General features: G+C 36.0%; 54 protein-coding genes and 1 riboswitch (2 of these 55 cut by a window edge). Of the genes, 29 read left to right on the top strand and 25 right to left on the bottom strand.

The annotated features are described in order from the left end of the window. A protein-coding gene (gene dnaB, locus FH508_RS23760) for a replicative DNA helicase (protein ID WP_173479150.1) crosses the window boundary here: on the top strand, positions 1–198 show its final stretch. It extends 1,164 nt beyond the left edge of the window; only the last 198 of its 1,362 coding nucleotides appear in the window; its start codon lies beyond the left edge, outside the window; the stop codon is at positions 196–198. Between the two features lie 188 nt (positions 199–386). Continuing rightward, complete coding sequence (locus FH508_RS23755; protein WP_173479151.1) at positions 387–1,676, top strand: adenylosuccinate synthase; 1,290 nt, start codon at positions 387–389, stop codon at positions 1,674–1,676. Positions 1,677–1,913: 237 nt separating this feature from the next. On the opposite strand, the gene FH508_RS23750 is transcribed toward FH508_RS23755, so the two are convergent. Next, a complete protein-coding gene (locus FH508_RS23750) occupies positions 1,914–2,831 on the bottom strand; it encodes a YitT family protein (protein WP_370635698.1) in 918 nt (305 codons plus the stop codon). Between the two features lie 295 nt (positions 2,832–3,126). Here FH508_RS23750 and FH508_RS23745 point away from each other — a divergent pair, with 295 nt between their 5' ends. The 10 genes from FH508_RS23745 to FH508_RS23700 all read left to right on the top strand — a co-directional run bounded on the left by FH508_RS23745 (position 3,127) and on the right by FH508_RS23700 (position 13,805). Next, the gene (locus FH508_RS23745; RefSeq protein WP_139860546.1) at positions 3,127–4,590 is read left to right on the top strand and encodes a M23 family metallopeptidase; all 1,464 of its coding nucleotides are present in this window, start codon (positions 3,127–3,129) and stop codon (positions 4,588–4,590) included. Positions 4,591–4,978: 388 nt separating this feature from the next. After that, entirely contained in the window at positions 4,979–5,692 is a 714-nt protein-coding gene (yycF, locus tag FH508_RS23740) for a response regulator YycF (protein WP_173479152.1), read from the top strand. Between the two features lie 5 nt (positions 5,693–5,697). Further along, positions 5,698–7,563, top strand: coding sequence for a cell wall metabolism sensor histidine kinase WalK (walK, locus tag FH508_RS23735; protein ID WP_173479153.1), 1,866 nt, complete (start codon positions 5,698–5,700; stop codon positions 7,561–7,563). Continuing rightward, positions 7,560–8,876, top strand: coding sequence for a YycH family regulatory protein (locus FH508_RS23730; protein WP_139860374.1), 1,317 nt, complete (start codon positions 7,560–7,562; stop codon positions 8,874–8,876). The genes walK and FH508_RS23730 overlap by 4 nt, the downstream gene beginning before the upstream one ends. Next, a complete protein-coding gene (locus FH508_RS23725) occupies positions 8,863–9,684 on the top strand; it encodes a two-component system regulatory protein YycI (RefSeq protein WP_173479154.1) in 822 nt (273 codons plus the stop codon). Before FH508_RS23730 ends, FH508_RS23725 begins: the two co-directional genes overlap by 14 nt. Before the next feature lie 2 nt (positions 9,685–9,686). Next, the gene (locus tag FH508_RS23720) at positions 9,687–10,475 is read left to right on the top strand and encodes an MBL fold metallo-hydrolase (RefSeq protein ID WP_173479155.1); all 789 of its coding nucleotides are present in this window, start codon (positions 9,687–9,689) and stop codon (positions 10,473–10,475) included. A gap of 203 nt (positions 10,476–10,678) precedes the next feature. Beyond that, entirely contained in the window at positions 10,679–11,992 is a 1,314-nt protein-coding gene (locus FH508_RS23715) for a S1C family serine protease (protein ID WP_173479156.1), read from the top strand. 379 nt (positions 11,993–12,371) lie between these two features. Then, a complete protein-coding gene (locus tag FH508_RS23710) occupies positions 12,372–12,536 on the top strand; it encodes a CxxH/CxxC protein (protein WP_173479157.1) in 165 nt (54 codons plus the stop codon). Positions 12,537–12,626: 90 nt separating this feature from the next. Next, positions 12,627–13,106, top strand: coding sequence for a 23S rRNA (pseudouridine(1915)-N(3))-methyltransferase RlmH (rlmH, locus tag FH508_RS23705; RefSeq protein WP_173479158.1), 480 nt, complete (start codon positions 12,627–12,629; stop codon positions 13,104–13,106). A gap of 96 nt (positions 13,107–13,202) precedes the next feature. Further along, entirely contained in the window at positions 13,203–13,805 is a 603-nt protein-coding gene (locus FH508_RS23700; protein ID WP_173479159.1) for a DUF3885 domain-containing protein, read from the top strand. Between the two features lie 117 nt (positions 13,806–13,922). On the opposite strand, the gene FH508_RS23695 is transcribed toward FH508_RS23700, so the two are convergent. Both FH508_RS23695 and FH508_RS23690 read right to left on the bottom strand, forming a co-directional pair. Next, a complete protein-coding gene (locus FH508_RS23695) occupies positions 13,923–14,330 on the bottom strand; it encodes a type VII toxin-antitoxin system HepT family RNase toxin (RefSeq protein ID WP_173479160.1) in 408 nt (135 codons plus the stop codon). Then, a complete protein-coding gene (locus tag FH508_RS23690; RefSeq protein ID WP_173479161.1) occupies positions 14,323–14,733 on the bottom strand; it encodes a type VII toxin-antitoxin system MntA family adenylyltransferase antitoxin in 411 nt (136 codons plus the stop codon). The genes FH508_RS23695 and FH508_RS23690 overlap by 8 nt, the downstream gene beginning before the upstream one ends. Before the next feature lie 601 nt (positions 14,734–15,334). On the opposite strand from FH508_RS23690, the gene FH508_RS23685 reads away from it, so the two are divergent. The 6 genes from FH508_RS23685 to FH508_RS23660 all read left to right on the top strand — a co-directional run bounded on the left by FH508_RS23685 (position 15,335) and on the right by FH508_RS23660 (position 21,091). Next, complete coding sequence (locus tag FH508_RS23685; RefSeq protein WP_173479162.1) at positions 15,335–15,523, top strand: hypothetical protein; 189 nt, start codon at positions 15,335–15,337, stop codon at positions 15,521–15,523. A 131-nt stretch (positions 15,524–15,654) separates the two neighbouring features. Then, positions 15,655–17,706 carry a GAF domain-containing sensor histidine kinase gene (locus tag FH508_RS23680; protein WP_173479163.1) on the top strand — a complete coding sequence of 684 codons (2,052 nt, stop codon included), beginning with the start codon at positions 15,655–15,657 and terminating at the stop codon, positions 17,704–17,706. A 158-nt stretch (positions 17,707–17,864) separates the two neighbouring features. Next, complete coding sequence (locus FH508_RS23675) at positions 17,865–18,356, top strand: LURP-one-related/scramblase family protein (RefSeq protein ID WP_139860068.1); 492 nt, start codon at positions 17,865–17,867, stop codon at positions 18,354–18,356. A gap of 498 nt (positions 18,357–18,854) precedes the next feature. After that, positions 18,855–19,637 (top strand): transporter substrate-binding domain-containing protein, encoded by a 783-nt coding sequence (locus FH508_RS23670; protein WP_139860066.1) that lies wholly within the window; start codon positions 18,855–18,857, stop codon positions 19,635–19,637. Between the two features lie 32 nt (positions 19,638–19,669). Then, entirely contained in the window at positions 19,670–20,335 is a 666-nt protein-coding gene (locus FH508_RS23665; RefSeq protein WP_139860064.1) for an amino acid ABC transporter permease, read from the top strand. Positions 20,336–20,362: 27 nt separating this feature from the next. Further along, on the top strand, positions 20,363–21,091 hold the full coding sequence (locus FH508_RS23660) for an amino acid ABC transporter ATP-binding protein (RefSeq protein WP_173479269.1): 729 nt from the start codon (positions 20,363–20,365) through the stop codon (positions 21,089–21,091). Positions 21,092–21,224: 133 nt separating this feature from the next. On the opposite strand, the gene FH508_RS23655 is transcribed toward FH508_RS23660, so the two are convergent. The 3 genes from FH508_RS23655 to FH508_RS23645 form a co-directional block, all read right to left on the bottom strand. Next, entirely contained in the window at positions 21,225–22,142 is a 918-nt protein-coding gene (locus tag FH508_RS23655; RefSeq protein WP_173479164.1) for a LysM peptidoglycan-binding and 3D domain-containing protein, read from the bottom strand. A 312-nt stretch (positions 22,143–22,454) separates the two neighbouring features. Further along, positions 22,455–26,384: a S8 family serine peptidase gene (locus FH508_RS23650; protein WP_173479165.1), complete on the bottom strand. Its 3,930-nt coding sequence runs from the start codon at positions 26,382–26,384 to the stop codon at positions 22,455–22,457. Positions 26,385–26,827: 443 nt separating this feature from the next. After that, positions 26,828–27,727, bottom strand: a complete 900-nt coding sequence (locus tag FH508_RS23645) for a multicopper oxidase family protein (protein WP_173479270.1) — start codon at positions 27,725–27,727, stop codon at positions 26,828–26,830. Between the two features lie 329 nt (positions 27,728–28,056). Here FH508_RS23645 and deoD point away from each other — a divergent pair, with 329 nt between their 5' ends. Together deoD and FH508_RS23635 are read left to right on the top strand one after the other, a co-directional pair. Then, positions 28,057–28,776: a purine-nucleoside phosphorylase gene (deoD, locus tag FH508_RS23640; RefSeq protein WP_173479166.1), complete on the top strand. Its 720-nt coding sequence runs from the start codon at positions 28,057–28,059 to the stop codon at positions 28,774–28,776. 227 nt (positions 28,777–29,003) lie between these two features. Continuing rightward, positions 29,004–29,210 (top strand): NINE protein, encoded by a 207-nt coding sequence (locus tag FH508_RS23635; protein WP_173479167.1) that lies wholly within the window; start codon positions 29,004–29,006, stop codon positions 29,208–29,210. Between the two features lie 154 nt (positions 29,211–29,364). Here the strand turns inward: FH508_RS23635 and FH508_RS23630 are convergent, their stop codons facing one another. From FH508_RS23630 to FH508_RS23615, 4 genes are all read right to left on the bottom strand, one after another. Further along, positions 29,365–29,688 carry a zinc-ribbon domain-containing protein gene (locus FH508_RS23630; RefSeq protein WP_173479168.1) on the bottom strand — a complete coding sequence of 108 codons (324 nt, stop codon included), beginning with the start codon at positions 29,686–29,688 and terminating at the stop codon, positions 29,365–29,367. Positions 29,689–29,763: 75 nt separating this feature from the next. Next, the gene (locus FH508_RS23625; RefSeq protein WP_173479169.1) at positions 29,764–30,045 is read right to left on the bottom strand and encodes a zinc-ribbon domain-containing protein; all 282 of its coding nucleotides are present in this window, start codon (positions 30,043–30,045) and stop codon (positions 29,764–29,766) included. A gap of 21 nt (positions 30,046–30,066) precedes the next feature. Then, positions 30,067–30,405 carry a DUF2085 domain-containing protein gene (locus tag FH508_RS23620; RefSeq protein ID WP_173479271.1) on the bottom strand — a complete coding sequence of 113 codons (339 nt, stop codon included), beginning with the start codon at positions 30,403–30,405 and terminating at the stop codon, positions 30,067–30,069. A gap of 288 nt (positions 30,406–30,693) precedes the next feature. Beyond that, positions 30,694–31,011 (bottom strand): MazG nucleotide pyrophosphohydrolase domain-containing protein, encoded by a 318-nt coding sequence (locus FH508_RS23615; protein WP_173479170.1) that lies wholly within the window; start codon positions 31,009–31,011, stop codon positions 30,694–30,696. A gap of 52 nt (positions 31,012–31,063) precedes the next feature. Between FH508_RS23615 and FH508_RS23610 the strand changes: the two genes are divergently transcribed. From FH508_RS23610 to FH508_RS23580, 7 genes are all read left to right on the top strand, one after another. Then, positions 31,064–31,624 carry an LOG family protein gene (locus tag FH508_RS23610; protein ID WP_173479171.1) on the top strand — a complete coding sequence of 187 codons (561 nt, stop codon included), beginning with the start codon at positions 31,064–31,066 and terminating at the stop codon, positions 31,622–31,624. A gap of 63 nt (positions 31,625–31,687) precedes the next feature. After that, positions 31,688–32,218: a dihydrofolate reductase family protein gene (locus FH508_RS23605; RefSeq protein WP_173479272.1), complete on the top strand. Its 531-nt coding sequence runs from the start codon at positions 31,688–31,690 to the stop codon at positions 32,216–32,218. A gap of 172 nt (positions 32,219–32,390) precedes the next feature. Further along, complete coding sequence (locus FH508_RS23600; protein WP_173479172.1) at positions 32,391–33,359, top strand: DUF4822 domain-containing protein; 969 nt, start codon at positions 32,391–32,393, stop codon at positions 33,357–33,359. A 69-nt stretch (positions 33,360–33,428) separates the two neighbouring features. Further along, a complete protein-coding gene (locus tag FH508_RS23595; protein ID WP_173479173.1) occupies positions 33,429–34,880 on the top strand; it encodes a sensor histidine kinase in 1,452 nt (483 codons plus the stop codon). Positions 34,881–34,898: 18 nt separating this feature from the next. Continuing rightward, positions 34,899–35,591, top strand: coding sequence for a response regulator transcription factor (locus FH508_RS23590; RefSeq protein WP_173479174.1), 693 nt, complete (start codon positions 34,899–34,901; stop codon positions 35,589–35,591). A gap of 103 nt (positions 35,592–35,694) precedes the next feature. After that, positions 35,695–36,291, top strand: a complete 597-nt coding sequence (locus FH508_RS23585; protein WP_228134211.1) for an ankyrin repeat domain-containing protein — start codon at positions 35,695–35,697, stop codon at positions 36,289–36,291. A gap of 489 nt (positions 36,292–36,780) precedes the next feature. After that, on the top strand, positions 36,781–38,046 hold the full coding sequence (locus FH508_RS23580; protein ID WP_173479176.1) for an MFS transporter: 1,266 nt from the start codon (positions 36,781–36,783) through the stop codon (positions 38,044–38,046). Positions 38,047–38,174: 128 nt separating this feature from the next. Here FH508_RS23580 and FH508_RS23575 read toward each other — a convergent pair whose 3' ends face one another. The 10 genes from FH508_RS23575 to FH508_RS23530 all read right to left on the bottom strand — a co-directional run bounded on the left by FH508_RS23575 (position 38,175) and on the right by FH508_RS23530 (position 48,066). Further along, the gene (locus tag FH508_RS23575; protein ID WP_173479177.1) at positions 38,175–38,492 is read right to left on the bottom strand and encodes an MGMT family protein; all 318 of its coding nucleotides are present in this window, start codon (positions 38,490–38,492) and stop codon (positions 38,175–38,177) included. 200 nt (positions 38,493–38,692) lie between these two features. Next, positions 38,693–39,202: a DUF3841 domain-containing protein gene (locus FH508_RS23570; protein ID WP_173479178.1), complete on the bottom strand. Its 510-nt coding sequence runs from the start codon at positions 39,200–39,202 to the stop codon at positions 38,693–38,695. A gap of 605 nt (positions 39,203–39,807) precedes the next feature. Next, complete coding sequence (locus tag FH508_RS23565; protein ID WP_139860326.1) at positions 39,808–40,575, bottom strand: sulfite exporter TauE/SafE family protein; 768 nt, start codon at positions 40,573–40,575, stop codon at positions 39,808–39,810. Positions 40,576–40,611: 36 nt separating this feature from the next. Next, entirely contained in the window at positions 40,612–41,961 is a 1,350-nt protein-coding gene (locus FH508_RS23560; RefSeq protein WP_139860324.1) for an amidohydrolase family protein, read from the bottom strand. Positions 41,962–42,021: 60 nt separating this feature from the next. Further along, positions 42,022–42,474 carry a hypothetical protein gene (locus FH508_RS23555; protein ID WP_139860322.1) on the bottom strand — a complete coding sequence of 151 codons (453 nt, stop codon included), beginning with the start codon at positions 42,472–42,474 and terminating at the stop codon, positions 42,022–42,024. 7 nt (positions 42,475–42,481) lie between these two features. Continuing rightward, entirely contained in the window at positions 42,482–43,342 is an 861-nt protein-coding gene (locus tag FH508_RS23550) for a DUF3100 domain-containing protein (protein WP_173479179.1), read from the bottom strand. Positions 43,343–43,505: 163 nt separating this feature from the next. After that, positions 43,506–43,607: riboswitch (purine riboswitch) on the bottom strand. A gap of 192 nt (positions 43,608–43,799) precedes the next feature. Then, positions 43,800–45,800, bottom strand: a complete 2,001-nt coding sequence (locus tag FH508_RS23545) for a catalase (RefSeq protein ID WP_173479180.1) — start codon at positions 45,798–45,800, stop codon at positions 43,800–43,802. Between the two features lie 169 nt (positions 45,801–45,969). Beyond that, a complete protein-coding gene (locus tag FH508_RS23540) occupies positions 45,970–46,704 on the bottom strand; it encodes a glucose 1-dehydrogenase (RefSeq protein ID WP_173479181.1) in 735 nt (244 codons plus the stop codon). A gap of 103 nt (positions 46,705–46,807) precedes the next feature. Further along, positions 46,808–47,443, bottom strand: coding sequence for a TetR/AcrR family transcriptional regulator (locus FH508_RS23535; protein WP_173479182.1), 636 nt, complete (start codon positions 47,441–47,443; stop codon positions 46,808–46,810). A gap of 83 nt (positions 47,444–47,526) precedes the next feature. Next, positions 47,527–48,066 (bottom strand): TetR-like C-terminal domain-containing protein, encoded by a 540-nt coding sequence (locus tag FH508_RS23530; RefSeq protein WP_173479183.1) that lies wholly within the window; start codon positions 48,064–48,066, stop codon positions 47,527–47,529. 168 nt (positions 48,067–48,234) lie between these two features. Between FH508_RS23530 and FH508_RS23525 the strand changes: the two genes are divergently transcribed. Next, positions 48,235–49,629 (top strand): DHA2 family efflux MFS transporter permease subunit, encoded by a 1,395-nt coding sequence (locus FH508_RS23525; RefSeq protein ID WP_173479184.1) that lies wholly within the window; start codon positions 48,235–48,237, stop codon positions 49,627–49,629. A 297-nt stretch (positions 49,630–49,926) separates the two neighbouring features. Beyond that, entirely contained in the window at positions 49,927–52,266 is a 2,340-nt protein-coding gene (helD, locus tag FH508_RS23520) for an RNA polymerase recycling motor HelD (RefSeq protein WP_173479185.1), read from the top strand. A gap of 75 nt (positions 52,267–52,341) precedes the next feature. Here helD and gnd read toward each other — a convergent pair whose 3' ends face one another. From gnd to FH508_RS23495, 5 genes are all read right to left on the bottom strand, one after another. Further along, on the bottom strand, positions 52,342–53,742 hold the full coding sequence (gene gnd / locus FH508_RS23515; protein WP_173479186.1) for a decarboxylating NADP(+)-dependent phosphogluconate dehydrogenase: 1,401 nt from the start codon (positions 53,740–53,742) through the stop codon (positions 52,342–52,344). Positions 53,743–53,766: 24 nt separating this feature from the next. After that, positions 53,767–55,113 carry a GntP family permease gene (locus tag FH508_RS23510; RefSeq protein WP_173479187.1) on the bottom strand — a complete coding sequence of 449 codons (1,347 nt, stop codon included), beginning with the start codon at positions 55,111–55,113 and terminating at the stop codon, positions 53,767–53,769. 13 nt (positions 55,114–55,126) lie between these two features. Beyond that, positions 55,127–56,668 carry a gluconokinase gene (gntK, locus tag FH508_RS23505; protein WP_173479188.1) on the bottom strand — a complete coding sequence of 514 codons (1,542 nt, stop codon included), beginning with the start codon at positions 56,666–56,668 and terminating at the stop codon, positions 55,127–55,129. Further along, positions 56,661–57,392 (bottom strand): GntR family transcriptional regulator, encoded by a 732-nt coding sequence (locus FH508_RS23500; protein ID WP_173479189.1) that lies wholly within the window; start codon positions 57,390–57,392, stop codon positions 56,661–56,663. The genes gntK and FH508_RS23500 overlap by 8 nt, the downstream gene beginning before the upstream one ends. Before the next feature lie 187 nt (positions 57,393–57,579). Further along, on the bottom strand, positions 57,580–57,671 hold the 3' portion of the coding sequence (locus FH508_RS23495; RefSeq protein WP_173479190.1) for a DUF4179 domain-containing protein. It continues 1,225 nt past the right edge of the window; 92 of the gene's 1,317 nt are visible here — the last part of the coding sequence; its start codon lies off the right edge, out of view; the stop codon is at positions 57,580–57,582.

Here is a 57,671-nt window from a genome sequence, read left to right as displayed (position 1 = left end):
GATGCCGATATTGTTGCCTTCTTATATCGTGATGATTATTACGACAAAGAGTCCGAGAGTAAAAATATGATTGAAATTATAATTGCTAAACAACGTAACGGTCCAACAGGAACAGTTACACTTGCTTTTAAAAAGGAATTCAATAAATTTATAAACGTGGATTGGTCACAAATGCCACCACCACCACCACGCGATTAGTAATATTTATCTAAAATAGAGATAATATTCATACCATTCCGTCATTAAACACGAACGTTAAATCATAGTAATTGATTTTATGTTCGTGTTTTTAACTGTTTTTTGTTGACGAGTCGTTTCTATCATTGTTACAATAATTTACGGCTTGATTAATGAGATACAATACGTATCTATCGGAGGTGCTGATTATGACATCAGTTGTAGTTGTAGGAACACAGTGGGGAGACGAAGGAAAAGGTAAAATTACAGATTTTCTTTCACAAAAGGCAGATGCAATCGCTCGCTTTGCAGGTGGCGATAATGCAGGACATACCATTAAAATTGATGGAGAAACATATAAACTCCATTTAATCCCATCAGGTATTTTCTACAAAGAAAAAACTTCTGTAATGGGAAATGGGATGGTTATTAATCCGAAGTCGCTTGTAACAGAGCTAAAAGGACTTCAAGAGCGAGGCATTAATACGGACAATCTTCGTATTTCAAATCGTGCCCATGTCATTTTGCCATATCATATTAAGCAAGATATTGCGGATGAAGAAAGCCGTGGCGAAAATAAAATCGGTACAACATGTAAAGGAATCGGTCCTTGCTATCAAGATAAAGTAGCACGTATCGGTATCCGTATGGCTGATTTATTAGATAAAGAAGTATTTGAAGAAAAACTACGTCATAATTTAGCAATTAAAAATAAATTGTTTGAGAAGTTTTATGAAGTTGAAGGTGTAACATTCGAAGAAATTTTCGAAGAATTTTATGGTTATGGTCAAGAAATTGCAAAATATGTTACCGATACTTCAAAAATTTTAAATGATGTGTTAGATGAGGGTGGCAAAGTATTATTTGAAGGCGCACAAGGTATTTTACTTGATGTCGATCAAGGGACATATCCATTTGTTACTTCTTCAAACCCTGTTGCTGGTGGTGTAGCAATTGGTGCAGGTATTGGCCCATCTAAAGTAACAAGTGTTATTGGTGTATGTAAAGCCTATACTTCACGTGTAGGAGATGGCCCGTTCCCAACTGAATTATTTGATGAGGTTGGTCAACAAATCCGTGAAGTTGGTCGTGAATACGGCACAACGACTGGACGTCCTCGTCGTGTAGGTTGGTTTGATACGGTTGTCGTTCGCCATTCACGCCGTGTAAGTGGTATTACGCATTTATCTCTAAACTCAATTGATGTATTATCTGGCTTAGAGACAGTAAAAATCTGTACAGCTTATAAATATAAAGATGAAACAATTACGGAGTACCCAGCGAATCTTCATATTATTGAACAATGTCAACCAATTTATGAAGAGCTTCCAGGCTGGTCAGAAGATATTACAAGCTGCCGTACATTAGAAGAGCTACCAGAGAACGCACGCCGTTACGTTGAACGTGTAAGTGAATTAACGGGCATTGAAATTGCTACTTTCTCTGTCGGCCCTGGTCGTGAACAAACAAATGTGTTAGTAGACATTTGGGAAGCATAAAAAATAGTAAAAGCTACTGCCGTTGATTTCCGTTGCGTGCAGCGCTTTCCGCGGGCACAACGTAAGCCGCAACCCTCGCTAACGCGCGGTTTGTTGCGTCTTACGTTCTGTGCGTTCCCGCAGGAGTCGCCGCTCTCCACTCCAATCAACAAGTGTTGTTTCTTATTTATTGTTTCCTAAACGTAATAATTAATAAAGCGCGTGCCATAATAGGTACGCGCTCTTTCGTTTACTATTTTAGTGAATGTCCTTCTTCTTGAAGCGGCCACCTTTTACTTCTGCAATATTCCCTATTGCAAGGAAAGCATGGGCGTCAATTTCAGCGACAATCGATTTTAATTTTGATTCTTCTAATCGCGTAATAACTGTAAAAATAACCTTTTTGTCATTCCCAGTATAGGCTCCTTCACCATGTAGAAAAGTGACCCCACGACCGAGGCGATCCATAATGGTTTGCCCGATTTCATCAATTTCATCACTAATAATATAAACAGATTTTGATTCTTCCATCCCTTGTATTACAATATCGATCATTTTGTAGGCTATATAATAGGCCATGATAGAGTACATTGCCTGCTCCCACGTAAAAACAAAACCTGCAATTGTAAAGATAAGAAGGTTAAAGAACATAATAATCTCTCCGACAGAGAAGGGGGATTTTCGGTTAAATAAAATGGCTAAAATTTCAGTTCCATCTAAAGAACCACCATAACGTATAACGATACCAACACCAATGCCCAAAATAATACCACCAAATACTGTGGCGAGTAATGTGTCTGTTGTAAATGGTTGAAGATTATGTAAGAAGATCGTTGTTACGGAGAGCACTGTAATGCCAAGCCCTGTAGAAAGTGCAAATGTTTTACCAATCTGTTTATAGCCTAAAAAGATAAAAGGTAAGTTCAAAACGAAGATGAATATGCCTAGGGGTAAGCTCAATAAATGCGAGGCGATAATGGATACACCGACGATTCCACCATCCATAATGTGGTTGGGTACTAGAAATAGCTCTAATCCTACGGCCATAATGATAGCACCTATTGCAACCATAATCGTTCTGGTGGTAATTTTCCGAACTGTATTCTTTTTTTGTTGTTTTGCTTTAGATACCTTCAATGAGGTCTGTGAATCACTCAATTCAATCGCTCCAATCAACTAGTCTCTCACTCTATTTTATCGAAATATTTAAAAAGTAAAAAGTAATAAGTTCTAAGACCTTTTTAAAATAAAATAAAAAGGATAATATTTCTTTATTTTGAGAAAAGAGGATTTGAGAAGGTACTGTAAATGGTAGGGATTATGTAACAATTAGTAGAGAAATAATACATTTTCATTACAAAAAGGATAAATTATTCAAACAACATTTTCTTTATGGTACATTATAGTGGTGCAAAATTCTTTGTGGGTAATTAAACCTATGTTAGGTTAAAGTTGGAAGGGGCTTTATTGAATGAGTTCGTCTTGGAATAAAAAAGAAGAAAGCAATCGATTCACCTACAATTTTTCTTCTTTAAAAAAAGTATCAATTATTGCAGTGTTAATGGCAAGTTTTGCAATAAACGTGGGCTTTACAAAGGAAAATAATCATAAAGAAGCATTAAATAAAATCTATCATATATATGTTGATAATGAATATATGGGTGCTGTATCTAATGACAAAGCTGTTCGCGAAATTATTGCATCAAAAGAACAACAAGCTAGCAATCAGTATAAAGACTTATTGATTGATGCAAACTCAGCGGTGAAAATAATACCAGAGCAAGTGTTTAGCAATGAAACAAAGGATGCAGAAACATTAGCGAAGCTTGAGCAATCTTTAGTAGCTCAATCACCAGCTTTTGCATTATTAGTAGATGATAAGCCCATTGCTTATTTAAAAGATGCGGATGCCTACGAAGAAACAATTCGTATGCTAAAGCTACAATATGTTTCACAACAAGAGTTAGACGCACTAGCGAACCAGCAAACTATAAATAATTTACCAGCTTTACAGTCTGGAGAATCGCGCCTTTTAAATATTACGTTTAAACAAGGTATTTCAGGTGTAACACAAAAGGTAGATCCAAATGCCATTGTATCACCTCAAGAGGCAGTTAAATATTTAATGACGGGCTCACTGGAGCAAGAGGAATATAAAATTCAATCTGGCGATGTATTAGGAGCAGTTGCTAAAAAACATGATTTAACAACGGCTGAATTAATCGCATTAAATCCAGGTCTTACAGTGGATACAGTGTTACAAATTGGACAGGCATTAAATGTAACAGTTGCAAAACCATTTGTAGCGTTAGAAGTAAAACAAGAAAAGAAAATTACGGATACAATTCCATTTGAAAAAATAATTGAAGAAGACTCTTCGATGTACAAAGGTGAAACAGTTGTAAAACAGCAAGGTGTTAACGGCAAGAAAGAAACTTCTTACTTAATTACTGCTGAAAATGGAACAAGAACGTCAAAAGTCGCTTTAGAAGAAAAGATTCTACAACAACCAGTAAATGAAATTGAAGTGGTAGGAACAAAAGTCGTTTCATCTCGAGGAACGGGAGAATTTACTTGGCCAACAGTAGGGGGCTATATTTCAAGTGGAATGGGGCAACGTTGGGGTACGACTCATCGTGGAATTGATATTGCTCGTCCTAGTAACTACAATATACTAGCTTCAGATAATGGTGTAGTAGTATCAGCTGGTGTTTCGGGCAGCTATGGTAATCGCATTGTTATTAATCATAATAATGGCTATACAACGCTTTATGGACATTTATCTTCAATAAAAGTTAGCGTTGGACAAGTAGTTGAAAAAGGTTCTGTTATTGGGATTATGGGCTCTACAGGAAATTCAACAGGTACACATTTACACTTTGAAGTTGAGAAAAATGGAGAGCTTGTCAATCCATTATCGTATGTAGGTCAGTAATTAAATTGCTTCAACAAACATCCTCCCTTTTCTCTAAATGGGGGATGCAGAAGATGCATTGAATTCAGTGGGGATTTGCCCCTAAGCTGTATCAAGTTAAATGTCCCGTCAGATGCTACAGATTTTAAGAGAGCTTTTGAAGTAGCTCAAATCTGAATGCAAATACGTTGAGGCGTAATTGATCTTTAGTAAATGGCAGTCCAAATAGTGGGCTGCCTTTTTGTATAGAAAGCATAAAATGGTCAGTTATTTCCCGAGCAATAATTGTCGAAAGAGGGAAACTGTACGTCAATAATGCATGGAAGCTAAAAGCATGTTAGAGTTAAGAGTAGTAACTTTACAAATACACATTGTTTAGAATAGATGAATAGCGAAAGGGAGATAATGTATGAGCAAAACAATTTTAGTTGTTGACGATGAGAAACCAATCGCAGATATTTTACAGTTTAATTTAATTAAAGAGGGCTACAAAGTAATTTGTGCTTATGATGGAGATGAAGCATTAGAAAAGGTTGAGGAAGAGCAACCAGATTTAATGCTATTAGATATAATGCTACCAAAAAGAGATGGTATGGAAGTTTGTAGAGAAATCCGAAAAAAATATGATTTCCCTATTATTATGTTAACCGCAAAAGGTTCTGAGATTGATAAAGTATTAGGCTTAGAAATGGGCGCTGATGACTATGTAACAAAGCCGTTTAGTACGCGAGAACTTATTGCACGTGTAAAGGCTAATATGCGCCGCCTTCAAGTAGTAGCTCCTGCAGCTGAAGAGGAAGAAGAAGCATCAAATGAAATTGTAGTAGGCTCTCTAGTTATTCAGCCTGACGCTTATCAGGTAATGAAGCGTGATGAAGCAATTGAACTGACACATCGAGAATTTGAATTGCTACATTACTTAGGTAAACATATTGGTCAAGTGATGACTCGCGAGCATCTTTTACAAACGGTATGGGGCTACGATTATTTCGGAGACGTACGTACAGTCGATGTAACGATTCGCCGCCTTCGTGAAAAAATAGAGGATAATCCAAGTCATCCAGCATGGATTGTCACGCGACGTGGTGTAGGGTATTATTTACGAAATCCTGAACAGGAGTAAAAGAAATGCAGAAAGTAAGCTTCTTTAAATCAATTCATGTCAAGCTTGTATTAATTTATATTTTGTTGATCATGTTAGCATTACAAATTATAGGCATCTATTTCGCAAAGGAATTAGAGCGGAATTTGAAAAGTAATTTTCAAGAGTCTATTTTTCAGCGTGTAGATTTGATGCAATATAGCATTCGTGAAGAAATTTTGAAAGAGCGCGATGAAAGCATGCCTTCACTTGAGGAAAGTCTGAAATCCATCGTAAAAGAATTTTCAACAGGATTGAAGGATGTATCGACGGGTGATATTTTAGAGATTCGCGTAATTGATAGTAGACAGCGTATACTTGCAACTTCAGAGGTAGATAATCAAAGTTTAATTGGACAGCGTTCAAATACAGACCTTGTTCGGCGAGCAATATCAGCAGAAACATTATTTGATATTATAAAACTCGATAATAAAACTAGAAATCGAGTATGGGTGTTAGCAACGCCAATTCGTGATGGAGCTGGCCCAGATGATGAAATTATCGGTGTGCTTTATATTGAAGCAAATATCGAATCTGTTTTTGAACAAATGAATGATATTAACCGAATTTTCTTAGGCGGTACTGCTGTATCATTAGTAGTTACTATTTTCTTAGGAATATTAGTAGCACGCACCATTACACAACCTATTGCTGATATGCGTAAGCAAGCGCAAGCAATGGCGAAAGGAAACTTTTCTCGCAAAGTACGGGTTTATGGAACAGATGAGATTGGGCAGCTTGCTACTACCTTTAACCATTTGACCAATCGTTTGCAAGAGTCTCAATCAACGACAGAGGCGGAACGGCGTAAACTCGATTCTGTTCTTAGTAACATGACCGATGGCGTTATTGCAACCGATCGTAAAGGACGTATTATCCTTATTAATGATCCAGCATTAGAGTTATTGCATATTTCAAGAGATATTACATTAGGACGTCCAATCGCTTCTGTTTTAGGAATCGATCAGGAATATAGCTTTGAAGATTTAATTCATATGAATGATGCAATCAACTTGGATTTTAGTACGTCAGAGGCGCCATATATTTTACGTGCTAATTTTTCTGTTATTCAAAAGGAAACAGGGTTTATTAATGGTTTAATTACAGTGCTACATGATATTACAGAGCAGGAAAAGATTGAAATGGAGCGAAGAGAATTTGTATCGAATGTATCACATGAGCTTCGCACACCATTAACAACGATGCGTAGTTATTTGGAGGCATTAATGGATGGTGCATGGAAGGATGACAACATTGCGCCGACCTTTTTAAATGTTACTCAAACTGAAACTGAGCGTATGATTCGTCTAGTGAATGACCTACTTCAATTATCACGAATGGATAGTAGTAATTATAAATTGAATAAGGATATTGTGTTATTTAATTCATTCTTTAATCGAATTATTGATCGCTTTGAAATGTCTAAATCCGAAAATGTAACATTTGAACGATTACTTCCAGAAACATCGTATTACGTTGAAATTGATACCGATAAGGTGACGCAAGTAATTGATAATGTTATATCGAACGCCATTAAATATTCTCCAGATGGCGGTAATGTCCGTTTTGGTTTTACCGTACAAGGAAATATGCTCAAGGTAATGATTTCAGATGATGGAATGGGTATTCCAAAAGAAAATGTAGGTCGTATTTTTGATCGTTTTTATCGCGTCGATCGCGCGCGTGCACGCTCTATGGGTGGTACAGGTCTTGGTTTAGCTATTGCACGGGAAATGATTGAAGCGCATGGTGGGAAGATTTGGGCCGAGAGTGAAGAAGGATATGGTACAACCGTCTTCTTCACACTACCATTTGAATTAGATGATTTTGACGAGGCAGGTGAGTGGGGATGAAATATATAGAGCCAGTTAAATCCGTTGTTTTATTTCTACTCGTCATGCTAAGTGTTGTGCTAACCTTTATTATTTGGACCTATACGCCTGATTACAAAGTAATTGAGCAAACAGAAGGTAAAGAAATATTAATTGGCACACAAAAGAAAGTGGAAGACGTCATAAAGCCATATAAAGCAATTTATAGCAGTGACGATGACTTAACAGGTACAGTATCGAATGGTGCAATGAAAGATATTATGAACATCTTTGAAGGCTGGAATATTCTTGACCTCGTTCGAGTGAATAATAATATTTCACCAACTTATATTAATGAGATGATCCGCGCCAATCATCGTATGACTGTATTTTTCGCTGGAGAAATACCTTTCTCAGAGCTCGGAACTATTTTCAACTTCGACGAAAAAGAGTTACCTGAGACGACTTTCAATCGGATTATTATAGATTGGAGCAATTACTCGAATAAAGAAGTACAGATGTATTTCGTTAGTAGCTCGAACAAATCATTGTTACGTTCACATGTAAGCATTACGAATGCCAATGAATTTGTCAAAGATATTATTGAACCGTCTAAACTGCAAAGTGCGTATAAAGAAGTAGAGCGTGATGGCTATACTTCACTTTACGTTCCTAGCGATAAAATTGAATCTGTAAAATATACGTATTATATGAATGAACTATCACCAGAATTATTTAAAAATGTCTTATTCTCAGAGCCAAACGTTGTTCAGCGTAATGTTGAAAGTGCGACATTCGAAAAATATACAGATGGATTATCTCTTATGACTGTCGATACAAGATCGAAATCATTAACATATGTATATCCTGCTGCAGAAAGTAGTATCCGAATAGAGCCATCGAAGCTCTTCAAAGATAGCTTTGATTTTATTAATGAGCATGGAGGCTTCACAGCAGATTATCGATATGTATCGAGCAATCCGAGTAAAAATCAAATAGATTATCAGCTTTATTTACAAGGCTTCCCTGTTTATAGTGATCAAGCAACAACCCGTATTACAACAGTATGGGGAGATAACCGTATTTTCCGCTATAGACGTCCTTATTTTTCTTTAGACATATCAGAAAAAGAGATTAAAGAACTGCCATCTGGCACGGAAATAGTTGAAAAAATTCATAAGCTAAATAATATCGTATTGTCAGATATCGATGAAATTGCCGTAGGGTATTATTTAACGCAAGATGAAAATTTAAGATTATTTACTTTAGAACCGAGCTGGTTTATCATTCGTAATGGTTCATGGATTTTAGTGACACCTGAAATGCTTGGGGGTGTAAAAAATGGATTGGAATAGAACAAAATCCATTTTTATCGTCGTCTTTTTAATTTTAAATATTTTCTTATACTCATTGTATGTGAATCGCTACAATGAAGCACAAAGTGTAGAGGTTCCAGGGGAGAAAACGATTGATGCTCGTTTAAAAGAGGATAATATTACGTACGGTGTCCTGCCGAATGCCGTCGAATCAGCTACGTATATTTCAGGGAAAGTCCATACTTTTACGGCAGCGGATTTTACCGATCCAAACCATCAAGTTAATCTTGTTGACCCTAAAGAGGCGCGGGTAATTATAGTCAGTCCTGTGAAATTGCGAAATGTAAATGATGATGCAAGCTTCACAGAATTTGTGCAGGCAAATATTAAAGAAGGTGGTTCCTACGGATTATGGAAGGTCGATCGTGATGAGCGTATAGCCATCTTCTTTCAAAAAACAAATAATCGAATGCTCTATTACAATAAATCTGGGTTGTTAAAAATACAGTGGAATGCGGACAATGAAGTAACGATGTATGAGCAAACGATGCTTGATAATATTGAGGAAGTAGAGCAACAAGAAAGTGTACTTCCACCGATTCAAGTTATTCAAGCATTATACGCAAAAGGGCTGTTAAAGCCAGATTCACGTATTGAGCATATGCAGCTGGGCTATTCAACACTTGTTTATTTAACACAAACACAAGTATTATTGCCAACATGGGAAGTCCGAGTGAAATTATCCGACGGGGCAATTGAAGAGTATTTTGTCGATGCAGTGGAAGGTAAAATCATTGAAATACAAGAGGAAAAGCAAGAGGTTGAAGAAGAAGACTGGGGAGTTTAATCATGCGATTTAGTGTTTTAGCAAGTGGCAGTACAGGCAATTCGATTTATGTAGAGAACGATAATCATGCATTTATTGTCGATGCTGGCTTAAGTGGTAAAAAGATGGAGCAGCTCTTCGCAAAAATCGATCGCAATATGAAACAGCTAAGTGGCATTTTAGTTACGCACGAGCATAGTGATCATATTAAAGGAATTGGTGTATTAGCACGTAAATATAACTTACCGATCTATGCAAATGCAAAAACGTGGCAGGCAATGGATGGACTCGTAGGAGAAATTCCTGTAGAGCAACGCTTCGAGTTTGAAATGGAGAGTGTGAAGCATTTTGGCACATTAGCAATTGAATCTTTTGCCGTTTCCCACGATGCAGCAGATCCGATGTTTTATACATTTCATGAGAATGGTCGTAAACTCGTGATTATTACCGATACGGGCTATGTTAGCGATCGGATGAAAGGTATTATTCGCGGAGCAGATTCCTTTGTGTTCGAAAGTAATCATGATGTTAATATGCTACAAATGGGTCGATATCCATGGTCCATAAAGCGTCGTATTTTAAGTGATGTAGGACATGTATCTAATGAAGATGCAGCCATTGCAATGAGCGAGGTTGTGTTTGAAAAGCCAACGAATATTTATTTATCGCATTTAAGTAAAGATAATAATATGAAAGAGCTTGCGCGCATGAGTGTTTCACAAACGCTACAATCTTGTGGAATTATTGCAGGTGAGTATGTCCATTTATTAGATACAGATGCTGAGGAGCCAACAAAGCTAGTAACGGTTTAAAATAGGACAAGTAATTATGAAAGATTTTCTTGCCTATTTCTATAGTTAAAAATATAAGCTGTTCAATTGCATTTTTTTATTAATGCATTGAACAGCTATTTTTTATATCCATTTTATTTATTTTTCATGTAATTTTAATGTTTGAATCGTATGATAAAGGCAAGAATTAATAGATAGAGCAGTCGCACGAAAGGATGAGGAACATGGGTTATTTTAACGAAGATGATAAAAACAGTGATTTTCTAAATAATGATGAAATACAGAAATCACCTCTACAAGAGAGACTTGAACGTGAGGAAAAGGAAATGCAAGAGAAGCGTTCCAAAAAGAAAGGTGGAGGCAGTGGAGGTGGAGGCGGTAAAGGTGGCTATTTCTTTAGTGGACTAGTTGGTGTAATCATTGGTGCTTTACTCGTTTGGCTAATGCTTCCTGGACTTGTCAATCAAATGCCAGGGACAACAACAGGCAGTTCTGGCAAAAATGATGAGACAACCATCAACCAAGTAGCTACAGAAGTAACGACCGATGTCACAAGTGCAGTTGATAAAGCTTCAGGTGCTGTTGTAGGGATAACTAATATTCAAGAAGTGACAAGCGGCGGTTTTTGGAATCAGCAAACAACACAAGATACAGAAACAGGAAGCGGCTCAGGTGTTATTTATAAAGTAGATGGTGATAAAGCCTTCATCGTAACAAATAATCACGTAATTGAAGGGGCAAAACAATTAGAAGTAACAATGCAAGATGGCTCAAAAGAAGAGGCACAATTAGTCGGAAGCGACGTTTGGACAGACTTAGCAGTTATTTCAATCAGCTCGAAAAATGTTAAAACAGTTGCGACATTTGGTAACTCAGATGTACTAAAACAAGGTGAAACAGTTATTGCTATCGGGAATCCACTAGGATTAGAATTTTATGGCTCTGTTACAACAGGTGTTGTTTCAGGTAAAGATCGTTCTGTACCAGTTGATTTAAATGGCGACAAAGTAGCTGACTGGCAACAAGAAGTATTACAAACAGATGCAGCTATAAACCCAGGTAATAGTGGTGGTGCCCTAGTGAACCTAGCTGGTGAATTAGTAGGTATTAACTCCATGAAAATTGCTGAATCCTCTGTGGAAGGTTTAGGCTTCTCAATTCCGATTAACTCAGCAATTCCAATTATTGAAGAACTAGAACGCAACGGTGAAATGAAACGTCCAACAATGGGTATTTCACTAGTTGATTTAACAGACGTACCAGCATTCTATCAACAACAAACATTAAAATTACCTCAAGACATTACAACAGGTGTTGTCATTACAGATGTTGTTGGCAACTCACCTGCTTCAAAAGCGGGCGTACAACAATATGATGTTATTGTTGAAATGGATGGCGATAAGATTGAAACATCAATTGATTTACGTAAACACTTGTATAACGACAAAAAAATTGGTGATGAATTAACAATGAAAGTATATCGCCAAGGTAAATTAGTTGAAGTGACATTAACATTAACAAATAGCGATTCATTGTAGGAATAGTAACGAGACGAAACAAAAGATAAAAGTGTTAGATTGATGAAAAGTCAATCTAACACTTTTTTCGCTATCATCAACAAGTGCTTTTTTCTAATTAAATATGTCTTAACATTCGAAGGGTATATCCAAATGAGGGAAGCTAGCCTCAATTTCATTGAAATTAAGTTAGGATAAAATGTTGCGTTTTGTTAATGCCAATTAATAAATACAGGTGTGGATAACTAGGAATTTGTGAATAACAACTTTACACAGCAAATAGTGGGACAAAGCCTTCCTTCCCTACTCGCTATTCCTTTGTTACAATAGATTGTGGATAACATAGACCGAATTGTGAATAAGTTTGTGGAAATTTCGGAAAATAAGGAGAGACTATGAAATGGAAAAATACAGTTGTGAAAAGCATATAGAGCACGCTTTAGACATGTTTGTCGCGGAGCAAAAAGTATTCCCAATTATGGATAAAGTACAAGAGGAAAAAAAGTTATCCACAAAATGTAGTTACTGTGAACTGCCAGCAGAATATATTGTATCAAGTAAATAACTTTACACAATATATAGAAAACGCTTGTGGATATGTTGATAACTTTTGTGGATAATTTGTTTGTAAATGAAATGTAAAGGTGGATAACGTGTGAATATTACAATTGTATCAGTCGGAAAACTAAAAGAAAAGTACTTAAAAATGGGAATCGACGAATACGTAAAACGCCTAGGTGGCTACGCAAAAATGGACGTAATTGAAGTGCCTGATGAAAAAGCACCTGAGCAGCTAAGTGATGCAGAAATGGAAATTGTGAAGAAAAAAGAAGGTGAGCGCATCCTCGCCAAAATTGGCCCAGACACATACGTTATCGCCCTTGCCATAAACGGCAAAATGAAAACCTCTGAAGAAATGGCATCCGATATCGAGTCATTAATGACCTATGGAAAAAGTAAAATTGCCTTTGTTATCGGTGGTTCTCTCGGTTTGCACGAAGATGTCCTCAAACGTGCCGACGAGAAACAATCATTTGGCAAGATGACCTTGCCTCACCAATTAATGAAGCTTGTCCTGATCGAACAAATTTACCGAAGCTTTAGAATTATGAAGGGTGAACCGTACCATAAATAAGTGCGGTTTTTACAAGACCAGCTAGAACAAATATGTTTTAGTTGGTTTTTATTATATAATGAGGAACAAATAGAATGATAGGAGGTTCAATACTGTATGAAATTTCAGCGTTTTATGGATACTTATTATGATGGTCATAAATTAGTGCCGAATTTTTATCATAATTGGCCTTATTTTTTACATATAGAATCCTCCTATGATCCTACGAATGAAGTTACGTATCAATTACTTCAGGAAGTACAGTCCTTTTTATTTAAAAGTGAGGACGAGCTTTTTATTGTTGTAAATAGCTATCCTATTGTTAAAAATAAACCGACCTACCCCAATGTTTTCAAACGATACATGAAAGACTCTATGGGAAAATATCAATTGCAATTAACGAACTTTGAATGGTTATTTGATGCAGAATTTGTTGCAGTTCAGCAAATGGCTTGGTCATGTAACGTTTCACAAATAAAATTATCCCATCTACTAAAATCACTCGCGAATGAAGATTTTCCAAAGCTTCGACCACAATTAAAACGAAATAATAGTATGTATGCCCCAGATGTTTTTATTGTTAATCGACGAACAAAGAGTATCGTCCATGTGTATGATGATCGAGGAATTGAAATTATGAGTGCAGATAAAGAAAATCATCATAAAGATATCATGTTATTTAACTCATTATCCTCAATGGCTCTAAATACAAGCAACTAATTGGATACCGCAATCTTCTGCTTTAACCAATTTTAAGTTTCTTGGAGAAGTACCGGATTCAAGTTGAGTAAGCAAATATTATTAAGTAAAAGCTCTTCTTTATTTAACTTAAAATACCTATGCTTCAAGTTGTAACACGACCTTCGTAAAATCTTTAAAATCATCAATATGTTTTTCTAAAATGGCTTCTAATATTTCAAGTTTGAGTGCTTGGTAGTCATGTACTGCGATGTTGCGGAAACCAACCATATTCATTAATGTTTTCGCTAACTTAGCGTCAATAATATTCGCTTCCTGTAACAGCTTAAACCCTTCACGACTTGCTTTCGGGACGCCTAATTTTTGTTCACTTACAATGTGCATCGCTAAATCAATACTCGCCTCACAAGCGCGTTGAATATTTAAAATGATACTATCTTGCTTTGTATAATCTTTTAAATTATTGGGATTTCCCGCATAAACCTCGTGAATCCGTTTCACACAGCGTTCGATAGTGGCTGTTTTACTTAATATCACATCATTCATCGCCGAAAACACTTCCTCTTTTTTTAATTGCTTCAATTATCGGGGCGCGCTGCTCGCTTAATGTGGCATACATACTATAGGCACGCATTTTTTGACGAGTATATTCATTTTCATCATGTATATAAATCGGTATGCCTTGCTTGAAAATTTGCATTGTAAAAACGGTATCAATTTGTTTTAAATCAATTAAATCTATTTCCCGATTTGCGACCAATGCCAAATCGCCAGACAGTAAAAAACGTTCATAAGATGATAGAGGTTGTTTACTAAAATAAGCAAGATCAATATCACTTTCGGCACGCACAGTACCTTTTGCGAAGGAACCAAACAATATAATAAAATCGGGATTAATCTGCTGCTTAATCGTATCAATCAATTGTTGCTGTAAATCTTTCGTTAACATCCTTATCACCGTCCTTTTCTTTATTATAAACGTTGGCGAAAAAAACCGCACTTATACTTATTACAGAGAACCGTATCATAAGTAAGTGCGGTTTTTGAAGGGAACTTCTCCTAAGTCAAACGCTATTTATCTGCGTTTTTTGATGTCTTTCATTGAGAAATCGTTGGTTATTCAATTCCTAAAAGTCCGAACTTAGATTTAATCATAAATCTTTGGAAAAGCCATACGATTAAAGCAATTAAATGATTACATTGGATACTATAATAAAAAAGAATAAAAGAAAAACTGGATGGTTTAAGTCCAGTTAAGTATAGAAAAAACCGCCTTCCGCTACAATCCATCACCAACTAAAATAGTGATTTACTAAAAAAGTAGACAAAAAAACAGGTATAGAAAAAGTTCTCTTTTTCTATACCTGTTTCCATTTAAGAATTTGTTGGATAGTCCTTTTTCTCCAAACTGAGTTTAAGAATAAAATGGGGATATAGTAGATTTATGAATCAAATGTTTCTTTTAATTTTAATTTGTCTTGATGCGAGTGTTAAATATTGCAGCTGAATGGGAACAAATGACAATAAAAATCATTCGGAGAATGTAGTTCATGCAAACAGAATCAACAATCAGTTCTTATTCAACGGTATCATATGTATGGTCTATTGAGGGGATAGAGTCATTGAAGGTGACTGGCAATGGAATAATAGCAGGAACAAATAAAAGCGAATTGGAGTTATTAGAAGCCTTATGGTCGTTCCTATCATCGGGTCGAAACAGACTAGCGCTATCACGGTAAACCGTATCATAAGTAATAGAGGTTTTCCATGTATAATAGGATACAGATATAATATAAACTAATTTAGAACTAGACTGTTAGCTAGAAATTATACTTTTACTTTTAGTAGGTTTTGATTGGAGACATTGTGAATGTTAAGTGAACAGACGAGATATTCTAGGCTCGCGAGTATAACCAAAGTAATTAATACAAAGTTAGAACTACGTGAAGTTTTACAGCGTGTAACGCAGGCAATTTCCGAGGAAATCGTGCAATGTAACTCGGTGGGTATTTATTTACCAGAAAAAGATGGCACATTTAGAGGATTTGTGGGAAAACCAGAAGATATGAATGGCATAACCCTCGATACACAGGTAATTGATGTTGAAACAGACTTACTGGCCAAAGAGGTTATTGAAACTAAAAAAACCATCTATATCTCTGATACCTCAAAGGATAATCGGCCGGACCCGAGATCGGTAGAAGCCTTCAAAATTAAATCCTTATTAGCACTGCCTATCTCATATGAGCAAGAGATATTTGGTTTAGTTTTTTTATTTGATTATGGAACGCCGATGAATTTAACAGAATCAGAAATTCAGAGTGTTGAAGCATATGTAAATATGGCTGCAGTTGCAATTCAAAACGCAAATAATTTAAAGCAAAAGGAAAACCTTATTGCAGAAAAACAATTGTTACTCAATGTTACACGTGATTTGTCGATGTGTTCCTCCGTGCAGAAAAGTCTTGATAAATGTTTTTACTACTTAGGAAAGGTTTTAGGTAGCGAAAAAAGTGCAGCCCACCTCCTGGATCCATTGGGAAAAAACACAATGACATTCATGAAATTTAATACAGACTGTGATTGGACAGAAGCCGATTGGATGGAGAATCTAAAAAGCATAGGAATGAACCAAAGCTACGAAGCTATGATTCAACAGATTATTGAAACAAAAAGTATAATTCTCACTCCAAATATAGATAGTATGAGTCTTTTTATGATGCCACTGATTTCAATGGGGGAAGTATTAGGGGTTATAACAGTTGTCAATTTAGGAGGGGAAACATGTAATTTCCATGAATCTCAAATTCAATTAGCAAAATCGATAGTCGAAGCCACAGCGCCTACAATTTCAAACTTGTTATATATGGACCAACTAGAAAATATGGTAGAAGAGCGAACAAGGGAACTAGCTGCTGCTAATGAAAAGGTTACAAGTGTTATTGAAAGTATAACGGATGGATTCTTTGCATTGAACAAAGAGTGGGAATTTCTTTACATGAATAAACATCAATATTTGCCGCAAAGGAAAACGGCAAAGGATGTATTAGGACAAAATATATGGGAAATTTTCCCTAAATGTGTAGATACGGTCATGTATAAAGAATTTCATCGTGCGATGTCAGAGCGAATAGCAGTACATTTCGAAATGACCTCAGCTTATGGTGATTATTGGTACGAAGCAGTTGCGTACCCATATGATGAGGGAATCTGTTGCCTTTTAAAAAACATAACTGAAAAAAAGAAATATGAGAAGGAATTGAAAAGATTATCAAACCTAGACTTAATAGGTCAGATGGCAGCAGGTATTAGCCATGAGATTAGAAATCCTATGACAACAGTACGAGGATTTTTGCAGCTATTAAAAAAAGAGAGCGAATTCGAAAAACATAATGATTACTTTAATGTCATGATCGAAGAGCTTGACCGTGCTAATTCTATTATTACTGAATTTCTTTCTATAGGTAATACTAAGACATCCGATTTACAGATGTTAGATTTAAATTCTATTATTCGCGATATTACGCCTTTAATAGAGATAGATGCATTTAATCAAAATAAAATTATTCAATTTAATCTGAATGACATTCCAGATTTACTTTTAAATCGTAACGAAATACGACAATTGATAATAAATCTTTACCGTAATGGCTTAGAATCAATGAACATAGGTAAGGTTCTATCCATCAGTACCTACAAAGGGGATGGGAATTGTGTAATTCTTGCAGTACAGGATCAAGGAGAAGGTATCAGTCCTGCGATAGTAGAGAAATTGGGTACTCCATTTTACACGACCAAAGATAATGGCACTGGCTTAGGTCTAGGTATCTGCTATGCAATTGCTGCCCGTCATAACGCAAAAATTGAATTTCAAACAGGATCTGAAGGAACTACTTTTTTTATAAAATTTACTTATATATGAAAAGATGAAACGCTTCTTTAGTGTTGTAAGGTATTGACATTTGATGCTCTGAATAAATAAATTTATAAGTCCAAGTTTCAAAAAACTATTTTGATAATTATTAATAGCTATGATGAAATCTGCGCTATATTGATATGCTATTTCGAAGGAGATGTAGAATGAAGCAACTTTATATAAAGCAAAAGGTATTCAGTCTAAGTGGTAAATTCACAATAAAGGATCAGCAGGAAAAGGATGTTTATTACGTAGAAGGTAGTTTTATGCAAATTCCAAAGACTTTCTCCATTATGAATAAAACAAGAGATGAAGTAGCCCTTATTACGAAAAAGGTGTTCAGCTTTTTACCGAAGTTTTTTATTGAGGTAAATGGTCGAGAGGTGTTAACGATTAAGAAGGAGTTTTCTTTCTTTAAAGCACGCTATACGATTGATGGGGCAGACATGGAGATACACGGTAACTGGTGGGATATGGAGTTTCAGGTTTTACAGCATGGTGAAGTCATCGGTAAAGTGAACAAGGAGTGGTTCACTTGGGGAGATAGCTATAAAGTTCAAATATTGGATGAGGAGATGGAGGAAATCATTATTGCATTCGTTGTTGCAATTGATTGTGTAAAGGCTGACGCAGCTGCTTCCTCAGCAGCGACTTAGAAAATTAATAACCTCCATTAAAGGTGCAACGGTGAACCATATCACAAGTAAGTGCGGTTAATTAAGGCAGTATCAATTTTATATTGGTGCTGTTTTTTTAGTAGACAATTGTAGAGAAGAAGGTTTAACGATTCAAAGACATATTTGTACCACACCATTTGCTTATAAATTGTCTTCCATAGTGAGTATTAAAGCATTTGGGCAATTATATAAACAAAGTATTTGAACAGTCAGTTTATATTGATGAGAAATGTTATATGAAATTCACCAAAGAATAATCTTTTTTTAACGTCTAAAAAGCATCAATATTTGAGGAGAGAGAACACTTGAAAGAGATGTATATAAATTAAAAATGATTCAAAAGTGTCGGGTACTATTAACAGTGCCTGACACTTTTTTGTTTTATCGGGAGTAGATAGGGTATTAACCATCATAAGCAAGTTATTTAGCAAGAAGCATTGTAGGAATAATCGAAAGGGAAAAGGAGTCATAACCAACATGTTGTTGAATAAAAAATTACTATTGGTCTTTAGTATAATCGTAGTCTGCTTTTTGTCTGGTTGTACAGAGAAGAAGAAGCTTGAGGATGGTTCTGAACTGATAAATAAAAACCAATTTGTTTTTGCTACTTCTGGTGAATTTAAGCCATTTAGTTATATGAATGACGATCTCACAATGTCGGGCTTTGATATTGAGGTTGGGGAAGCAATTGCAAAGGAAATGGGCCTTGAGCCGGTTCAGAAACGAATCAAGTTCAAAGGGATTGTAGAAGGGGTAAAAACAGGCCGAGCGGATGCAGCGGTTGCGAGCCACACGATTAACCCGCAACGAAGTAAACATGTTTCTTTCTCTACCCCGTATTATTATTCTGGACCGAAAATTTTTACCAGACCAGATAGTAAAATTAAGACTGTCGAAGATTTAAAGGGAAAGGAAGTAGCTGTTGCAAAAGGATCGACATATGCCGATACTGCTTCCGAGTATACAGACAAAGTCAAAACTTATGACAGCGATATTACAGCTTTAAAGGCGTTGAGCACAGGACGTCATGATGCGGTCATTACTGATTTTGTTACAGGAAAAACAGCTGAAAAGGAAGGATTTAAGATTAAAGGACAGCAATTAATTAATCGCAGTGAACAAGCGATTGTGCTGCCCCAGGATAATCCAAAACTATTGAAGCGAGTAAATGAAGCTTTGGAACAACTCCGAGAAAATGGGACACTGACTCAAATCAGTATCAAGTATTTTGGTGAGGACATTACCAAAAAACCAGAATAAATCAATGCTATAGAAAGAAAGGAAGTAGTACTTTGCCAAGTTTTTCGCATTTTTTTAACATACTAATGGAAACAAAAGGTGTATTCTTTAAAGCTATGCTATTAACATTAGAGCTGACGGTGGTTTCTATCATACTAGGAATTGTCATTGGACTTGTCTTTGCTCTATTAAAAATTTCTAATATAAAAATTTTAAAACTTATTTCAGATATATATGTCTATTTGGTCCGCGGAACACCGCTGATTGTCCAAATATTTATCCTTTACTTCGGAATAAGTGGGATTTTCCTTATTCCTGATTTTTGGGCTGCTTCACTTGCTCTAGCGTTACATAATGGAGCTTATATTTCTGAAATCCTTCGAGGCGCAATTCAGGCAGTCGATAAAGGTCAGGTTGAGGCAGGCCGCTCTTTGGGAATGACAAAGATACTGACATTAAGAAGAATTATTCTTCCACAGGCATTTCGTCGAGCATTGCCGCCTTTAGGCAATCAATTTATCATCAGTTTAAAAGATTCTTCGTTGGCCGCATTTATCTCCATGAATGAGCTGTTTAATGTGGCGACAACACTAGGATCGAATAATTTTGATGAAATGACCTATTTACTCATCGTAGCAGTCTACTATTTATTACTAGTAGCGTTGATGACATTTGTAGTGAACCGAACTGAACTGAAATTAGCAATAAGCGACAGATAGGAGCTGAAAAAATTGGACACCAAGGAAATGATTAAAATAAATCAATTGAATAAATCGTTTGGAGATTTACATGTATTAAAAAATATCGACATGACAGTTTACGAGAGTGATGTTGTTTGTCTAATAGGATCGAGTGGGTCAGGGAAAAGTACCCTCCTGCGCTGTTTGAACTTTTTAGAAAGAAAGGATAACGGCAATATTATAATTGAAGGAAATGAAGTCAATCCACGGACAGATGACCTTAACAAGATTAGAGAAAAGGTAGGGATGGTGTTTCAAAATTTCAACTTATTCCCTCACAAAACAGTTTTGGAAAATATTATTGAAGCGCCTATTATGGTAAAGGGTGTAGACAAAAAAAAGGCCATTAACACAGCAGAAGAATTACTGAAAAAAGTAGGTTTGGAAGATAAGGCAGATGTCTATCCTAGTAAACTATCTGGGGGACAAAAGCAACGGGTGGCAATTGCAAGAGCCCTAGCGATGGAACCAGACATTATGCTTTTTGATGAACCAACATCGGCACTCGATCCCGAGCTTGTGGGAGAGGTATTAACAACCATGAAAGACTTGGCTGAAGAAGGAATGACAATGGTTGTTGTAACCCATGAAATGGGATTTGCAAGAGAAGTAGCTGATTGGATTGTGTATATGCACGATGGAACCATTATTGAACGCGGCACACCTGATCAATTTTTCAACCATCCGAAAGAGGAAAGAACACGTGAATTTTTAACTGCAACGATGCTTAAATAACGCTAAGAGGTCCTGAAAAATAAGCAAAAAAGAACCCAATTTGGGTTCTTTTTTGTTTCGTATAAGGAGTCAAGTTACCTTGTTGTTCATCTATATATTAAATCCTAAGAATAGGATGGAAATAGCTAATAGTCTAGTTTAATATTGTTACTTTTAATTGTTTTACGCCAAAGTTAATGGCATCCTGTTGCGAAGGGAAAAAGACATCGATTCGATTGCCTTTAATGGCTCCGCCCGTATCGCCTGCAATTGCTTCCCCATAGCCTTCTACATAAACTTTACTACCAAGTGGAATAACAGTTGGGTCAACTGAGATGACTTTAGCATTTGGGTTTGCTTTAAGGTTAATACCAGTAGCGGTAATACCGGAACATCCCTCACATGATGCTGTATAGGCTGAAGCTTCCACTATAATTTCCTTAGCAGTATTACTTGTTGATGGAGCGTTTGCTTCAGGTTTACTCTCTGTTGAAGTAGTATTACTTGTTGATGGAACAGTTGCTTCAGGTTTGCTTTCAGTTGAAGCAGTATTGCTTGTCGATGGAACAGTCGCTTCAGGTTTGCTCTCCGTTGAAGTAGTATTATTTGTTGATGGAGTGCTTGCTTCAGGCGTATTGTCCACTGAAGTTGCAGGTTCCTTTGCTTCATGGGTTGCAGGCATTGTTGGTTTTTCAGTTACAGCCGTACTAGATTTCATACCAACAAAGATGGATAGTTGTAAACCAGGGTGAATGAGATCAGTATGTAATTGGTTCCATTCTTTAATTTGTGAAACGGTTACTTGATGATCTAAGGCTATATCCCATAATGTATCACCTTGCTTAACGGTATATTGCTTTTGCTGTGCAATGGTAAGAACATCTCCAGGGTGAATAAGGTTAGTATTAATATGATTCAACGTTTGAATATTTTCTACTGATGTATTATGTGCACGTGATAAATCCCAAAGGGTATCACCTTTTTGTACGGTAATCGTTGCAGCTTGAGCATTAGCACCTAAAGTTGCAGAGAGCATTGCAACTGGTACAATTGATATAATTTTTTTAAGCATTCATGTATCCTCCATGTTCGTTCTTGGTTGTTAATATAAAATAATCGTATCATAGATTTTTCTGAGAAAAAGAACAAGGAGGTGTTAATTTGTTTACGTCTATGGCATTTATATTGCAATAATATTGCAAACATCAAACGATTAACTATTATTTCCTAAGAAATTTAATATAAAATCTAGCAGAGGAAGCAATTACTTGTTACGTATTGAATGCCCCTTTGGCGCTTAAAATACAATCAATAACTTTATAATAAATAGCAAAAAGAGAAATTGCATAACGCAATTTCTCTTTTTTATGTGAACTGCAATGAATTATAACTGAACCTCTGTAACGTCGTTATTGCCGTTACCATTGCTGTTACCATTACCATTGCCATTACCATTACCGTTACCATTACCATTACCATTACCATTACCGTTACCATTACCATTGCCATTACCATTACCATTACCATTGCCATTACCATTACCATTACCATTACCATTGCCATTACCATTACCATTACCATTACCATTGCCGTTACCATTACCATTACCATTACCGTTACCGTTGCCATTACCGTTACCATTGCCATTACCGTTACCGTTACCGTTGCCGTTACCATTGCCATCGCCATCGCCGTTGCCATTACCTGGCTTTACAACTAACACATCAAATGTTAGTTTGTGCTCACCATACGTTACCGTAATAGTAGTATTACCTTGACCTTTTCCTTTTACGACCCCTGCTTTTACAGTAGCTATTTTATTATTTGCTACTTCGTAGGTTGCCAGCTTCGTAACATCTTTTTCTGTTGTTTTACCATCAAACGTTGTTACTTCAGTAATCTTAACTGTAACTTCTTTACCTATTCTCGTTTCAACCTGAGCCTGGTCGATTTCTAATGTTACTGTTGGTTCCTCGATAACCGTTGCTTTAACCGTAACATTTATTGTCACTTCGTTATTACCATATGAAATTGTAATTGTAGTCGTACCTGCACCTACTGCCGTTACTAATCCATTTACTATTGTTGCAACAGTTTCATCTCCAACTACGTAAGTAGCTTTTGAAGTTACGTCTTCCTCTGTTGCATCACCTTCTGCAGGCGTTGACGTTTCTGTCACCGTAAGTTGTGCAGTTTCGCCAGTTGTTAGGTTTAACTCAGTTGGATTAACCGAAAGTGTTACTACTGGTTCTACAACTGCTTTTTCATATATCTTTTCTTCGCCAATATTGCCAGCAGCATCAGTAATTTTTACTGACACAGCATTCGTTTCTGCTGTTACTGGGAATGTAAAGCTACCGTCCTGATTTAATTCAAAAGCAACTGGTGCTTGTACTTCGCCATTTACTGTAGAAATATAAGAAGCTTTTAATTTATCATTTAAATTGTAATTTAAACCGTATAAATATAACTCATCATTGTAGTCGATATACTTATCTGTTACCTGACCTGTAGCGACACCTTCAGCTACTGAACCAGTAATTTCTGGTTTCGTCGTTTTTACAATAATAGGGCCGACATAATCGGAAACTACTCCTGATGCTGCAAGACCAGTGAAGTCAATTGTATAAAGACCATCTGGAATCGTTGTGGCAGGTGCTGATCCCCATGGTTTGTACTGCCCGCCAACATTCAGCGTATAAGAGCCTTTTCCTAGTGCAGTCCCTGCATGCAGATAACCGATGTAGCCATCACCATATTCTCCACCTTCTGGATTCATAATATCCCAAAGCTCGATATAGTTAGTTGTTACATCACCCGTTAATGTAAATGAAAGTACAGCTGAATCTTTCACGCCATCGCCATTAAAGGATAGATCTGTTTCAGTAATTTTATAATCTTTAATTTCAGTTACTGCCGCACCGCTAAAGTCAGCTGCGAATGGTAAGGAAATTTCTGTATCGCCACTACTGATGTAAATATACCCTAGTATTTCAGAGCCGTTAGGTGCTGTAGCTTGTGAAGCGGTTAATGTAACATTTAAAACTTGCTCACCAACTAGGTTAAAGGTCGGCTGATCTACTGTAACAGTTGCATCACCAAATGTTTTTGTCACATCCACTGCTACATTGTAATTGCCGCCGTTTCCTTTCATATCTTTTACTAAAACTTGCTTTGTTACAGAAATATCACGATCTTTAACTGATTGTGGACCGAAAGTAACTGTACCTTTTAAGTTTTCAGCAACAGCCCCAGTTCCATCTATTATTGCGCTATCAAGTGCATAGGCAAGAATTTCAGGATGAGCGGCTGCATAAGCATTTACGCGCCCAGCACCTTGAGAAAACACATCGTATTTTGTTGTATCTAAAACCTTTGCTGTATTAGAAATTGCCACTTTAACGTCGAATGCGTTCCATTCAGGATTTGCTTGTTTAACTAATGCAACAATACCTGCAATATGCGGTGTTGCCATAGAAGTTCCTGTTTTACGCGCATATGCTTCTGCATAAGAGGCATCAGGGAAATCTTTTTTATACATTGGAATAGATGACATAATGTTTGTCCCAGGTGCACTTACATCTGGTTTAATATCAAAGTTTGGTGTAGATGGTCCACGTGAACTTGAAGTGTTTACATCATCCCCAAGTGTCTGTGTGGAAGCAAATTTACTAAAGCTTACTTTTCCAGTTCCGCCTGCTAATGCAGTGCGAATTGCATCGCCGTCCGTTTGGGACATATCAAATGACGGTAGAAACTCAAATGAATCACCTAGGAATGTACCTGAAATGTTTGGTGCATTTGTTCCACCAGCAAAGTTATGAATAATGGTTGCCACTGCTCCATTTGCCTTTGCATTCGCAATTTTATCAACAAATGCAATACCTCCACGAGCAATCAACGCCACTTTGCCTTCGACATTAATTCCTTCAAAATCTTTTACTTCCCCGTTTCCAGGAACAGCAACTAGGTCAAACTCACCTTGAAGCTGTGTAGCTAAATTTTTTCCAAAAGTCGTCCCCATTAATGGAAGCTGTTTCGTTAAGTTGTAGTTGCCAATTGTAACATTCACTTCCCCGTTAAACATCGTTTCAGGATATGATGTGTTACCAACAGCAATTCCTAAACGAGCGGTTGCAGGCGTGCCCATTGTTCCGCGATTTGGCCCAGAGTTCCCTGTTGCAATTACGCCGATTGTTCCAGCCATCATGGCATTATTAATAGCAAATGAACCAGCATCTGTTTCAGAGTTAGCTCCACCTCCAAGTGATAGATTGATAATGTCCATTTTTTCTATTACAGCAGTTTCAATAGCTTTCACAATACCAGATGTAGCACCACTGCCGTATGCCCCAAGAACTCGGTAAGCATAAAGGTCTACTTTTGGCGCAATTCCTTTAATACCGAATTCGTTAGCACCGATTGCTGCAATTGTTCCAGCAACATGTGTACCGTGAGATGTATAGAACGAGCTTCCCTTTTCATTAAATTCAGGTGTCCCAGCTGGGCGCTCTGAAGGTAATGTTTCTGATGCATCGTCATCTGCACGAGGCTTCGTATAAGTTGCTGAATTTGGAATAAAGTTTTTCCCACCTTTATAAACCCCAGCGAACTCAGGGTGATCTGCATCAATACCAGTATCTAATACTGCTACTTTTATTCCTTGTCCTTCAAAACCTTCATTCCAAAGCTGTTCGATGCCAAGGAAAGAAATACTTGTATTCATTTGCACTTCTAATTGGTCTTCCTTTATTAGTTCCGATGGTTGTATCGGTGTATCTTCTGATGCATAAACGGTTGCATCAGGTTCGATTAATGTAATTCCTTCTATTGTAAGCAATTTCGGGAGATCATTTGCTTTTACCGTTGCCGCAAAACCGTTTAAAACAGTATCAAATGTGTATCCTTGAGTCATCTGAACTTTTTTAGTAGCTAACTCTTTTTTTACTTTTGCTTGTTGAGCTTTTACATTTGAACGTACTTCATTTGCTCGGGCATTAGAGAATTTTTTGCCTTTCACTTGGCTCATTCCTTGCTCTAGTGCTACAGGCATTTCAGATAAATGAACGATGACTGCAACATCTTGATTGCCTGATACATTTTGTAAGCTTTCGTGAAGAGTAGGGCCTTCTTTAGACAAGCTTTGCTGTTCAGCGATAGCCGCCTTTAATTGAATAATACTTTCACTTTGGCTATCCTGCTTGAATGGTTTCGGTTCTTCAGCACTAGCACTCGACAATGGAACAAATAGCGAAAGCACCATAACAATAGCAAGAAGACTACTTAGAAACTTCGTAAACTTAAACTCTTTCAAATCACATTTCCCCCTTCAGCTTTAATTGTCACACTTTTCAGTTAAGTGTGGTAATTTAAATTTATCACAATAGAACTAATTCGAATATCCTAATATAAAAATATTGATAATTAGTATTAGTTTATTAATTGAAAACTAAATCTATCTACCTGGTAATTTAATGAAAAAGTAGAACTTTCGAAAGTGAAATGACATACTAAAAGTTTCAATCAAGCCAAATAAGGAAGCAATTTAAAGACAAGTGGTATTTAGAACAATAAGAGGGGTAGGTGAAGGGGGAATCGCTAGGGAAATAAAAATAGCTGGCGATTATTTTAAAATATCGCCAGCTATTTTATAGGGTGAAAAACATACTTTTCTATCATTATATATAATAAATTAATATTATAAGAAAACGTATATTTCATTAAAAATTTACACTTAAGTTAGCCGCTACAATAGATTTATTCTTCATATTTAACTGTAGTGAACATACCACCTAAGCCAACTACACCGTTATTTGTAACATGATGGGGCATGTGGCAATGCATTGGCCAAATACCTGCATTATTGGCTTGGAAGCTAATATCCCAAGTTTCACCAGATGCGACGAGTATAGTATTTTTACAAATTTGCGTATGAGGAGCAATTGGGAAACCATCAGCGCCGACCACTTTAAACTGATGTCCATGTAAATGGATGGGGTGGTGATTCATTTGAATATTACCAAAGCGAACTTTAACCATATCTCCGTATCTTACGCGTAAAGGTTCGGTTAACGGGTAGCATCGTCCATTTATTGTGAAAAAATTAAAATCAGGTTTAATAAAAGTAAGATCATACGTACCCTTTGTTAAATCGCCCCATGGTAAAGCATTTATTGCCCATTCTTGAAGTAAACAAAGGTAATCCTTATGGTTTGGGAGGTTCTCCATTGTCGGATCTTCTACAATAAAGCCTCCTAATAATCCCGCATTATCTTGTATAGAAACATCTACATGGGAATGATACATATACGTACCTGGGGGATTAACTATTGTAAAATGATAATCAAAATAATATCCAGGTTCGATAAATGGAGAGGGCTCAATTGGGGGGACACCGTCCATCACATTAGGTACGATTAATCCATGCCAATGCACGCTTGTATGGACAGGTAATTGATTAATGACTCTAATACATACTTTATCTCCAGGAAAAACACGAATAGTTGGCCCAGGTGTAGAGCCGTTATATCCCCAAGCTTTAATAAAGATACCATCTACTAACTCCCACGTTATTTCTTCCGCAACTAAAGTAAAAAACTTTACCCCATTTTTTTGAAGTACATAAGGTAAAACTTCAATACCTGGTGTAATAACTATGATAAAACCCCCTATAAATTCACTTCTTAAAAAAATATATGTTTCGAAGGGGGACTTATTCTTTGGCAGTGTCATACAAATCGATTCCATGAATTCTACTTTTGCTTTATTGTCGTTCTCTCTGCTGGTATATAATAAATTGGATGCAAAATGGCGAATATCTAAATATAGCCTACGTTGCATTGGAAGTTGTGCTTCGTTAAATGTATATTTAGATGCTGTATTATAAGTATAATTTTTATTTATTAAATATTTTATAACACTTCTTTATAGAAAAATATTGATTATAAAAGACATAATAATAAAAAGATGTTAAGGAGAAAGTTAAAATGAAAAATAATGAATTAAAAGAAACCCCACATATTAAGCCAAATGGAGTAGAAATAGCAGAAACAATACTTTTACCAGGAGATCCACTTCGTGCTAAGTTTATTGCAGAAAATTTTTTAGAGAACCCTATTCTTTTTAATGAAATTAGAGGCATGCTTGGGTATACAGGTGAATATAAAGGAAAGAAAGTTTCCGTAATGGGTACTGGTATGGGGGCGCCAAGTATGGCGATCTATTCATGGGAATTAATTAATATTTTTGGCGTGAAAAATTTAATTCGTATAGGTTCATGCGGGGCAATGCAAAATGATATTAAATTATATGATATTATTTTGGCTATGGGAGCAGCAACAAATTCCAATTATGCACATCAATTTAATCTGCCAGGTCAATTTCCAATTACAGCATCTTATGATTTATTAGAGAAAGCTAAGAAAGTTGCTGATGAAAAGAATTGTAACGTGCATGTCGGGAATGTACTATCTAGTGATGTTTTCTATAATGCTGATGTAACTGCAACGGAAAAGTGGGCAAAGATGGGCATATTAGCAGAGGAAATGGAAACGACAAGTTTATATTTAAATGCTGCTAGTGCTGGAGCTAAAGCATTAACCATTTTAACAGTAAGTGACCATATGATTACACATGAACAAACAACACAAGAAGAGAGACAAACTTCATTTACACAGATGGTAGAAATAGCTTTAGATTTACTATAAATAATGGCAGCTAATTGAGTTATTATTTTTAAAGAAGTAACAAGGAAACTAAATGTCCTTGTTACTTCTTTTTTTATTTTAGAAGAATTGGATGCTTACATTTATAGGATATAAAAACCAATAATATAGCATTGAGTAAAAGTAAAAAAATGTTGTAAATTACTTTATATGTAATTATAATAATGAAGGGTCTTATAAATATTAATAAATTTAACGGAGGTATTTACATGTCAGACAAAAATTTTGTAGCAACATTATTACTTTGTTTCTTTTTAGGCGGTCTGGGAATTCACCGTTTTTATGTTGGAAAAATCGGTACAGGTATTTTAATGTTTATTACAATAGGTGGATTCGGTATTTGGACAATAGTCGACTTGATTATGATTATCGTTGGTAAATTTACAGACAAAGATGGTCATTTTATAAAATCTTAAATGATTGAAATAAAAAAACGATAGGCTCATACATATATTTTTAAGCTTGTTGCTTTTATTTATAGCGATACGATAAAAAGAAGGGAGACTGTTCTACATGTCTACCCTTCTTTATTGTTTATGATTGTTACGATATAAACGCAGTAGCTATTAATTAGTAATAATAGCTATCCGTCATCATTTCTGTAGCAACCCCTATTACAAACGAAATAATTGCTAAAATAATTGAAATCACAAAGCCAAACAAAGCAAATATTAAAGCAGACTTTGCGGCTTTTGGTTGTGAGTCTTTCCATATAAAATAGAGAATAATGCCAAGTAGTGGGAAGCAGCATAAGCTGAGTATGTTAACCCAAATATTTGGTTTATCATCTTTTGCTACAGTTGCTTGGTTATTAAATTTTAAGACGTTGACACCACACTTGATACAAATTTCGGCATTCTCGTTAATGGTAGAACCACAATTAGGACAATACATATCAAAACCCCCTACATACTACAAAAATTCCTATTTCCCAACTTGTTCACCGTAGACCTATGTAATCCATATTTTTTAGTAACTTAATAAACCAATCATGAACATTGCAATATAGAATAATACGATAATTCCTATGTTTATAAAGAAGAACATTAAAGCGGATTTAGCCGCAACTGGTTTTTCATTTTTCCAAACAAAGAACATAATTAACCCAACAAGTGGCACACAACAAAGCGTAATAATGTTAACGCCCCAGTTTGGTTTGTCTTCTCCTCCAGCGTTTTTTACGCGGACCCCACAATGGATACAAATTTCAGCATGTTCCGAAATATGTTCGCCACAGTTTTTACAATACATAATAGTACCTCCAATAGTTTGTTATAGATTTCTTCCAACATATTGACCAAGTAAGAAAAATTGATGACCAATAGTGAAAAAAATATAAATAATACCGATTCCACCCATTAATCCAGTAAGGAACCGTCTATTATTATTACTTGTCCATTTACCAAATAATTGACCTGTACCGTCTATAGCCATTGGTAAAATTAATAAGGCGATAATCCATAAATCAAATATGCCTAAAAGTATGACTAAAAATATGGATAAAAGATAACCTACAGCCATACCTGTACATCTTGCACATAGGGGAAATTTCTTCCCTTTATAATGGAAGGAACGGTCCGGTCTTTGATGGCAAAAGAAAAAAACTCGCAATACAAAATTAAAAGTATTTGCCAAATTTGTAAACTCCCTTTATTATTCTAGCGTATAGTATATAACATAAATAGTATTTTTGGAATATACTTCATAATTTAGTTTTTACTATAAAAAATTGGGTGAATAGAGATAGAAAGAAATATGACGGAGGATGATAGGGACTTTTAAAGTCCACGGTGAGTTTCATAAATAACTGTGGAATATAAAAAAAACCACCTAAGATGTTCGTATAACAACGATTTAGGTAGTTTTGTTATGTTTAAAACTTTTAATTAGTGACTTCTATTATGATTGATATCGTTTTGTTAGTTTATCTTTATGGCTTTCCATAATTTCAGTTAAATCAATTTCGTACTTATCAGCTAATATAAATAAATTATCAAGAACATCGCCTAATTCTTCCTTTAAATTCTCCATTTGTTGTTCTTTTGATAGAGCTTTTTCATCTGGACGATCTCGCCCAATTTCAATTGTTCGGATGGCTTTTGAAACTTCACCAACTTCTTCCGTTAAAAAATTGACACGAATAAAGGGGTTTAACTCATACCAGCCTCGCTTTTTGTAAAATTCAGTTATCCACTTTTGGTATTCAAAAATATTCAATGAAAATCACTCCTTATACTTCTATAATGATAGCATAAAGGAGGAATTGAATTTGAATATTGCAGTTTATTGTGGCGCAAGTCTAGGTAACAATGATTTATTTGTAGAGGCAGCAAAATCACTTGGAAAATGGATTGCGGAAAATGGTCATACTTTAGTATATGGTGGAGGAAAAGCTGGTCTAATGGGGGTCATTGCAGACGAAGTTTTATTACATAATGGTAAAGTAATCGGCATTATTCCGACATTTTTAGTAGATCGAGAGCTAAGTCATCCTAATTTAACTCGTTTAGAAGTTGTGCATTCTATGTCTGAACGGAAAAATAGAATGATTGAATTAGGAGACTGCTATATTGCACTACCTGGGGGTCCTGGAACTTTAGAAGAAATCTCTGAAGTAATTTCATGGGCAAGAATTGGCCAACACCAAAATCCATGTATTTTATTTAATGTAGGTGGCTACTATGATAAATTAAAAGAATTTTATGATGATATGGTAACAAACGGTTTTTTAACTGAAGCAGATAAAAAAGCAATGTTATTTTCCAACTCATTTATCGAAATTGAACAATTTATTACAAACCATACACCACTATTAGTACGAACATATTAATTTTTTTAAAAAAAGTCTCTGATATACTGAATGTTATCTTCTGAAACAGAAATGGGGATTTATATGGAAAGAGAACGTAATGTTATTTTGTATATAGGTACTTCAATTGATGGTTTTATTGCAAATGATGATGGTACATTAGAGTGGTTGGAGACTACGGAAGTAGAAGGCGATTCGGGTTACAATTCCCTTCTTAATAGAATAGATACTGTTGTGATGGGAAAGGGAACATATGATACCATTCGAGGATTTGACATAGACTATCCTTATAGTGATTATAAAAACTATGTGTTTTCTAAATTTGTCAGCGGTTCTGATGAATATGCTTCATTTATAAATAAAGATGTAGAGGCGTTCATTAACAATTTAAAACAACAGCCTGGTAAAGATATATGGTTAATTGGCGGAGGAAAATTAGCACGTGAATTTTTTAAAGGAAATTTAATTGACGAATTCCAACTAGCCATCGCCCCTATTATTTTAGGGAAGGGCATCTCTCTTTATAATGGTGATGATATTACCCAAAAATATAGTTTAATGAAAACAGAAAAGTTAGGTCAACTTGCTATGCTTCATTATAAAAAAATTAAATAAATAACAAATAAACTCGTCAATTTTTGTGGCGAGTTTTGTTTATTGTATAAGCAGGATACAAGAAATCCGCTTTTTTTCTCGAATTTATAATTTGTTTATATTTGCGATATATGCAGTTTAGAACTGGGCTTCATAATTACGTATAAGCAAATGATAAGGGAGAGAACATTAAATGAACAACAAATTAAAATTCGCAACACTCGCTATTTTTAGTTCAGTGACAATATTAACTGCATGCTCGGATACAGGGTCAGAGAAAAACGAGGCAGACAATGCAGTCGTGCAAAATGATCAAGCGGAGGCTAATAAAGCTGAGCAGCAACTGACAAAGGGACAAACATTAGCGAATATTTTAAGCAGTACAAATTGGCAAGGTACGCGTGTTTATGACAAAGATAACAATGATTTAACTGAGGAGAATGCTGGGTTTATCGGCTTAGCAAAATACGATTCTGAAACAGGTCGCTATGAATTTTTTGATGCGAAAACAGGGAAGACGCGAGGCGATGAGGGTACCTTCTTTATGACAAACGATGGTATAAAGCGTATTTTAATTTCAGATACAATGAAATATCAAGCAGTTGTTGAAATAACGGCATTAGATGAAGAAGTCTTTACGTACAAACGTATGGGGAAAGATATAAACGGTAATGACGTAGAAGTATTTGTAGAGCATATACCATATGAAAATGATTTAGCGTTTACTAACGAGGGCAAAACATTAACTACTTCTACAGGAGATATTAATACTAGTGTAGATGGAGATGAAATCCTTGGCAAAACATTATGGCAAGGAACAAAGGTACTTGATGAAAAAGGAAATGATGTCACAGAGTTTAATGGGAATTTTTTAAGTGTCGCTAAGTTTGAAGCGGACACAAATAAATACGAATTTTTTAATAGAGAGACAGGAGAGAGTCGTGGAGATTACGGTTACTTTGATGTCATTCACGACAATAAAATTCGCGCACATGTAGCGATTGGCGAAAATAAATATGGTGCTGCATTGGAACTTACGGAATTAAATGACGACAAGTTTACGTATAAGCGTGTAGGTAAGGATGCAGATGACAATGAGATTACAATCTTCGTAGAGCATGAGCCATATAAGGGAGATTTCAAACCTACATTCAGTTTTTAAAATTACCATAAAGTCCATTACTTGAAAAAGTAAGGAATCTCCTTTATAAATTGAGGAAAGGAGATCAATATGACAATTAAGAATAGATTTTTAACTTCTTATATCGGCGGTATTGTGATTGCAAGTGTTTCTATTCTATCCATTTTATGCATTGTTTTTTATGTGACGACAGGCTCTGTTCCAACACCTAAAACATTGTATCAAACTTTTACAAAGCAACGCTCCTTGAGCCCTGAAGAGGAGCTTGCTTATGTTGAGCTACGCAATATGGCTAAGCAGAATCCAGACAATCTTCTAGGGCAAGATATGCAAAAAAGTTTTCAGCAGATTGAGGAAAAGTCACTTGGAGTTGTCATCCGTCATGAAGAGGAAATTGTATATTATTCGCAAGGGTTAGTAGAAAGATCGCTTGTCGTGCATTTCCCGACGTTTGATACGAATAATATTGAAACAAAGGGCACCATCGATAATGCTGGAGGATTGTACCGTTATATTAAGTTCGACTTTTATTATAGCGATAAGTCCAAGGGTAGCGTTTTAGTGTTGAAAAAAGAAAACAGTTTTTTAGATTTCCTTACTAAATGGGGAATTATTATTATTTTCATCATCCTTCTAGTCTCGTTTGCCGCAATGCTTTTTTTAAATCAACTTTTACACAAGACCATTATTAAACCTCTCGAAAATTTAGGACAGACCATGTCTGAAATACGAGAGGGTGATTTAATGATTGAAGCACCGACACTCCCTGCTAATACAGCAAGGGAAGTACATGAGCTGACAGCTAATTTTGAGAGTATGCGCTCAGCACTTTTAGATTCTATTCAGGAGCAACGCAATCTTGAAAAAAACCGTAAAGACCTAATAGCAAGTATTTCTCATGATTTAAAAACACCGATTACAACAATTATTGGGTATGTTGAAGGTTTACAGGAAGGCGTTGCAGAAACGCCTGAAAAGCGTGAAAAGTATTTAAAGACCATTCATTCTAAATCACTTGCATTAAACCGATTAATTGAAGAACTTTTTCTTTATTCTAAGTTTGATGCTGAGGCCGTTCAGCTACATTTTGAGCGTATACAGATTGGCAAGTTTCTTACACATATAGTGGAGGAGTTTCAATTATACAATCGAGAAGTACAGTTAGCATTAAATGTAGTGGAAGATGTCTATGTTTATATTGATCGTATGCAGATGAATCGAGCAATCGCTAACTTAATTGAAAATAGTATGAAGTTTAAAAAGCCAAATGAACCTTTATGTATGATATTAGAAGTAGTGGCAGTTAATCAACTTGTTGAAATTGTTGTAAAGGATAATGGGCAAGGCATTTCAGAGCATCAACTCCCATATGTATTCGATCATTTTTATCGTGGTGAGGAAGCCCGTACTTCGACGACAGGTGGTAGCGGTCTGGGGCTTGCAATTGTGAAGCAAATCGTTGAAAAGCATAATGGACAAGTAAAAATTCAAAGTAAGCTACATTTTGGTACAACGGTAACAATAATCTTGGAAAAGGCTTAAAGGAAGTGTCGATGACTGATGCCATCACGAATATTAATCATTGAAGATGATATTAGCATTGCAGAATTGCAAAGAGATTATTTAGAAATTCATGAAATAGAGGCGGAAATTGTAACAGACGGTTTTGAAGGATTGAATCGAGCATTAAATGAGCCTTTTGATTTAATTGTCGTTGATTTAATGCTCCCTTCAATGAACGGTTTTGACATTTGTCGACGCATTCGTGAAAAGAAAAATATTCCACTCATAATTGTTTCTGCAAAAAAAGAGGATATTGATAAGATAAGAGGGCTTGGCTTAGGCGCGGATGATTATATAACAAAGCCATTTAGTCCTAGTGAGTTCGTCGCTCGTGTACAAGCGCATAGTAAACGTTACAAGCAGCTGACAGGTAGTGAACAAGCACAGGATTATTTGGAGATGAAAAATATTATTGTTGATAAAGCCGCTCGCAAAGTATTCGTTTTAGGTCAGGAAGTTATTTTTACAACGAAGGAATTTGACCTACTCGTGTTTTTTATGGAGCATCCAAATCGTGTATGGACAAAGGAGCAACTTTTCCGTCAATTATGGTATATGGATGACTTAGATGGAGATGTTTTTACAGTTGTTGTCCATGTTGGGCGCATTCGGGATAAGTTAAAAAAGGGAAAACTATCAGAGCTGCCTATCGAGACAATTTGGGGAAGCGGATATCGATTTAATAATTGACAATCTCCTTGTGAAAGGACGGTTTTACATGAAATATTTTATAAGTATTGTAAGTGTATTATTCATACTCACAGGGTGTAACGAGAAGGGGGAGGAAAACCATATGGCACAACAATCAGGTAAGCTGATTCAAGCGGTTGAAAACAATGATGTAGAAAAAGTGCAAAAAATTTTACAGGATTCAACTTATCCAATTAATGAAACAAATGATAAAGGGGAAACGCCTTTATTAATTGCTACACATGAAAATTATATAGAGGTGGCAAAATTATTAATTGATGTGGGTGCTGATATTAATCAACAGGATCATATTCAGGATAGTGCTTATTTATATGCAGGTGCACAAGGAAAAACAGAGATTTTAAAATATATGATTGAGCATGCGGAACCAAATCAAAATATTGTCAATCGCTATGGAGGAAATGCTTTAATCCCTGCTGCTGAAAAAGGACATTTACACAATGTGAAGCTGCTTTTACAAGATGGTAAAGTAGATATCGATCATCAAAATAATTTTGGCTATACGGCATTAATTGAAGCAGTCGCATTGACTGACGGCTCCGTAGTGTATCAGCAAATTGTTCAAGAATTATTAGCCTACAACGCCAATAAGGAACTTCGAGACAATTCGGGAAAGACAGCGCTGGATTATGCCAAAGAGATGGGCTATACAAAAATGATCGAGATGTTAGAAGAATAGTCGAAAGATAACAAGATTAAATAGAACACCTAGGACGTTTTTATTACAACGTTCTAGGTGTTTTTTTTAAAGGAATTAGCTAAAAATGTGGAATAAAAACTTGTATTTTAAGGGCTAATAAGCTACACGATGCCCCGTGCAAACACACTGTTAGCATGGTGTATACATAAGTTCAACTATTATAGCGCCCGTTTTTGGGCTAAAATAACAAAGTTCATATATTTGACACATTATAAGTATCGGGTTACTATTGCGAAGGTAGTTTAATTTTAAACTAAATTATATATCAAAAGAACTAGGAGGGAATTGGAAATAAAATTGGCAGTATTCATTTAGTACATTCTAAGTATATTAATATAAAAAAATTCTATTTGACCAATGATGTTTTATATCTTTTTCAAACTAGAGAAAGATTTTAATGATTATTAAAAAATAGAATGAAATTTTTGTGTAAAAGTAAAATCCAATATACGAATCGGGGACAGCATTATGAGTCAGTCAAAGAAAAAAATCCACTATGCTTGGTGGGTGTTATTAGGGTTAGTTGTTATGGTCGGAGCTGCAAAAGGTGGCATTGCGACTACAGGCGGATTATTTTTAACCCCAGTTACTGAAGATTTGGGTATTGGTATGGGCAGTTTAACATTGTACTTTAGTATAGCTTCAATTGTCACAATGCTCTCCTTACCAGTTGCAGGTAAGATGATAGCTAAATACAATATTAGAATACTGTTAGTAGTAGCTGTTACGTTAGAGGCAGGAGCCTATGCAATGTTTGGATTCATGAATTCCGTATGGGGTTGGTATTTGTTTGCTATCCCTATGGCAATGGGATCTGTAGTCGTAACACAATTAGCAGGTCCTGTACTTATTAATAATTGGTTTAAAAAACATAAAGGTTTAGCTTTAGGTATTATGGTTGGCGCTGGTGGTTTAATAGGTGCTTTCCTTCAACCAGTAGCAGGCAACTTAATTGCTAGTGCAGGTTGGAGAAATACGTATATTTTCTTAGGTGTAGGAGTAATGGCGATTGTTATCCCAATTGTCTTATTAACGATTAGAAAAGCTCCACAACACATGGGTTTACAGCCATATGGTATGGATGAAGTAAAGGAAGATAAGAACGATACGGTTCATACGATAACAAACAGTGGCGTTGCAGCAACTATAGCTAAAAAATCCAGTGCGTTTTATTTTTTAGTATTTTTCTTCTTCTGTGAAACTTCTATAGCCGCATTTAACCAACATGTTGCGCCATTTGCGATGGGATTAGGTTATGATGTGAAGTTTGCGGGTAATGCTATGGGTACTTGGTCGGTAGGAGTTGTAATAGGGGCATTATTTTTCGGCTTCCTAAGCGATAAAATAGGCGTGAAGAACACAGCAATTTCTGCTATGCTTTTAGGATTAGTTCCAGTAGGACTTCTTTTATTAGTGCCTGAAAATCCATTGGTTTTTAAAACAGCTACTGGTTTATATGGATTTGTTGTGGCATCTCTAGGAACATTAGGGCCACTGTTAACAACAGCTTTATTTGGTAATAGAGAGTTCAGTCAAATTTATGGACTTGCCATAACAGGCTTAGCAGTTGCAGGCATTGTTGCGTTACCTATCTATGGATTTATTTTTGAATTTACAGGTAGTTACACGTATGTTTTGGATACTATTTTTATCATGTTGTTGTTAAATGTGGGTGCAATTTTAATGGCCTTTAAAGGTAAAAAGAAATTAGAAAAAGCAGGATTGTGGAATTAACAATAAGAAAGCATCCTCTATCTAATTGACGATAATGAATGAGTTAAAATTCTATTATATGTATATACAGGTAAAATACACCTAAATTATTAGACACGACAGTTAACAATTTAGGGGTATTTTTTCCTTTAGAAATCATAATCGATAGGGTCAAAATTATATTGATAGTGCTTTAAGTTAAGCGTAAAGGTAGGCGAGACAACAATCCCCTCATCTTCTAATAGTGCTTTCTGACGCACTGCATCCTGAATCGTTATTTCCCCTTTCATATTTACAATACGATGCCAGGGAAGATGATATTTTTCACTCATCGTATGGAGTATTCTTACAACTTGTCTTGCCCCTCTTGGGCTACCTGCACAGGCTGCAACTTGGCCATACGTCATAACCTTACCATTTGGGATGCGCTGTATTACAGTGATCACATTTTTAGTAAATGGCTGCATATTATTCAGCTCCTTTAAGCATGGCTTTCCCCTCATTATGTGCCATCCCCTTCATTTACTCAAGATTTTTAAAAAACACATAAAAAAAGAGCCTGTTTAAAGGCAGGCTCTTTTTCCGTTTCTTACATGTTACATAAACATCCTTTAAGTTTTACCGTTAAAAAATGCCAGGCTTCGTTTGATCTCCACCTATTTAGTCGTTAGCGAGCTGTAAATTCTTTCACTAAAGAGATTTCATGAAGCATGACCTTACCCGTTACACCTTGCACTGTACACTCTCCCCAATCAGGATGCTCAGCTAAATAATTTAAATCAAATATCGTTTTCCAACTTTCTTCTATCGCTTGTCGCGATAAATCAAGTTCAAAGTCTTCTTTTGCTTCAATATCACAATAGCAATCCATTAAAACAAAATGCCAGGCTTGAAATTCTGAGCATAGAATGCGCGTATCTTCGATGTCAATTTTTAATAACACCCCACGAGTTCCTTTCTCTAAATGCCCCATTCTTCGTAGATCAGGTCTTTCCGTCCATACCCATACCGGATATTCCCCTTGATAGTTAGGCAGTCGTTCAGCCATTTGACGCATCATCCAATGATAAGGCTCACTAAAATCTGGCCATATATGCTCCCGGTGACCGATAAGGAAGCCTAAATTTTTGGCTACCTGCCATTTTTCCATTGTTTGTATCGTCCAATAGATTCCCATAATTGATATTGCCCCCTAATGAATGGAGTTGCCCTGTGTTATGTATACTTTCAGAATTTTAGGAAGGAGTTTTTCTATTGGTGGTCTTCAACTTAGAACAGCTCTCTTATATGCGTGTTAGCTTCACTTATGTTAACTATTATAGTACATTGTGGTTAACTAAAATTGCAACTGTTAAACTTTCTGTCAATCGCATTTAATTATCCCGAAACGATTGATTATAAAGACTTATTGATATATAAGGTTGCAAAAATTAAATGACTCAAAAAGGAGGCAAAGAATCACCAGAAATATAAATTTGTTCTTTCAAATGTTGGAATAGTGTGTTATCAAACATATTTTCTCTTAAAGAATGCTTCCTTTGCTTTCAAATTAATGTAGCTGCAGTTGTTTGTGTTTTATAGAATGGATGATTGCGAATGAACAAAGGAGTAGCCTTTTCTGTCAATGATGTATATGGATAATCTAGAAGGGATATGTTATTACAGTTGCTATTTTAATGGCTTTCCCCTCATTATGTGCCATCCCCTTCATTTACTCAAGATTTTTAAAAAACACATATAAAAAGAGCCTGTCTAAGGCTCTTTTCCTGTTTGAATTAGCCCTTACTTTAACGTAAAGAGCATATAAAGTGAAGACAGTATAGTAATAACACCAATCATTATTTTTAACATGTTCATAGGTACTTTATTTGCAATGCGAGTGCCCGTGAGAATTCCAATCGTTACACCGATTAAACTCGCAATGACTAAACTAGACATACTATCTACATTGGCATATGCAAAGTATCCAAATATAGATGGTATGGCAATAAAGACTGAATTTAAAAGACTCACACCTACAGCGACGCGAATATTGACACCAAGGTTAACTAGTAATGGTACTAATAAAATCGGGCCACCTGCACCTGTTAAAGCACAAATCGTTGCCGTTAAAAAACCGATGATTATCACAATTAATGGGTTATTCAGTGCTTTCGATTTATTGATAAGTGCATTTTCATTGTTTTTCTTAAAAATAATCGACAAGCCAGCTAGTAAGATAAATAGGTACAGCAATAACTTTGCCAGAAAATCAGAAATAAGCACATTGATTTGCACACCTAAAAATGCACCAGGAAGACTACCGATGCTTAAAAACAGGGCTAATTTCAAATCCATATTTTTCGATTTCCAATAGGAATAAGCTCCGAGAATGCCTGAAACAGCAAATGCTAAAAAACTCAATGCAAGTGCATCATGGACAGGTATTTCTAAAAAACCTACATAAATTAACGGGAGCAGAAAACCCGCAATTCCAGACATCCCTAAAAGAATGCCAATAACTAAATTGGAACATAAAACAATACTTAAAAGCAGTGAGTTTGTTAACATATTTTAGACCTCAATTATTATAACCCTTAACAAGAGTTAGATGTTTGCACGAATAGCAAGTTCCTTCATTGCAAGCTTACTTTCGTATTTTATTTTTTCTTCATCCAGTGTCAGAACTTCTCTGTTTTTCATTAATATTTTACCATTAACAATGGAATCTGTTACATCATTGCTGTTAACGGATTCAATTAACGTATTTATTAAATTATGTGAAGGAGTAATATGGGGTTGATCAATGTTAATTAAGATCATATCTGCCTTTTTGCCAACTTCCAATGTTCCTAGCTGGTTTTCTTGCATCATAGCTTTTGCTCCACCTAATGTAGCCATTTCTAAAATACTTTTTGAAGGCATAATTACCGGGTCAAAAATTGGAACGCCAGAAAATGCCCGTATTAATGATTTAAACACTTTCATTTGATCGAATAAGCTTAATCCCGAATGACCAGCCCCATCTGTACCTAAACCAACAGCAATTCCTTTATGCAATAAGCTAGGTGTTTTGGGCACGCCTTTACCAGAATTACTAATAGGACAGTGGACAACTTTACTATTAGTATTTTGTATAACTTCCATTTCATTTTCAGAAAGTAAAATGCTATGGGCTCCTAAGAAATTTTCATTAAGGACACCTAAGGAAGCAAGATATTCAAATGGGCGCATTTTAAATTTTTCTAGGCAATAGCTAATTTCATTTGGATATTCGTTCATATGAGATTGCACACTAGTAGAACATTCTTTAGCGGCTGCGAAAACTTCCTGTATTAATTCTGGTGTGCAAGTAATGATAGATCTAAGAGAAAATGATACATTTATTCGCTCGTCACCAGCTCCATGGAATTCATTAAACAATGCTCGATTGTTACGGATATTTTCTTCGATACTAAATTTCATCGTTTGAGGAATGTCTAAGCCACTATCCATAGTGGAACATGTAAGAACACCACGTAGACCTGATTCTAATACGGATTTTGCGACTTGCTGCATATGTCTGCCACCAGCATCAATAAAGGCTGTAGTGCCAGACTTAATCATTTCGAGACAGCTTAACTGTGAGCTAATATAAACATCTCGCTGCTGTAAATTACTTTCAAACGGCACCATTATGCGCGTCCAAATCATAGGGTATTCATCTGTAATTCTTCCACGGAGAAGTTGTTGACATGTATGCGTATGGGCATCAATTAAACCTGGTAGTACTAGTTTGCCTTGTCCATTTAAAATGTCCCTTGATTGATATTTCGTAGCAAGTGATGCAGTAGCCCCAATAGCGACGATGCTATTATTTTTAATGACTATTGATTGATTATGCTCGATGTGAAAGTCAGGGGTTAAGATGGAACAATTTTTAACTATTAAATCAGCGTTATACGCTATATCCTGCATAATATGCCTCCATTAATGAATTGAGTAAAACTAGAGAGGAGTGAGCCTCTCTAGTTCGTTTTAGAATGAATCTAATGCATTCGTTAAGTTTAAAAATATTTGAGCAAAAACTGCTTGTGTAATGAATGTACCTGTAAAAACTAATAAGGCGATAATGACCATTTTCCAGCTTTGGCTAATAAATGATTTAAAATTAAGTCCAATTCCAGCGAGGGTACCAACAATTGTTATTGGCGCCATAAAGGAAATTTTAGCTGTATACTCAATCACTGGTTGAGAGATAGGTGAAATAGGGCTTGCAACAAGCAAGCCTGTTAGCACAACATAAATAATTGCAGGAATTTTTAAAGGAATAATTTTTCCTAAAAAAATACCGACGAAGGCGATAGCGGATAAAATCAGTACACCAGGAATAGATTCTGCAATAGATACATGGGAACCAATTAGGTTAGCCATAAGCGTTGTAATAACAGATGTTAATAAAAGAGAAATTGTCCAATCTCGCATGCTCATAGTCAACTTAATCACCAACCTTCATGCTTTTCATTTGTTTTGGATCACGTGTATGTTTTGGACTGATTCTTGGCTCTAACAAGTAATATAATTTCCTAGTAAGAGGAAGAGAGATAAATAAAGTGAAGTAGATACCTATAATGGCCGCTAACGTATCACTTGCACCTGCTAGCATAATAATTTGATCACCGTATTCTGGATAAATGGTTGCCAATGTGCTAGATGCTGCCGCCATCATGACACCGCTACCTATTCCACAAGCCATCGCTAATGCTAAAGGATGAAAAATATCCGTAGAAGCTACGATACTTGCTAAAAAACCAATATAAATAGTACCGATTAAAAATCCAATGATGTAAATAGATAAAGCTCCTCTTGCTTCAGGAGAATTGGCACCATATAGATGACAAATCAAACCGTAATCTTTATCGCGGCAAGTAGAGCTTGTTGCGCCAATCGCTTCCTTTTTAATTCCTAGCAATAATGCAATTGGTAAAGCTAGAAAAATGGTTCCGACATGTCCAAGCTCTTGAAAGGCTAATGCAGGACCTACATCGACAAGCTTAGGAAGATTAGAACCTGCAAGTACGCCAATTTTCGCCATAAAAGGTGTGATTGCTACAAGAACAAGAGATGAAGCCTTTGTGGATGCCTTTTCTTTAAAAAATCGAAAAATATCTGGGCCAAGTAAAACACTAATTACGATTGCAAATAGCATTGGATAAATAACGATTAAAGCAGATCCTACTTGGAATTTCTTTACTCCAATTAGTTCGGCAATGATAACGATAACAAGAGCCCCTAAATATAATCTGTAATTTTGTTTAATTACTTGCCAAACGGATTGATGTTGTTCTGTGTTTTCCATGCTCTTTTTCCTCTCTTGGTGATGGACTTTTTAAAATAATTACGTATAGAAGAGTGAAAAAAGAAAAAACCCTAGTTAATAAACTAGAGTTTGACATACAGAAAAACAAAAAACGTAAATAGACCGAATAAACAAACCGTTTTTTCAGTACGAGAATAATATATCGTTTTTTGTCATTCCTCATAGTCAAACTATTTACGGTAGTTTGGTAGAGACTTTTGGACCGTATTTCCAACTTTATACGAAGAATTTTAAAATGCGAACATTGTTAATTAATATATCAGTATATGTTCGTGTATTTAACAATTTACCTCAATGTTTTTGGAAAGTCAAAGTTTTTTTAGGGGTTTTACGGAATGGAGAGGATGTTTAAGTGAAAAGTGTATGCGAGCAAATGAGGCAATCCAATAAATAAAGCCTATTCAAAAACTGAGTTTTGAATAGGCCATCTTTCATTTTAACGATTCCAGAATCGACCTTGGGCTATGCCTTCAATAAAGGCTTCAATTGTGGAGTCTTTTAAATTGTAGACCCCAGCTCCCCCTAGTTTGATTCTGCAAGAATCTAAAGCTTGTGGGTCATGAATGTCAAAGGCTAAAGGTTTATAGTGTTTAAAGGTTGTTTCTATAAACTCTAGCACAGGAGTTTGAATAGGTGATTCACTGCTAATGACTAAAACCGCGTCAAAAAGGGTTGGGTCTGCTGTGTCATAAGTATCGGTTACTTTAAGGGAATCGTCGATTTGAGATACCTTTTTATCGATAATACTATAATTGACATGTTGTTTAGCGAAAGTTTGAAGCCATTTTGTTAGAAGTGTTGCATTAGGTTGTCCATTCAATACAATCGCGACATTTTTTGTGTCGGGTTTAGAGATAGTATTCGCCATGCTGAGTGCGGGCGATTTTTTATTTGATTGTATTTCAAGATTTGTTTTAGGTAATGCTACGCCAATATTGTTAGCTACTTCTTGTGCTAATTCATGGTCTATATGATTGATAAGGTCTATTGCCTTTGTTTTCACAGCATTTGATTTACATTTGCCAAGCTCGAAACTGAATGCTTTTTTAATATGTTGTTTCTCATAAGGAGCCATACTATTATAGAAAAGCTTTGCTTGCGAATAAAAGTCTAAAAAGCTTTCACTTCGGCCTCGAATTTTATTGCCATCAATTTTCTCCTGGTAATGTTCATAGCCGCCTTCTTCTGCAGGAACAGGAGCTGGTTGATTGTCATTTAAACCGTTGCGATGATAACTCGTTTGTCCTCGATAAATCGCCATTTGGTGCATGCCGTCACGTTGATTGTTTTGATAAGGACAGACAGGTTGATTAATCGGAATTTGATGGAAGTTAGGTCCTCCTAATCTAGACAGTTGTGTATCGGTATAAGAAAATAATCGTCCTTGTAAAAGAGGGTCGTTTGAGAAATCGATACCAGGTACAACATGCCCAGGATGGAAAGCAACCTGCTCTGTTTCAGAAAAGAAATTATCTACATTTCGATTTAAAGTCATTTTGCCCACTATTTTTACAGGGACTTCTTCCTCTGGCCATAATTTAGTTGGATCTAATATATCAAAATCAAAGGCATGCTCATCTTCTTCCGAAATTAATTGTAAACCAAGCTCCCATTCTGGAAAATCTCCCTTTTCAATTGCTTCATACAAGTCAAGTCGATGGAAATCAGGATTTTTCCCTGCAATTTTTTGAGCCTCATCCCAAACTAATGAATGAACACCTAGCGTAGGCTTCCAGTGAAATTTCACAAAATGAGCTTGTCCTTTAGCATTAATAAGACGGAAAGTATGAACTCCGAAGCCTTCCATCATGCGTAAGCTACGTGGAATCGCACGATCACTCATATGCCACATAATCATATGGGCTGTTTCAGGATTTTGTCCGATGAAATCCCAAAAAGTATCATGCGCACTAGCACCTTGTGGTATTTCATTGTGTGGCTCTGGTTTAACGGCATGCACAAAATCAGGGAACTTAATGGCATCTTGAATAAAGAAAACGGGCATATTATTACCGACTAAATCATAATTACCTTCGTCTGTATAAAATTTAGTAGAGAATCCTCGTACGTCCCTCACTGTATCATTCGATCCTCTAGAACCCTGTACCGTTGAAAATCGTACAAATACAGGAGTGATTTTAGAGGTATTTGTAAGAAAATCTGCCTTTGTATAATCTTCTAATGATTCGTAAAGCTGAAAAACACCATGTGCACCAACACCGCGTGCATGAACAATACGTTCAGGAATACGTTCATGGTCGAAATGAGTCATTTTCTCACGGAAATGAAAGTCCTCCATAAGGGTAGGACCTCTTAAACCAGCTTTTAAAGAAAATTCATCCTCTGCCATTTTTAATCCTTGATTGGTCGTTAAGGCATGTTTACCTTGGTTATCAATGATATGTTTCTTTAATTGTTCAGTTTTTTTATTGTCCATTTGAATCCTCCTCAAAGTAATCTTATTTAATGCATTCCCTTTTAGTTGGAATAAAAACATTATGAAGTGATTCCGAAGATGCTAAATAAGGGGGACAATAGGACATTAGCACGCTCATAAAAAAGCCCGATTTTCTTTAAAAGAAAATCGGGCTTTTTATTATCATGTATTATTGTGCAGTTAATCCGCCATCGATAACGAATTCTGAACCTGTTGAGTAGCTAGAATCATCAGAAGCTAGGAATAATACCATATTAGATACTTCTTCTGGTTGAGCTACACGTTTTAATGGAATATGTTTAGAGAATTCTTCTACTGCTGCTTTTGTATCCTCTTGTACAACCATAGGTGTTGCGATAACGCCTGGGTGTACAGAGTTTACGCGAATGCCCATAGGTGCTAGGTTGATTGCAGCTGCTTTTGTCATACCACGAACAGCAAATTTTGTATCTGTATAACCGATAGCACCAGCAACTAAGCCGTTCATTGAAGAAATGTTGACGATTGAACCGCCACCAGCTTTCGCCATTGAACCTGCTACAGTTTTCATCCCTAAAAATACAGACACTTGGTTAATGTCAACGATGCGTTTGTATTCTTCTAATGTCACTTCTAGCATATTTTTCGCCATAGTAATACCAGCATTGTTTACTAATACGTTTACTGGACCAAAAGCTTCTTCTGCTTTCGCAATTACTGTAGCCCAATCTTCTTCAGAAGTAACGTTTTGTTTAACGAAAATAGCATTTTCGCCTAATTCAGCTGCGAATGCATTTCCTTTTTCCTCATTTAAATCTGTTAAAATAACTTTTGCTCCGTTTTCTACGAATAATTTTGCGTGTGCAGCGCCCATACCTTGTGCAGCACCTGTAATTATTGCGACTTTACCTGCTAAACGACTCATTTAGAAAGCCCCCTAAAATTTTAAATTTGATAGTTAACTATCACTTTTATACTTCCTAGTTAACAACTTTCGCGTTCGAATGTCAATTCAAAACGTTCGTCATTTATTGTGGTCGAATATAAGATAAAAATACATCCTTCATCAACTCCAGTTGCTTGTCCGTAGATAACAACTGGGAAAGGTTTGGATCGTGGGTTGTTAGGCTTGATTTAAATGTGAATAAACTAAAGTTTTGTACCATCGTCATGATAAACAAATCTAAATTAATATCCTGTCTTAGAGAGCCGTCTTGTTTACCATAATCAGCTAATGTGAATAAAATACCAGCTAATTTTCTTCGTGCAAAAAAGTATTCAGCATATTGCTCAGTCGAAGATTCCGTAGCAATTTTCTCATGTAAATCAAAGGACTCGAAAAACTTAGCTAAACGTAGATTAGGATCCTTTGTTCCACTTATATAATATTCCAAAATTTGTTTAATTTTTTCGTAAGCAGGAATTGTTTGCGCAACAATCTGCTCAATATCCGTTGCCATATCATTTGTAATAGTATTTGAGGCTGCAATTACTAAAAACTCTTTTTTAGGGAAATAACGAAATATTGTCGCAATCCCAACACCTGAAGCGTCCGCCACATCCTGCATTTGTATATTTTGAACGCCATGTTCCAAAAATAAATCCTTGGCAATTTGGATAATATGTTGACGGCGTTGTTGTTTTTGTTGTTCTCTTTTACTCATTTTCGTCACTCCAACTGTTCTTCTTACATTAATTGTAGCATGCATATTACATACAAACTTATACAGCTACTTTTGTATATTTATTATGTTTTATACATAAGGTGAATTTGTTCTGCTATGTAATCAGAACTTAAATGTAGCCCATTTTTTAACCACCACATTATAACGCCAACTATTGAAGCTGTTTTGATTTGAGCATCGACATAGACCTTTTTAGTTGTTTTACTATTTTTGTTTCTGCGAACGTCAATTAACTTTTTTAATAATTGGAATAGATGATTTTCAAATTGTTCGAGTTGAAAAAGAATGAGTAGATGATGTCGTTGTGTATAAAGATAATCGAGTAATTGAATCAATTGTTTTTTTTCATCGATGTCCTGAACTTGGATAAGTACTTCAATTTTTTCAGTTAGCTCATGTAAAATTTCCTGCGTTAATTGTGTAATGAGGCCATCGATATCTTGATAATGCAAATAAAAAGTTGTTCGATTTAATAACGCCTTTTGTGTCACCTTTTGAACAGATAATTGATTAATGGACAGACCCTCATTTAAGAGGGATAAGGCAGCTGTTTTAAGCATTTCCTGTGTTCTAAGGGCACGTGGATCCTCTTTTTTAGTCATTTTTCTCATTCCTGTCTATCATAGTAGATTTTATATACAGTTTGTTTTGAATTGTCTAGTAGTCGACAGTAAATTCAATATTGTTCATGGTCAACTTAGTCAAATTCTTGTTAAGATATTTTTTAGACAATGTGTCGATAAAATTATGATAGCGTTAGGAGTTCTATTATGCAAAATGAAATATCTGCTGGAACGAAAAAGCTTTTGCTTTTTGTAATGATTGCAGGATGCTTCTTTTCTACTTTAAATCAAACATTACTAAATGTGGCGCTTAGTGATTTAATGGTTATTTTTAATGTAACCCCGACAACCATTCAATGGTTAGCTACAGGCTTTATGTTAGTGAATGGCGTGCTAGTTCCTATTACAGCCTTTTTAATGAAGCGATTTTCAACTCGCCAGTTGTTTATAAGTTCTATGCTTTTTTTATTAATAGGTTCTATTGTTGCAGCAAGTGCAATGAACTTCGGTATGTTATTGACGGGGCGTATGATTCAGGCAGTTGGAGCAGGAATTATCATTCCATTAATGATGACAGTCATTGTTTTTTTATATCCAATGGAAGAGCGTGGAGCCGTTATGGGGAAGGTTGGATTTGCTATTATATTCGCGCCAGCAATTGCACCAACTGTTTCAGGATTTTTGGTTGAATATATGTCATGGAGATGGCTATTTATCGGTTTGATTCCATTTGTTTTGCTAATTATTTTGTTTGCCTATAAATATTTATTTAATATAGTTGAGGGAACAAAAGTAAAATTAGATGGACTAAGTGTCGGGTATTCAACAATCGGGTTTGGATTTTTACTTTTTGGGTTTAGTATTGCAGGAAGTAGAGGGTGGGCCGATTGGCTCGTTATTACATCTCTTCTTTTAGGAATTATTGTGACGTTTTTATTTTGTCAGCGTCAAATGACTTCTGCGGACCCATTATTAAATTTAACGGTATTTAAATATAAAATGTTTTCCATGACAACGCTTGTTAATATAGCCATTACAATATTAATGTATGCGGATTTAATTTTACTACCGATTTATTTACAAGATGGGCGTGGATTTACGGCTTTTGAAGCTGGTCTTTTATTATTACCAGGGGCATTAATAAACGCAAGCTTATCGCCAATAACTGGGAAAATGTATGACAGATATGGGGCAAAGCCATTATTTATAGTGGGCATGTGTTTTATTGTTGTATCGATGTGGACCGTGATTGATTTATCTGCTTCTACGTCGTATATGTATTTACTTGTCCGTACAATTATATTACGAATTGGGCTAGCTTTTATTACTATGCCTCTAAATACAGCAGCTTTAAATGCGCTACCAAAAGAATTAGCTTCACATGGATCAGCAGTTAATAATACGATTCGTCAATTAGCTGGAGCAATAGGTACAGCAGTGATTGTGACGATTTATACAATTCAATTAACGAAGGTTTCGATTGGCACAAGTGAAGGTTATGCTAACGCAGCCAACACAACTTATTTCTATATGCTCATCTTAGCAATTATTGCCTTTATTGTTGTTTGGTTTGTACCAAAAACTAAAAATGTACGTAACTAAAACAATAATTGTTTGCAGTGAGCGAACTAATAAGCAAAAGCACCGTTCTAAATTTTAGACGGTGCTTTTGCATTAAAAAAACACTTCTGCAATGTGAAGTGTTATTACGCTATTTTTAATATTTATTTAAATGGAAAAAGAAATCATGTTGAATCCATTGATAAATACATGACAATGTGTTAAATTTATATAGATAGGCACTTAATTATTAAAAGGATATATTATCCCTACTTTAATTATAAGTCATTGTTTTTCAGAAGTCAACCCCTATACTTACATTTTTAAGGAGTGAATGCGATGAAATCGGAGTTTCAGCAAGAGCAAAAACGTTTGGTTAATGTAATGGAGACTATTTCTGAGCAAATGAGTAGGTTGGAGCAAGAAACTTTACAGCGGAAAAACGAAGTTGTAAATATTCGCAAACACTTTTGGGATGAAATTAAGGTGAATATGGATACCTTCGACGATTATCTTGAGACGATTATTGGCTTAAGACAAGAAACGCAAGCATTGTCCGTAAGCCAAAGCACCCACAAACATGCATCGAAAAGATTAGCAACATTACGCCGTATGCAGAAGAATCCTTATTTCGGTCGAATTGATTTCTTAGAGGAAGGCATGGCAGCTCAAGAACAGATCTATATCGGTATCTCTTCACTAATGGATAAAAGCGGCGAGGATTTTCTTATTTATGACTGGCGAACACCCATCGCAAGCGTTTACTACGATTACATGCCAGGTCCTGCCCAGTACACGACACCTGGTGGCATTATATATGGAGAATTGGAGAAGAAATGGCAATATCTTATCCGCGACGGTGTGCTGCAATCAATGTTTGATACAAGTCTAACGATCGGGGATGAAATTTTACAGCAAGTTCTAGGTCAAGGTACAAATAAACATATGCAAAGTATAGTTGCAACAATTCAGCAGGAGCAAAACCGTATTATCCGTCATGATCATGGAAGATTGCTTATTGTACATGGTGCAGCTGGTAGTGGCAAAACATCAGCAGCATTACAAAGAATTGCATATTTACTTTACAAATATCGGGACAGATTGAATGCGGATCAAATTATATTATTTTCACCTAATGCAATGTTCAATAGTTATGTCTCTAATGTGCTACCTGAACTTGGTGAAGAAAATATGCAGCAAGTTACATTTCAGGAGTACTTACATCATCGATTAAGTAAAGAGTTCGATGTGGAAAATCCATATGAGCAATTGGAATACGTTTTAACAGCAGCCGACAGCCCCGCCTATCGATCTAGGGTGGCGAGCATCCGATTTAAAGCATCTACGCGCTTCTTTGAAGTGATTAAGGCATACAGAAAGTCACTAGAGTACTCGGGTATGATCTTTAAGGTTATTAACTTTAGAGGGCAACCGATACTTAGCGCCGAACAAATTGCTGAGCAGTTTTATAGCAGCGACACGTCGATGAACTTTCATAATCGACTGGAAAAATTAAAAGATTGGATTTTAAAAGAAGTAAAAGAAATCGAAAGAGTCGAATGGAAGAAAGAATGGGTGCAAGATGAAATAGAGTTGCTTAGCAACGAGGAATATCAAAAGGCACGCGTTTATTTAGCTAAAAAGCAAGGCTTTGCAAGAGAGACGATAGCCGATTATGAAATGGATACAAAAAAACTTGCGCAATTAATTGTATCTAGAAAATTAAAGACATTGCGGAAACGAATTCGAGCGTTGCAATTTATCGACGTTAAGGAAATATATAAGCAATTGTTTGTAGACCCTCTGCAAATGAAGCAATGGGTAGAGGGGGAAACACCAGCAGAGTGGGAGGCTATTTGCCAAGATACGCTACAAATGCTGGAAGAAGATAAATTATGTTACGAAGACGCTACACCGTTTTTACTGATAAAGGAATTGATTCAAGGTTTTCAAACAAATAGTTCAATCAGGCACATTCTTGTTGATGAGGCACAGGACTATTCACCATTTCAATTCGAGTTTTTAAAGCGATTGTTTCCTTTTGCAAAAATGACGGTATTAGGTGATTTTAATCAGGCAATCTTCGCACATGCGAGTGAAATGATTGATTTTCATATTCTTAGTAGCTTGTATGGAGCGGACGAAACAGAAGTTATCAATATGACGCGTAGTTATCGCTCTACAAAACAGATTGTCGAGTTTACACGCAAACTAGTCCCTAATGGCGAACGGATTATTCCTTTTGAACGCAATGGTGAACTACCTGTGCTGACCCAACTATCTGAACGTAGCGCTTTGCATCGCTGTATTACGACAAAAGTCGAAGCTTTGCGAAATGAGGGCTATAATAGTATCGCCATCATCTGTAAATCAGCGGAGGAGAGCAAGTATGCTTATGAAGCGTTGTCCGAAATTGAGGATGTGAAGCTTATAAAAAATGGCACACCAGAGTATGAACAAGGCGTTGTCATTATCCCGTCCTATTTATCCAAAGGAATCGAGTTTGAAGCTGTTATTATCTATAATGCTTCTGAGCAAATATATGGCGATGACAGTTTACGTAGAGTTTTCTACACAGCCTGCACGCGCGCCATGCACCATTTGCAGTTATATAGCGTAGGTCAACCAAGCCCGCTTTTAAGCGATGCTATACAGGAAAATCTCCTTTCAGTACAGTGATAGAAAATAATGTGAAAAAGCCGATTCTAGATTGTCATTAGAATCGGCTTTTCTATAGGTGTTGTCGTTAGCTTACTACCAATTAGTGTGGAAAGTGCCTTCTGAATCAATACGTTGATACGTATGCGCACCAAAATAATCACGTTGTGCCTGCAATAGATTGGCATTCGATGAGCCAGTTCGGTAACTATCAAAATAGGTTAAAGAAGTGCTTAAACATGGGAAGGCATTACCTGCTTGAATGCCTTCACAAACTACTTTCCGTAAGCTGTTTTGATATGCTTTTGTCTTTTCTGCAAAATAAGGCGCAATTAATAAATTATCTAGAACAGCTTGTTTTTGATAAGCATCGCTGATGACATTTAAAAATTCTGCACGAATAATACAACCGCTTCGGAAAATTAACGCTATATTATGCAATTGTAAGTTCCAGTTATAAAGCACAGAAGTCATTTTATATTGAGTAAATCCTTGTGCATAGGCGCAAATTTTCCCCATATATAGAGCTTGTCTTACGTACTCTACCCACACATCCTTATCTAAATTTTGCTCATTTTGTTCAGGTCCTGCCAAAATGGCTTCTGCACGAACTCGCTCCTCTTTTAACGATGAGATATAACGTGCAAATAAGGCTTCTGTAATAATTGATGTAGGGATGCCATTATCAATGGATTGTATACTCGTCCATTTTCCAGTTCCTTTTTGATTAGCTTTATCAAGAATAATATCAATCAGTGGTAATCCTGTTAAATCGTCTTTTTTTCTCAAAATTTCAGCGGTAATTTCAATTAAATAGCTTTTCAATTCCCCTTGATTCCATGTTTCAAAAATATCGGCAATTTCCTCAACTGCTAATCCTACATTTTTTCTTAAAAATGTGTAGGCCTCTGCGATTAGCTGCATATCCGCGTATTCAATGCCGTTATGAACCATTTTAACGAAGTGGCCAGCACCTTTAGGGCCAATATACGTACAGCATGGTGTTCCATCCACTTGTGCTGCTATCTTTGTAAAAATAGGAGCAACTTTTTCATAGACTTCAAGATCACCGCCAGGCATGATAGAAGGTCCTGTCAACGCACCGACTTCACCGCCAGAAATGCCGATTCCTAAATAGCCAATGCCAAAAGCCTTCAGTTCATCATATCTCCGCTCTGTATCTTTATAGTGGGAATTACCACCATCCATAATAATATCGCCTTTCTCAAGTAAAGGTATTAAAGATTGAATAACGGAATCTATCGCATTTCCAGCTGTCACCATCAAGAAAACTTTTCTTGGTTTTTCTAAAGATTGGATAAATTCTTCTATTTTATAATATGGATTTAATTTTTGCGCTTCTTCTTTTTGTAAAAGCTTGTCGGTTAAATCCTGTGTATAATTATAGACTGCTACTTGCTCGCCTTTATTGGCCATGTTTAAAGCAATGTTGCTGCCCATAACACCTAAACCAATAACGCCTATTGTATTTAACATTGTGTTCGCTCCTTTTTCACATTTCTACACGAATATATTAAGTAATAAAATAAACACTAAACCTGCAACAGAGACAACTGTTTCTAGCAATGTCCATGTAGCAAAAGTTTCTTTCATGCTTAACCCAAAGTATTCTTTAAACATCCAGAATCCTGCATCATTGACATGGGAAGCAATTAAACTACCTGCACCAGTTGCTAGTACCATTAAAGCTGGATTTACATCATTTTGACCTAACAGTGGGATGACTAGCCCTGCTGTTGTTAAGGCGGCAACTGTTGCTGAGCCTAATGAAATACGTAAAATAGCCGCAATAATCCAAGCTAATAAAATCGGTGATAACGATGTACTATGGAATAAATTTGCTACATAATCACCAACTCCGCCATCAATTAAAACTTGTTTGAAGGCGCCCCCGCCCCCGATAATTAACAGCATCATACCTATATGCGTAATCGCTACTGTACAAGATTCCATTACCTGTTTAATAGGGATATTTCTCGCAATTCCCATTGTGTAAACGGCAACTAATAAGGAAATCAACATCGATGTTCCAGCTTCTCCGATAAAACGGATAACTGCTAAAATGCTGTTATCTTCAAAGCCCATTGTTTTTTGGAGCAGTGTAATAATCGTCGCGATGGACATTAAAATAACAGGCAATAATGCAGTGAATACACTAATAGCGAAGCTAGGCGTTTCTTCCAGCTTAAATGTTTTTTGTTCACCTAGAGATGCGATATTACCCGTTTTGTTGAATGAATCTGGAACTAACTTTTTAGTTACTTTAGTTAGAACTGGTCCTGCTAAAATAACAGTTGGAATGGCGATAATAAAACCATAAAGCAATACTTCCCCGATGTTTGCCCCAAACTCTCCAGCGATAACAGTAGGCCCTGGATGCGGAGGCAAAAATCCATGTGTGACAGATAAAGCTGCTGCCATTGGAATACCTAGATACAAAATGGATATTTTTAATTGTCTTGAAATTGCAAAGACAATCGGAATTAATAACACGAGTCCTACTTCAAAGAACAGTGCGACACCGATAATAAAGGAAGCTACTACAACTGCCCATTGGATATTCTTTTCTCCAAATTTGTTAACAAGCGTCATGGCAATGCGTTGCGCACCACCAGAATCGGCGATTAACTTGCCTAGCATTGCTCCTAGACCAAATATTAATGCTAAGTGCCCTAGCGTACCGCCTAACCCTGCTTCAATTGTCTTGACAATGCTATCTAAAGGCATCCCTAGAGCCAAAGCTACACCAAATGACACGATAATTAATGAGATAAATGTATTTAATTTAAAACCCATTATTAAAATTAGCAGAGCAATAATCCCAATACATACAATAACTAATGGCATATATTCTCCTCCTTTAATTCGAGCTTAATAAGCTTCTTTGATAATTAGATATAGATGAATACTCGTCTGTTAAGACTCTAGATAAACGAATGAAAATAGGGAGTAGTTGTCTATATTCTTTTGCAGCTTCTTCTATTGGTGTGTGTGTATAGGTGTCACCAACCATATCTGCAGCAATCTCAAAGGAATGAATTTTTCCGAGAGCATATAAACCTAAAATACAAGCGCCAAGGCATGAGCTTTCATAGCTTTCGGGTACTGTTACTTCGGATTCAAAAATATCGGCCATCATTTGTCTCCAAATGACAGAACGAGAAAATCCACCTGTGGCTTGAATGCGTGTGACAGGGCTTTCCATATATTCGAGTAATGCTAAATACACCGTATATAAGTTATAGATAACCCCCTCAAGAGCGGCTCGTATCATATGTTCCTTTTTATGAGATAGTGTTAAACCAAAAAACGAGCCACGTGCATTAGGATTCCATAAAGGCGCACGTTCTCCTGATAAATAGGGATGAAATAGTAAGCCATCCGCGCCAGGTCTTACACGTTCAGCAATTTTTGTTAACACTTCATATGAATCAACACCAAGTCTTTTGGCTGTTTCCACTTCAGAAGAGGCAAATTCATCACGAATCCAACGAAGAACCATACCACCATTGTTTACAGGTCCACCAATAACCCAATGGTTTTCTGTTAAGGCATAGCAAAAAATTCTACCTTTCACATCTGTTTTAGGTTTATCAATAATGGTACGGATGGCACCGCTTGTTCCAATTGTGACAGCAATTTCACCTTTTCTAATGGCATTAACACCTAAGTTTGAAAGTACGCCATCACTGGCACCTATGACAAAGGGTGTTTGCGGGTCAATGCCCATTTGTTTTGCTAAATCAACATGGCAGTTCTTAAACAATGTTGTTGTTGGTACAAGTGTCGATAATTGTGCTCTTGTTATTCCTGCGATTTTTAAAGCTTCTTCATCCCAATCTAAAGTATGAAGATTCATCATGCCCATAGCGGAGGCTAGTGAATGATCCACAACATACTGATTGAAAAACTTTTTAAAAATATATTCTTTTATACCAATATATTTTTTTGTTTTACGAGCGATTTCAGGATGGTCATTTACAATCCAAGTAATTTTACTTAAAGGGGACATTGGATGAATAGGTGTACCTGTTCTTTTATAAACCTCGAGTCCATTCCATTGATCTTTAATTTTAAGTGCCCATGCTTCACTGCGATTATCTGCCCAAGTGATGACGGGTGTTAACGGTATGTCGTTTTCATCTACAGCGATAATACTATGCATAGCACTGCTAAATGACACAAATAATAGGGGCTTATCCGAGTGGTGTTTCATAATATTCTTTATGACTTGAAGCACTGCTTGGAAAATCTCTTCAGGATTTTGTTCAGCTGTCGCAATATCGGGTGTGTTTAGTGGATACCCGATACTATCCTGTTGAATAACTTTTCCGTGTTCACTGAATAATACGGCTTTTGTGGTCGTAGTACCTATATCAACACCTAACATATAGTTAGTCATGTTCTAGTTCAACTCCCTTAGATAGTAATTGTTGTGACCGCCATAAGTCATCCACTTTCCCTTGAACATCATGGAAATTTTCGTGTAAGGATTTAATCATGAGATCTCGATCTTTTTCTCGAATGGCCTCAATATACAGTTCGTGATTTTTTATAATACGAGTGAAATCTTCGTACTTTTCTTTGAAACGCATACGCATTGATAGCAAAATAAAGCCTTCCATTACTGGCTTTAAATTAGTCCAAATCATCGTGATATAGGAATGACCAATAGATTGAATTATAGTCTCGTGAAAAATAACATCCTGATAAGAAAATTCGTCCGCATCATTGTATTTAACTGCAATTTTCATCATTTCTAATATTTTGCTAAGTTCCATCGCTAAAGTAGTTGTATCCATTTTGATAAGACGTTCAAAGACAAATGTTTCAATTAGCAAACGAACATCATAAATTTCTTCAATTTCTTTTTCTGGTAAACCGATGACAACAGCACCCATTCTTTCTAATCGAATGATATTCTCGGATGCTAGTATTTTCAGGGCTTCACGAATAGGTGAACGGCTTACTTCAAAATCGGCTGCTAATTTGTTTTCAGACAGAATGGTACCGCTTTCAATTAAGCCTGAGAGAATGCGCATTCTAAGCTCGTAAGCGACGCGATCTCCTGTCGAAGCCTTAGAGAGCCATTTTTGTGGATATAAGTAATCCTTAGAATCATTCATAATTTCACCCTTTTTATAGTTTTAGTATACTTGTATACAAGTATTATAATCTGAAAGAAAATAAGATTGCAAGCGTCTTAATAGGAACGGAATTAGTAGGGGGATACTTTAACTTTGGAATTTAGAAAGCAAACAAAGCCAGCGAATTTTTACGATAAGTAAAATTCACTGGCTCTCTATAGTAATATTATTTAAGTTCTAACTGGATTCGCCCAACACCATTTAAATATTGTTCATAGCGAGCGATCTCAAGCTTTACAGGATTAACAGGAAGCTTTT

Source organism: Lysinibacillus sp. CD3-6 (assembly GCF_006351725.2).
GTDB lineage: Bacteria > Bacillota > Bacilli > Bacillales_A > Planococcaceae > Lysinibacillus.
This window is presented reverse-complemented; position numbering and strand designations above follow the sequence as displayed.

Excerpts from the sequence above, each read along its gene's own strand:
- FH508_RS23755 (WP_173479151.1), top strand. The coding sequence starts at position 387 with ATGACATCAGTTGTAGTTGTAGGAACACAGTGGGGAGACGAAGGAAAA.
- FH508_RS23745 (WP_139860546.1), top strand. The coding sequence starts at position 3,127 with ATGAGTTCGTCTTGGAATAAAAAAGAAGAAAGCAATCGATTCACCTAC.
- yycF (WP_173479152.1), top strand. The coding sequence starts at position 4,979 with ATGAGCAAAACAATTTTAGTTGTTGACGATGAGAAACCAATCGCAGAT.
- walK (WP_173479153.1), top strand. The coding sequence starts at position 5,698 with ATGCAGAAAGTAAGCTTCTTTAAATCAATTCATGTCAAGCTTGTATTA.
- FH508_RS23730 (WP_139860374.1), top strand. The coding sequence starts at position 7,560 with ATGAAATATATAGAGCCAGTTAAATCCGTTGTTTTATTTCTACTCGTC.
- FH508_RS23725 (WP_173479154.1), top strand. The coding sequence starts at position 8,863 with ATGGATTGGAATAGAACAAAATCCATTTTTATCGTCGTCTTTTTAATT.
- FH508_RS23720 (WP_173479155.1), top strand. The coding sequence starts at position 9,687 with ATGCGATTTAGTGTTTTAGCAAGTGGCAGTACAGGCAATTCGATTTAT.
- FH508_RS23715 (WP_173479156.1), top strand. The coding sequence starts at position 10,679 with ATGGGTTATTTTAACGAAGATGATAAAAACAGTGATTTTCTAAATAAT.
- FH508_RS23710 (WP_173479157.1), top strand. The coding sequence starts at position 12,372 with ATGGAAAAATACAGTTGTGAAAAGCATATAGAGCACGCTTTAGACATG.
- FH508_RS23700 (WP_173479159.1), top strand. The coding sequence starts at position 13,203 with ATGAAATTTCAGCGTTTTATGGATACTTATTATGATGGTCATAAATTA.
- FH508_RS23695 (WP_173479160.1), bottom strand. The coding sequence starts at position 14,330 with ATGAATGATGTGATATTAAGTAAAACAGCCACTATCGAACGCTGTGTG.
- FH508_RS23690 (WP_173479161.1), bottom strand. The coding sequence starts at position 14,733 with ATGTTAACGAAAGATTTACAGCAACAATTGATTGATACGATTAAGCAG.
- FH508_RS23685 (WP_173479162.1), top strand. The coding sequence starts at position 15,335 with ATGCAAACAGAATCAACAATCAGTTCTTATTCAACGGTATCATATGTA.
- FH508_RS23680 (WP_173479163.1), top strand. The coding sequence starts at position 15,655 with ATGTTAAGTGAACAGACGAGATATTCTAGGCTCGCGAGTATAACCAAA.
- FH508_RS23675 (WP_139860068.1), top strand. The coding sequence starts at position 17,865 with ATGAAGCAACTTTATATAAAGCAAAAGGTATTCAGTCTAAGTGGTAAA.
- FH508_RS23670 (WP_139860066.1), top strand. The coding sequence starts at position 18,855 with ATGTTGTTGAATAAAAAATTACTATTGGTCTTTAGTATAATCGTAGTC.
- FH508_RS23660 (WP_173479269.1), top strand. The coding sequence starts at position 20,363 with ATGATTAAAATAAATCAATTGAATAAATCGTTTGGAGATTTACATGTA.
- FH508_RS23655 (WP_173479164.1), bottom strand. The coding sequence starts at position 22,142 with ATGCTTAAAAAAATTATATCAATTGTACCAGTTGCAATGCTCTCTGCA.
- deoD (WP_173479166.1), top strand. The coding sequence starts at position 28,057 with ATGAAAAATAATGAATTAAAAGAAACCCCACATATTAAGCCAAATGGA.
- FH508_RS23635 (WP_173479167.1), top strand. The coding sequence starts at position 29,004 with ATGTCAGACAAAAATTTTGTAGCAACATTATTACTTTGTTTCTTTTTA.
- FH508_RS23630 (WP_173479168.1), bottom strand. The coding sequence starts at position 29,688 with ATGTATTGTCCTAATTGTGGTTCTACCATTAACGAGAATGCCGAAATT.
- FH508_RS23625 (WP_173479169.1), bottom strand. The coding sequence starts at position 30,045 with ATGTATTGTAAAAACTGTGGCGAACATATTTCGGAACATGCTGAAATT.
- FH508_RS23605 (WP_173479272.1), top strand. The coding sequence starts at position 31,688 with ATGGAAAGAGAACGTAATGTTATTTTGTATATAGGTACTTCAATTGAT.
- FH508_RS23600 (WP_173479172.1), top strand. The coding sequence starts at position 32,391 with ATGAACAACAAATTAAAATTCGCAACACTCGCTATTTTTAGTTCAGTG.
- FH508_RS23595 (WP_173479173.1), top strand. The coding sequence starts at position 33,429 with ATGACAATTAAGAATAGATTTTTAACTTCTTATATCGGCGGTATTGTG.
- FH508_RS23590 (WP_173479174.1), top strand. The coding sequence starts at position 34,899 with ATGCCATCACGAATATTAATCATTGAAGATGATATTAGCATTGCAGAA.
- FH508_RS23585 (WP_228134211.1), top strand. The coding sequence starts at position 35,695 with ATGGCACAACAATCAGGTAAGCTGATTCAAGCGGTTGAAAACAATGAT.
- FH508_RS23580 (WP_173479176.1), top strand. The coding sequence starts at position 36,781 with ATGAGTCAGTCAAAGAAAAAAATCCACTATGCTTGGTGGGTGTTATTA.
- FH508_RS23575 (WP_173479177.1), bottom strand. The coding sequence starts at position 38,492 with ATGCAGCCATTTACTAAAAATGTGATCACTGTAATACAGCGCATCCCA.
- FH508_RS23570 (WP_173479178.1), bottom strand. The coding sequence starts at position 39,202 with ATGGGAATCTATTGGACGATACAAACAATGGAAAAATGGCAGGTAGCC.
- FH508_RS23565 (WP_139860326.1), bottom strand. The coding sequence starts at position 40,575 with ATGTTAACAAACTCACTGCTTTTAAGTATTGTTTTATGTTCCAATTTA.
- FH508_RS23560 (WP_139860324.1), bottom strand. The coding sequence starts at position 41,961 with ATGCAGGATATAGCGTATAACGCTGATTTAATAGTTAAAAATTGTTCC.
- FH508_RS23555 (WP_139860322.1), bottom strand. The coding sequence starts at position 42,474 with ATGAGCATGCGAGATTGGACAATTTCTCTTTTATTAACATCTGTTATT.
- FH508_RS23550 (WP_173479179.1), bottom strand. The coding sequence starts at position 43,342 with ATGGAAAACACAGAACAACATCAATCCGTTTGGCAAGTAATTAAACAA.
- FH508_RS23545 (WP_173479180.1), bottom strand. The coding sequence starts at position 45,800 with ATGGACAATAAAAAAACTGAACAATTAAAGAAACATATCATTGATAAC.
- FH508_RS23540 (WP_173479181.1), bottom strand. The coding sequence starts at position 46,704 with ATGAGTCGTTTAGCAGGTAAAGTCGCAATAATTACAGGTGCTGCACAA.
- FH508_RS23535 (WP_173479182.1), bottom strand. The coding sequence starts at position 47,443 with ATGAGTAAAAGAGAACAACAAAAACAACAACGCCGTCAACATATTATC.
- FH508_RS23530 (WP_173479183.1), bottom strand. The coding sequence starts at position 48,066 with ATGACTAAAAAAGAGGATCCACGTGCCCTTAGAACACAGGAAATGCTT.
- FH508_RS23525 (WP_173479184.1), top strand. The coding sequence starts at position 48,235 with ATGCAAAATGAAATATCTGCTGGAACGAAAAAGCTTTTGCTTTTTGTA.
- helD (WP_173479185.1), top strand. The coding sequence starts at position 49,927 with ATGAAATCGGAGTTTCAGCAAGAGCAAAAACGTTTGGTTAATGTAATG.
- gnd (WP_173479186.1), bottom strand. The coding sequence starts at position 53,742 with ATGTTAAATACAATAGGCGTTATTGGTTTAGGTGTTATGGGCAGCAAC.
- FH508_RS23510 (WP_173479187.1), bottom strand. The coding sequence starts at position 55,113 with ATGCCATTAGTTATTGTATGTATTGGGATTATTGCTCTGCTAATTTTA.
- gntK (WP_173479188.1), bottom strand. The coding sequence starts at position 56,668 with ATGACTAACTATATGTTAGGTGTTGATATAGGTACTACGACCACAAAA.
- FH508_RS23500 (WP_173479189.1), bottom strand. The coding sequence starts at position 57,392 with ATGAATGATTCTAAGGATTACTTATATCCACAAAAATGGCTCTCTAAG.